Source organism: Streptomyces sp. NBC_00388 (assembly GCF_036061255.1).
GTDB lineage: Bacteria > Actinomycetota > Actinomycetes > Streptomycetales > Streptomycetaceae > Streptomyces.
Genome location: NZ_CP107948.1, coordinates 57,672 through 111,531, shown reverse-complemented (window position 1 = coordinate 111,531; position 53,860 = coordinate 57,672). Strand labels below are relative to the sequence as shown.

At 68.3% G+C, this 53,860-nt stretch carries 61 protein-coding genes and 8 pseudogenes (2 of these 69 only partly in view); 33 read left to right on the top strand and 36 right to left on the bottom strand.

The genetic code is table 11. From position 1 onward, the window contains the following. Positions 1-1,535, bottom strand: partial view of a glycoside hydrolase family 3 C-terminal domain-containing protein gene (locus OG917_RS00565; protein ID WP_443059046.1) — the 5' portion only. Its footprint begins 715 nt before the window's first position; the window shows 1,535 of its 2,250 coding nt (coding positions 1-1,535); the start codon lies at positions 1,533-1,535; the stop codon falls past the left edge of the window. A gap of 113 nt (positions 1,536-1,648) precedes the next feature. Here OG917_RS00565 and OG917_RS00560 point away from each other — a divergent pair, with 113 nt between their 5' ends. Beyond that, positions 1,649-2,230, top strand: coding sequence for a TetR/AcrR family transcriptional regulator (locus OG917_RS00560; RefSeq protein ID WP_328315478.1), 582 nt, complete (start codon positions 1,649-1,651; stop codon positions 2,228-2,230). Here the strand turns inward: OG917_RS00560 and OG917_RS00555 are convergent. Then, on the bottom strand, positions 2,227-3,150 hold the full coding sequence (locus OG917_RS00555; protein ID WP_328315477.1) for a formylglycine-generating enzyme family protein: 924 nt from the start codon (positions 3,148-3,150) through the stop codon (positions 2,227-2,229). The two genes, OG917_RS00560 and OG917_RS00555, sit on opposite strands and share 4 nt — an antisense overlap. 56 nt (positions 3,151-3,206) lie before the next feature. Between OG917_RS00555 and OG917_RS00550 the strand changes: the two genes are divergently transcribed. The 4 genes from OG917_RS00550 to OG917_RS00535 all read left to right on the top strand — a co-directional run bounded on the left by OG917_RS00550 (position 3,207) and on the right by OG917_RS00535 (position 8,046). After that, positions 3,207-3,776 (top strand): PadR family transcriptional regulator, encoded by a 570-nt coding sequence (locus OG917_RS00550; protein ID WP_328315476.1) that lies wholly within the window; start codon positions 3,207-3,209, stop codon positions 3,774-3,776. Continuing rightward, the gene (locus OG917_RS00545) at positions 3,773-5,542 is read left to right on the top strand and encodes a sulfatase (RefSeq protein WP_328315475.1); all 1,770 of its coding nucleotides are present in this window, start codon (positions 3,773-3,775) and stop codon (positions 5,540-5,542) included. Before OG917_RS00550 ends, OG917_RS00545 begins: the two co-directional genes overlap by 4 nt. A 99-nt stretch (positions 5,543-5,641) precedes the next feature. Further along, positions 5,642-6,991: an MFS transporter gene (locus OG917_RS00540; RefSeq protein ID WP_328315474.1), complete on the top strand. Its 1,350-nt coding sequence runs from the start codon at positions 5,642-5,644 to the stop codon at positions 6,989-6,991. Between the two features lie 644 nt (positions 6,992-7,635). Next, positions 7,636-8,046, top strand: a complete 411-nt coding sequence (locus tag OG917_RS00535; RefSeq protein WP_328315473.1) for a hypothetical protein — start codon at positions 7,636-7,638, stop codon at positions 8,044-8,046. On the opposite strand, the gene OG917_RS00530 is transcribed toward OG917_RS00535, so the two are convergent. After that, complete coding sequence (locus OG917_RS00530; RefSeq protein ID WP_328315472.1) at positions 7,994-8,638, bottom strand: TetR/AcrR family transcriptional regulator; 645 nt, start codon at positions 8,636-8,638, stop codon at positions 7,994-7,996. The genes OG917_RS00535 and OG917_RS00530 overlap by 53 nt on opposite strands. 150 nt (positions 8,639-8,788) lie before the next feature. Between OG917_RS00530 and OG917_RS00525 the strand changes: the two genes are divergently transcribed. Continuing rightward, positions 8,789-9,547: an SDR family NAD(P)-dependent oxidoreductase gene (locus OG917_RS00525; RefSeq protein WP_328315471.1), complete on the top strand. Its 759-nt coding sequence runs from the start codon at positions 8,789-8,791 to the stop codon at positions 9,545-9,547. A 15-nt stretch (positions 9,548-9,562) separates the two neighbouring features. Here the strand turns inward: OG917_RS00525 and OG917_RS00520 are convergent, their stop codons facing one another. From OG917_RS00520 to OG917_RS00510, 3 genes are all read right to left on the bottom strand, one after another. Further along, positions 9,563-10,015, bottom strand: coding sequence for an OB-fold nucleic acid binding domain-containing protein (locus OG917_RS00520; RefSeq protein ID WP_328315470.1), 453 nt, complete (start codon positions 10,013-10,015; stop codon positions 9,563-9,565). 41 nt (positions 10,016-10,056) lie between these two features. Continuing rightward, positions 10,057-11,307 carry a hypothetical protein gene (locus tag OG917_RS00515; RefSeq protein WP_328315469.1) on the bottom strand — a complete coding sequence of 417 codons (1,251 nt, stop codon included), beginning with the start codon at positions 11,305-11,307 and terminating at the stop codon, positions 10,057-10,059. A 568-nt stretch (positions 11,308-11,875) separates the two neighbouring features. After that, on the bottom strand, positions 11,876-12,379 hold the full coding sequence (locus tag OG917_RS00510) for a hypothetical protein (protein ID WP_328315468.1): 504 nt from the start codon (positions 12,377-12,379) through the stop codon (positions 11,876-11,878). A 340-nt stretch (positions 12,380-12,719) separates the two neighbouring features. Here OG917_RS00510 and OG917_RS00505 point away from each other — a divergent pair, with 340 nt between their 5' ends. Beyond that, positions 12,720-12,956, top strand: a complete 237-nt coding sequence (locus tag OG917_RS00505; RefSeq protein WP_328315467.1) for a hypothetical protein — start codon at positions 12,720-12,722, stop codon at positions 12,954-12,956. A gap of 227 nt (positions 12,957-13,183) precedes the next feature. On the opposite strand, the pseudogene OG917_RS30590 reads toward OG917_RS00505, so the two are convergent. Beyond that, a pseudogene (locus OG917_RS30590) lies at positions 13,184-13,477 on the bottom strand (MmgE/PrpD family protein); the annotation flags it as partial. Positions 13,478-13,628: 151 nt separating this feature from the next. On the opposite strand from OG917_RS30590, the gene OG917_RS00500 reads away from it, so the two are divergent. Further along, complete coding sequence (locus OG917_RS00500) at positions 13,629-13,820, top strand: hypothetical protein (RefSeq protein ID WP_328315466.1); 192 nt, start codon at positions 13,629-13,631, stop codon at positions 13,818-13,820. Positions 13,821-14,096: 276 nt separating this feature from the next. Here the strand turns inward: OG917_RS00500 and OG917_RS00495 are convergent, their stop codons facing one another. Next, positions 14,097-14,675, bottom strand: coding sequence for a TetR/AcrR family transcriptional regulator (locus OG917_RS00495; RefSeq protein ID WP_328315465.1), 579 nt, complete (start codon positions 14,673-14,675; stop codon positions 14,097-14,099). Positions 14,676-14,763: 88 nt separating this feature from the next. On the opposite strand from OG917_RS00495, the gene OG917_RS00490 reads away from it, so the two are divergent. Beyond that, a complete protein-coding gene (locus OG917_RS00490; protein WP_328315464.1) occupies positions 14,764-15,645 on the top strand; it encodes an SDR family oxidoreductase in 882 nt (293 codons plus the stop codon). Positions 15,646-15,680: 35 nt separating this feature from the next. Here OG917_RS00490 and OG917_RS30585 read toward each other — a convergent pair whose 3' ends face one another. The 3 genes and pseudogenes from OG917_RS30585 to OG917_RS00475 all read right to left on the bottom strand — a co-directional run bounded on the left by OG917_RS30585 (position 15,681) and on the right by OG917_RS00475 (position 17,677). Next, a complete protein-coding gene (locus tag OG917_RS30585; protein ID WP_443059045.1) occupies positions 15,681-16,208 on the bottom strand; it encodes a hypothetical protein in 528 nt (175 codons plus the stop codon). 170 nt (positions 16,209-16,378) lie between these two features. Then, positions 16,379-16,687, bottom strand: a pseudogene (locus OG917_RS30580) (putative antirestriction adenine methyltransferase); the annotation flags it as partial. Positions 16,688-16,990: 303 nt separating this feature from the next. Further along, positions 16,991-17,677 carry a TetR/AcrR family transcriptional regulator gene (locus OG917_RS00475; protein ID WP_328315463.1) on the bottom strand — a complete coding sequence of 229 codons (687 nt, stop codon included), beginning with the start codon at positions 17,675-17,677 and terminating at the stop codon, positions 16,991-16,993. Between the two features lie 86 nt (positions 17,678-17,763). Here OG917_RS00475 and OG917_RS00470 point away from each other — a divergent pair, with 86 nt between their 5' ends. From OG917_RS00470 to OG917_RS00460, 3 genes are all read left to right on the top strand, one after another. Further along, a complete protein-coding gene (locus OG917_RS00470; RefSeq protein ID WP_328315462.1) occupies positions 17,764-18,513 on the top strand; it encodes an SDR family NAD(P)-dependent oxidoreductase in 750 nt (249 codons plus the stop codon). A gap of 120 nt (positions 18,514-18,633) precedes the next feature. Continuing rightward, positions 18,634-18,900 (top strand): hypothetical protein, encoded by a 267-nt coding sequence (locus OG917_RS00465; RefSeq protein WP_328315461.1) that lies wholly within the window; start codon positions 18,634-18,636, stop codon positions 18,898-18,900. A gap of 50 nt (positions 18,901-18,950) precedes the next feature. Beyond that, complete coding sequence (locus OG917_RS00460; protein WP_328315460.1) at positions 18,951-19,112, top strand: hypothetical protein; 162 nt, start codon at positions 18,951-18,953, stop codon at positions 19,110-19,112. A 175-nt stretch (positions 19,113-19,287) separates the two neighbouring features. Here OG917_RS00460 and OG917_RS00455 read toward each other — a convergent pair whose 3' ends face one another. The 4 genes from OG917_RS00455 to OG917_RS00440 form a co-directional block, all read right to left on the bottom strand. Further along, the gene (locus OG917_RS00455) at positions 19,288-19,830 is read right to left on the bottom strand and encodes a hypothetical protein (RefSeq protein WP_328315459.1); all 543 of its coding nucleotides are present in this window, start codon (positions 19,828-19,830) and stop codon (positions 19,288-19,290) included. Positions 19,831-20,053: 223 nt separating this feature from the next. Further along, the gene (locus OG917_RS00450) at positions 20,054-20,203 is read right to left on the bottom strand and encodes a hypothetical protein (RefSeq protein ID WP_328315458.1); all 150 of its coding nucleotides are present in this window, start codon (positions 20,201-20,203) and stop codon (positions 20,054-20,056) included. A 38-nt stretch (positions 20,204-20,241) separates the two neighbouring features. Next, entirely contained in the window at positions 20,242-20,415 is a 174-nt protein-coding gene (locus OG917_RS00445; RefSeq protein ID WP_328315457.1) for a hypothetical protein, read from the bottom strand. Between the two features lie 89 nt (positions 20,416-20,504). Beyond that, a complete protein-coding gene (locus tag OG917_RS00440; protein ID WP_328315456.1) occupies positions 20,505-21,155 on the bottom strand; it encodes an SDR family NAD(P)-dependent oxidoreductase in 651 nt (216 codons plus the stop codon). Between OG917_RS00440 and OG917_RS30575 the strand changes: the two genes are divergently transcribed. Continuing rightward, positions 21,055-21,336, top strand: a complete 282-nt coding sequence (locus tag OG917_RS30575) for a TetR family transcriptional regulator C-terminal domain-containing protein (RefSeq protein WP_443058891.1) — start codon at positions 21,055-21,057, stop codon at positions 21,334-21,336. The two genes, OG917_RS00440 and OG917_RS30575, sit on opposite strands and share 101 nt — an antisense overlap. 140 nt (positions 21,337-21,476) lie before the next feature. On the opposite strand, the pseudogene OG917_RS00430 reads toward OG917_RS30575, so the two are convergent. Further along, positions 21,477-21,635, bottom strand: a pseudogene (locus OG917_RS00430) (ArsR family transcriptional regulator); the annotation flags it as partial. A gap of 91 nt (positions 21,636-21,726) precedes the next feature. Next, positions 21,727-22,758 carry a GlxA family transcriptional regulator gene (locus tag OG917_RS00425; protein ID WP_328315454.1) on the bottom strand — a complete coding sequence of 344 codons (1,032 nt, stop codon included), beginning with the start codon at positions 22,756-22,758 and terminating at the stop codon, positions 21,727-21,729. Positions 22,759-22,888: 130 nt separating this feature from the next. On the opposite strand from OG917_RS00425, the gene OG917_RS00420 reads away from it, so the two are divergent. Beyond that, positions 22,889-23,827 carry an alpha/beta hydrolase gene (locus tag OG917_RS00420; RefSeq protein WP_328315453.1) on the top strand — a complete coding sequence of 313 codons (939 nt, stop codon included), beginning with the start codon at positions 22,889-22,891 and terminating at the stop codon, positions 23,825-23,827. A 594-nt stretch (positions 23,828-24,421) separates the two neighbouring features. Here the strand turns inward: OG917_RS00420 and OG917_RS00410 are convergent. The 6 genes from OG917_RS00410 to OG917_RS00385 all read right to left on the bottom strand — a co-directional run bounded on the left by OG917_RS00410 (position 24,422) and on the right by OG917_RS00385 (position 29,398). Then, positions 24,422-25,393, bottom strand: a complete 972-nt coding sequence (locus tag OG917_RS00410) for an aldo/keto reductase (RefSeq protein ID WP_328315452.1) — start codon at positions 25,391-25,393, stop codon at positions 24,422-24,424. A gap of 39 nt (positions 25,394-25,432) precedes the next feature. Then, positions 25,433-26,524 carry an aldo/keto reductase gene (locus OG917_RS00405; protein WP_328315451.1) on the bottom strand — a complete coding sequence of 364 codons (1,092 nt, stop codon included), beginning with the start codon at positions 26,522-26,524 and terminating at the stop codon, positions 25,433-25,435. Positions 26,525-26,593: 69 nt separating this feature from the next. Continuing rightward, entirely contained in the window at positions 26,594-27,361 is a 768-nt protein-coding gene (locus OG917_RS00400; protein WP_328315450.1) for a glucose 1-dehydrogenase, read from the bottom strand. A gap of 79 nt (positions 27,362-27,440) precedes the next feature. Then, positions 27,441-28,457, bottom strand: a complete 1,017-nt coding sequence (locus OG917_RS00395; RefSeq protein ID WP_328315449.1) for a zinc-dependent alcohol dehydrogenase family protein — start codon at positions 28,455-28,457, stop codon at positions 27,441-27,443. 56 nt (positions 28,458-28,513) lie between these two features. Next, positions 28,514-28,918: a (R)-mandelonitrile lyase gene (locus OG917_RS00390; protein ID WP_328315448.1), complete on the bottom strand. Its 405-nt coding sequence runs from the start codon at positions 28,916-28,918 to the stop codon at positions 28,514-28,516. Positions 28,919-29,074: 156 nt separating this feature from the next. Further along, the gene (locus tag OG917_RS00385; protein WP_328315447.1) at positions 29,075-29,398 is read right to left on the bottom strand and encodes a carboxymuconolactone decarboxylase family protein; all 324 of its coding nucleotides are present in this window, start codon (positions 29,396-29,398) and stop codon (positions 29,075-29,077) included. A 221-nt stretch (positions 29,399-29,619) separates the two neighbouring features. On the opposite strand from OG917_RS00385, the gene OG917_RS00380 reads away from it, so the two are divergent. After that, entirely contained in the window at positions 29,620-30,516 is an 897-nt protein-coding gene (locus OG917_RS00380; protein WP_328315446.1) for a helix-turn-helix transcriptional regulator, read from the top strand. A gap of 167 nt (positions 30,517-30,683) precedes the next feature. Here OG917_RS00380 and OG917_RS00375 read toward each other — a convergent pair whose 3' ends face one another. Both OG917_RS00375 and OG917_RS00370 read right to left on the bottom strand, forming a co-directional pair. Beyond that, the gene (locus OG917_RS00375; protein ID WP_443058890.1) at positions 30,684-31,436 is read right to left on the bottom strand and encodes a class I SAM-dependent methyltransferase; all 753 of its coding nucleotides are present in this window, start codon (positions 31,434-31,436) and stop codon (positions 30,684-30,686) included. A gap of 175 nt (positions 31,437-31,611) precedes the next feature. Next, on the bottom strand, positions 31,612-32,256 hold the full coding sequence (locus tag OG917_RS00370; protein ID WP_328315444.1) for a hypothetical protein: 645 nt from the start codon (positions 32,254-32,256) through the stop codon (positions 31,612-31,614). A gap of 33 nt (positions 32,257-32,289) precedes the next feature. Here OG917_RS00370 and OG917_RS00365 point away from each other — a divergent pair. Continuing rightward, positions 32,290-32,606, top strand: a pseudogene (locus tag OG917_RS00365) (transposase family protein); the annotation flags it as partial. A gap of 54 nt (positions 32,607-32,660) precedes the next feature. On the opposite strand, the gene OG917_RS00360 reads toward OG917_RS00365, so the two are convergent. Continuing rightward, positions 32,661-33,086: a DUF4267 domain-containing protein gene (locus OG917_RS00360; RefSeq protein ID WP_328315443.1), complete on the bottom strand. Its 426-nt coding sequence runs from the start codon at positions 33,084-33,086 to the stop codon at positions 32,661-32,663. Between the two features lie 80 nt (positions 33,087-33,166). Next, positions 33,167-33,613, bottom strand: coding sequence for a DUF1772 domain-containing protein (locus OG917_RS00355; protein ID WP_328315442.1), 447 nt, complete (start codon positions 33,611-33,613; stop codon positions 33,167-33,169). Between the two features lie 91 nt (positions 33,614-33,704). On the opposite strand from OG917_RS00355, the gene OG917_RS00350 reads away from it, so the two are divergent. Beyond that, on the top strand, positions 33,705-34,283 hold the full coding sequence (locus OG917_RS00350; RefSeq protein WP_328315441.1) for a TetR/AcrR family transcriptional regulator: 579 nt from the start codon (positions 33,705-33,707) through the stop codon (positions 34,281-34,283). Between the two features lie 492 nt (positions 34,284-34,775). Further along, a pseudogene (locus tag OG917_RS00345) lies at positions 34,776-34,874 on the top strand (MerR family transcriptional regulator); the annotation flags it as partial. Positions 34,875-34,938: 64 nt separating this feature from the next. Here OG917_RS00345 and OG917_RS00340 read toward each other — a convergent pair. After that, positions 34,939-35,895 carry an NAD(P)-dependent alcohol dehydrogenase gene (locus OG917_RS00340; protein WP_328315440.1) on the bottom strand — a complete coding sequence of 319 codons (957 nt, stop codon included), beginning with the start codon at positions 35,893-35,895 and terminating at the stop codon, positions 34,939-34,941. A 112-nt stretch (positions 35,896-36,007) separates the two neighbouring features. Here OG917_RS00340 and OG917_RS00335 point away from each other — a divergent pair, with 112 nt between their 5' ends. Beyond that, on the top strand, positions 36,008-36,688 hold the full coding sequence (locus tag OG917_RS00335; RefSeq protein ID WP_328315439.1) for a TetR/AcrR family transcriptional regulator: 681 nt from the start codon (positions 36,008-36,010) through the stop codon (positions 36,686-36,688). A 403-nt stretch (positions 36,689-37,091) separates the two neighbouring features. Here the strand turns inward: OG917_RS00335 and OG917_RS00330 are convergent, their stop codons facing one another. Continuing rightward, entirely contained in the window at positions 37,092-37,397 is a 306-nt protein-coding gene (locus OG917_RS00330) for a hypothetical protein (protein WP_328315438.1), read from the bottom strand. 613 nt (positions 37,398-38,010) lie between these two features. On the opposite strand from OG917_RS00330, the pseudogene OG917_RS30570 reads away from it, so the two are divergent. The 3 genes and pseudogenes from OG917_RS30570 to OG917_RS00320 form a co-directional block, all read left to right on the top strand. Continuing rightward, positions 38,011-38,295: pseudogene (locus OG917_RS30570) on the top strand (ABC transporter permease); the annotation flags it as partial. 23 nt (positions 38,296-38,318) lie between these two features. Next, complete coding sequence (locus OG917_RS00325) at positions 38,319-38,474, top strand: hypothetical protein (RefSeq protein ID WP_328315437.1); 156 nt, start codon at positions 38,319-38,321, stop codon at positions 38,472-38,474. Positions 38,475-39,136: 662 nt separating this feature from the next. Beyond that, positions 39,137-39,496 carry a hypothetical protein gene (locus OG917_RS00320; RefSeq protein WP_328315436.1) on the top strand — a complete coding sequence of 120 codons (360 nt, stop codon included), beginning with the start codon at positions 39,137-39,139 and terminating at the stop codon, positions 39,494-39,496. A 5-nt stretch (positions 39,497-39,501) separates the two neighbouring features. Here OG917_RS00320 and OG917_RS30565 read toward each other — a convergent pair whose 3' ends face one another. The 3 genes and pseudogenes from OG917_RS30565 to OG917_RS00315 form a co-directional block, all read right to left on the bottom strand. Further along, the gene (locus tag OG917_RS30565) at positions 39,502-39,837 is read right to left on the bottom strand and encodes a hypothetical protein (RefSeq protein ID WP_443058889.1); all 336 of its coding nucleotides are present in this window, start codon (positions 39,835-39,837) and stop codon (positions 39,502-39,504) included. A 35-nt stretch (positions 39,838-39,872) separates the two neighbouring features. Beyond that, positions 39,873-40,148, bottom strand: a pseudogene (locus tag OG917_RS30560) (hypothetical protein); the annotation flags it as partial. Positions 40,149-40,623: 475 nt separating this feature from the next. Beyond that, entirely contained in the window at positions 40,624-41,247 is a 624-nt protein-coding gene (locus OG917_RS00315; protein WP_328315435.1) for a hypothetical protein, read from the bottom strand. 269 nt (positions 41,248-41,516) lie between these two features. On the opposite strand from OG917_RS00315, the pseudogene OG917_RS00310 reads away from it, so the two are divergent. Continuing rightward, a pseudogene (locus OG917_RS00310) lies at positions 41,517-41,642 on the top strand (GNAT family N-acetyltransferase); the annotation flags it as partial. Positions 41,643-41,722: 80 nt separating this feature from the next. On the opposite strand, the gene OG917_RS00305 reads toward OG917_RS00310, so the two are convergent. Continuing rightward, the gene (locus OG917_RS00305; RefSeq protein ID WP_328315434.1) at positions 41,723-43,048 is read right to left on the bottom strand and encodes a hypothetical protein; all 1,326 of its coding nucleotides are present in this window, start codon (positions 43,046-43,048) and stop codon (positions 41,723-41,725) included. Between the two features lie 798 nt (positions 43,049-43,846). On the opposite strand from OG917_RS00305, the gene OG917_RS00300 reads away from it, so the two are divergent. The 4 genes from OG917_RS00300 to OG917_RS00285 all read left to right on the top strand — a co-directional run bounded on the left by OG917_RS00300 (position 43,847) and on the right by OG917_RS00285 (position 47,072). After that, positions 43,847-44,179: a hypothetical protein gene (locus OG917_RS00300; protein WP_328315433.1), complete on the top strand. Its 333-nt coding sequence runs from the start codon at positions 43,847-43,849 to the stop codon at positions 44,177-44,179. An 81-nt stretch (positions 44,180-44,260) separates the two neighbouring features. Further along, positions 44,261-45,658: a DUF4331 domain-containing protein gene (locus tag OG917_RS00295; RefSeq protein ID WP_328315432.1), complete on the top strand. Its 1,398-nt coding sequence runs from the start codon at positions 44,261-44,263 to the stop codon at positions 45,656-45,658. A gap of 259 nt (positions 45,659-45,917) precedes the next feature. Then, a complete protein-coding gene (locus OG917_RS00290; RefSeq protein ID WP_328315431.1) occupies positions 45,918-46,244 on the top strand; it encodes a hypothetical protein in 327 nt (108 codons plus the stop codon). A gap of 453 nt (positions 46,245-46,697) precedes the next feature. Continuing rightward, positions 46,698-47,072 carry a hypothetical protein gene (locus OG917_RS00285; protein ID WP_328315430.1) on the top strand — a complete coding sequence of 125 codons (375 nt, stop codon included), beginning with the start codon at positions 46,698-46,700 and terminating at the stop codon, positions 47,070-47,072. Positions 47,073-47,423: 351 nt separating this feature from the next. Here the strand turns inward: OG917_RS00285 and OG917_RS00280 are convergent, their stop codons facing one another. Further along, a complete protein-coding gene (locus OG917_RS00280) occupies positions 47,424-47,798 on the bottom strand; it encodes a GNAT family N-acetyltransferase (RefSeq protein ID WP_328315429.1) in 375 nt (124 codons plus the stop codon). A gap of 236 nt (positions 47,799-48,034) precedes the next feature. Then, positions 48,035-48,448 (bottom strand): hypothetical protein, encoded by a 414-nt coding sequence (locus OG917_RS00275; RefSeq protein WP_328315428.1) that lies wholly within the window; start codon positions 48,446-48,448, stop codon positions 48,035-48,037. A 727-nt stretch (positions 48,449-49,175) separates the two neighbouring features. Here OG917_RS00275 and OG917_RS00270 point away from each other — a divergent pair. The 5 genes from OG917_RS00270 (at position 49,176) to OG917_RS00250 (ending at position 52,360) form a co-directional block, all read left to right on the top strand. Beyond that, on the top strand, positions 49,176-49,448 hold the full coding sequence (locus tag OG917_RS00270; RefSeq protein WP_328315427.1) for a hypothetical protein: 273 nt from the start codon (positions 49,176-49,178) through the stop codon (positions 49,446-49,448). Positions 49,449-49,884: 436 nt separating this feature from the next. Continuing rightward, entirely contained in the window at positions 49,885-50,307 is a 423-nt protein-coding gene (locus tag OG917_RS00265; protein ID WP_328315426.1) for an RICIN domain-containing protein, read from the top strand. Positions 50,308-51,075: 768 nt separating this feature from the next. Beyond that, positions 51,076-51,288 (top strand): hypothetical protein, encoded by a 213-nt coding sequence (locus OG917_RS00260; protein ID WP_328315425.1) that lies wholly within the window; start codon positions 51,076-51,078, stop codon positions 51,286-51,288. 210 nt (positions 51,289-51,498) lie between these two features. Continuing rightward, a complete protein-coding gene (locus tag OG917_RS00255; RefSeq protein WP_328315424.1) occupies positions 51,499-51,918 on the top strand; it encodes a lipocalin/fatty-acid binding family protein in 420 nt (139 codons plus the stop codon). A 151-nt stretch (positions 51,919-52,069) separates the two neighbouring features. Beyond that, positions 52,070-52,360: a hypothetical protein gene (locus tag OG917_RS00250; protein WP_328315423.1), complete on the top strand. Its 291-nt coding sequence runs from the start codon at positions 52,070-52,072 to the stop codon at positions 52,358-52,360. Positions 52,361-52,413: 53 nt separating this feature from the next. On the opposite strand, the gene OG917_RS00245 is transcribed toward OG917_RS00250, so the two are convergent. After that, a complete protein-coding gene (locus OG917_RS00245; protein ID WP_328315422.1) occupies positions 52,414-53,391 on the bottom strand; it encodes a recombinase family protein in 978 nt (325 codons plus the stop codon). Between the two features lie 352 nt (positions 53,392-53,743). Between OG917_RS00245 and OG917_RS00240 the strand changes: the two genes are divergently transcribed. Further along, a protein-coding gene (locus OG917_RS00240) for a hypothetical protein (RefSeq protein ID WP_328315421.1) crosses the window boundary here: on the top strand, positions 53,744-53,860 show its beginning. 138 nt of this gene lie beyond the right edge of the window; 117 of the gene's 255 nt are visible here — the first part of the coding sequence; its start codon is at positions 53,744-53,746; the stop codon falls past the right edge of the window.

Genomic DNA, 53,860 nt, shown 5'->3' with positions numbered 1-53,860 from the left:
CAGTCCAGGTGGGCGGGGGTGTCTGCGAGCCGCAGTGGAATCGTTTCGGCCAGGCGACCGGACGGGTTCGCCGCGCCGAACAGCAGGTCGGCCGTCGCTGAGCCGCCGGCCTGACCGGCCAGCCAGCCCTCCAGCACGGCCGGGACCCGGCCCATCCAGCCGGACAGCCGCACCACTCCGCCGTTCGCCAGCACCACCACGGTCCGGGGGTTCGCGGCCGCCACCTCGGCGAGCAGCCGGAGCTGTTCCTCGGGAAGTTCGAGGTGCTCGCGGTCGAAGCCCTCGGACTCGAAGCTCGCGGGTAGCCCGAGGAACAGCACGGCGACGTCCGCGTCGGCCCCAGCCTGCACCGCCTCCGCGCGCAGGCCGTCCGCGTTCGCCTGAGGGTCATCGACCGGGAAGCCGGGGGCGAAGGTGACCGTCGCGGCAGGTGCGGCGGCGGTGATCGCGGTCAGCGCGTCGTCGAGACGGGTCGGAGTGACCTTCGAGCTGCCCGCGCCCTGGTAGCGGGGCGTGCGTGCGAACTCGCCGATCACGGCGATGCGCTGGGCGGCCGATGGGTCCAGCGGAAGCAGCCTGCCCTCATTTTTGAGCAGCACCGCCCCGCGCACGGCGACCTCTCGGGCCAGCTCGTGGTGCTCGGACGGGTCGAAGGCGGCGTCCGGACGGCGCTGTGCGGCTGCCTTCCGGGCGAGCTCGGCGACCCTGGCGGCGGACGTGTCCAGCAGCCGTTCGTCGAGCTCACCGGTCTCGATCGCTGTCCTCACGTGGGTCGGACCGGCTGCGCCCGAGGTGGGCATTTCGAGGTCCAGGCCTGCGGCCAGCGCCCGTGCCCGGTCGACGACCGCGCCCCAGTCGGAGACCACCAGGCCGTCGTAGCCCCACTCGCCGCGGAGTACGTCGGTCAGCAGCCATCGGTTCTGCGAGGCGTGCACGCCGTTGACCCGGTTGTAGGAGCACATCACGGTCCACGGGCCCGCCTCGGTCACCACCCGGCGGAAGGGCGCGAGGTAGATCTCGCGCAGGGTGCGTGCGTCGACGTCCGCACTGACCGTCATCCGGTCGGTCTCCTGGTTGTTCGCCGCGAAGTGCTTGAGGGAGGCGCCGACGCCCTCCGCCTGCAGACCGTTCACCCAGGCCGCGCCCAGCACGCCGCTGAGCAGCGGATCCTCGGAGAAGTACTCGAAGTTGCGTCCGCACAGCGGGCTGCGCTTGATGTTGACGCCCGGGCCGAGCAGCACGTCCACACCGTGTGCGTGCGACTCGTGGGCGAGCGCGCGGCCGACCCGTCCGGCCAGTTCGGTGTCCCAGGTGGAGGCCAGGGTGACGGCGGGTGGGAAGCAGGTGGCCGCGGCGCTTTCGTTGATGCCGAGGTGGTCGGCCTCCTCCTCGGTCTGCAGCCGCAGGCCGTGCGGGCCGTCCGCCATGCGCACGGCAGGGATGCCCACCTCCGGGAGAGCGGCGGTGTGCCACCAGCCTCTGCCGGTGGTCAGCGCAGCCTTCTCGCCGAGGCTCAGCCCGGCCACTGTCGTCATCGAGTCGGTCACGGTTGCTCCTCGGGATGGGTTCTGCCGCCTGGCGCCAAAACAGTACGGTGTCCTGTTTTTTTCGGCAAGAGGTGTCGCCCGCCCGTCGTAGGGTTGGGGGTGTGAAGGCGAAGAGTTCCTATCCCAAAGGGGTCGCCAAGCGGGAGGAGATCCTCAGTGCCACCCTGGAGATCTTCGGACGCGAGGGCGAGCGAAACACCACGCTGCGCACGGTCGCCAAGGAGTGCGCGATCAGCCTGACCGGGCTGATGCACTACTTCGAATCCAAGGACCACCTGCTGACCGAGGTGCTGCGCGCGAACGACCACGCCGCCGAGGCCCGGTTCTTCGACCCGGGCGCCGAGCATGATCCGGGCGAGTTCCTCGCCCGGTCGATGACAACCACCCCCACCAGCTACGCTCGGGCACGCCTTTACGTGACCCTGGTCGCCGCCTCCACCGACCCGGCCCACCCCGCGCACGCCTACCTCGGCGAGCGCTTCACGGCCGTCCGTTCGGTGATTGCCGGGTACGTCGAGGCCGAGCAGCGGGCGGGCCGGGCGGGCCCGGAGCTCGACCCGCAGCACACTGCCGCAGCCCTGGTCGCGGCCTGCGACGGCATCCAGATCCAGTGGCTCAGCGACCCCGCGATCGACATGGCGGACCACGTCCGCCGCGTCTGGCGGTCCCTGCTGAACGGCTAGCCGACCGTTCGAAAGCCGCAGTTCCCACTGCTGGAGACCGGCGTGTTGGCCGAGCGGGCGGCTACCCGGTAGCGGTGGCAGTAGGAGTGGTGGCACAGATAGGAACCGCCCCGCAGTACTCGACGATCGCCGCCCGCCGGGCCCTCGGGGTCGATCAAGGGTGACGCCGCGTAGGAGTCGGGGGCGAACCAGTCGGCGCACCACTCCCAGACGTTGCCCGCGACCTCGTACAGGCCGAAGCCGTTCGGTGGGTACGAACGGACCGGTGCGGTAGCCGGCCAGCCGTCCTCTGCGGTGTTGCTGTGCGGGAAGCGGCCCTGCCAGATATTGCACAACCACCGCCCGTCGGTGACGAGTTCATCCCCCCACGGAAAGCGGCGGCCGGTCAGGCCGCCGCGCGCCGCGTACTCCCACTCGGCCTCGGTCGGCAGTCGGCGCCCTGCCCAGGCGCAGTATGCCCGGGCGTCATGCCAGTTGATGTGCACCACGGGGTGCTCCGGCTCCGCCGAGGAGAGCGGGCCGTGCGGGTGGCGCCAGTCGGCCCCGCGCACGTCCAGCCACCAGGGGACGGCCGGGTCGGCTCCCAGGACGTCGGCCCGTTCGGCGGCGACCGCCAGGTGGAACACCGCGGAGCGCCCCTCACGCTCGGCGAGCGTGGTGTACCCGGTTGCCTCGGTGAACGCCGCGAACATCGCCGTGGTGACCGCCGTGGCGTCGATCCGGAACGGGGCGAGGCGCACCGCGTGCACGGGGCGCTCGCCGTCCGTGGTGTAGCCCTCGTCGAAGTGGTCCCCCATGAGGAACTCGCCACCGGGCAGCGCTACGTCATCGTGCGGGGGCGCGACCTCGGCCGGAGCGGGCAGCGCTTCCGGGCGCCCCGTCCGCGAAGTCGGCGCGCAACATGCCATTGACCTCTCCATCACACGAGTATATGAATAGGCGCACATAGTCCACGACGCACATAGGAGTCGGTTCGGTGAAGTTCGAGTACGTCCTGCTCGGCCTGCTGGCCCGACGCCCCTACAGCGGCTACGACCTGCGCAAATGGCTTGAGGTCGAGGGGCAGTTCGTGTGGGCGCGGGCGCACCACAGTCAGATCTACCGGAAGCTCGGCCAGATGGAGGCCGAGGGCTGGGTAGAGCACGAGATCGACCCGCGCGAGGGCCGCCCGGACGCCAAGGTGTACCGGCTCACGCCGCGCGGACACGGGGTCTTGCTGGAGTGGGTGCGTTCCCCCTACGAACCACCGAGCCGTTTCATGGAGGTCGGCTTCCTGCCCCGGTTCAGCATCGCGGTGCCGCTCGACAAGGACGCCGCGATCCGGCTCGTCGAGACCGAACTCGCCTACCGCCGCGCCCAGATCGCGAAGAGCCGACACCGGGACCGCACGCTGCGCTACCAGGACCCGCTGCCCGAACTCGACCAAGAGCTCGACCGCCAGATCCACGACGCGCTCCACGAACTCGGCGCGGAGGCCGTGGACCGCTGGGTCGCCTGGCTTGAACGAACCCTGCGCAGCCTGACCGAAGGGAAGCCCATCCGATGAGGGCCATCATGGTGATGTTCGACAGCCTCAACCGGCACATGCTGCCTCCCTACGGAGGCGACTGGACCCACGCGCCCAACTTCGCCAGGCTCGCCGAGCGTTCGACCACCTTCGATACCTGCTACGCGGGGTCGATGCCCTGCATGCCGGCCCGCCGCGAAATCCATACCGGGCGGCACAACTTCCTGCACCGGAGCTGGGGCCCGCTGGAGCCGTTCGACGACTCGATGCCCGAGCTGCTCAAGCAGAGCGGCGTCTACACGCACCTGGTCAGCGACCACCCGCACTACTGGGAGGACGGCGGCGCCACCTACCACGGCCGCTACAACACCTGGGAGTTCTTCCGGGGCCAGGAGGGCGACCCATGGAAGGGCCAGGTCGCAGACCCCGAGATACCCGAGGACCTCAAAAAGATCCGCTTCGGCGCCGGATACCGCCAGGACTGGGTGAACCGGCCGTACATGGCGACCGAGGACCGGCATCCGCAGACCCTCACCTTCGACGCCGGCCTGGAGTTCCTCCGCACCAACCAGGAAGCCGACCGGTGGTTCGTGCAGATCGAGACCTTCGACCCGCACGAGCCGTTCTTCAGCCACCAGCCGTACAAGGACCTCTATCCGCACGACTACGACGGCCCGCACTTCGACTGGCCCGACTACAAACGGGTAACCGAGACCCCCGACCAGGTGGAGCACGGCCGATTCGAGTACGCCGCACTCCTGTCGATGTGCGACCACTCGCTCGGCCGCGTGCTGGACACCATGGACGAACTCGGGATGTGGGACGACACCCTGCTCGTCGTCTGCACCGACCACGGCCTCCTGCTCGGCGAAAAAGGCTGGTGGGGCAAGAGCGTCCAGCCGTGGTTCAACGAGCTGGTCCACCTGCCGCTGTTCGCCTGGGATCCGCGCAGCGCCACCTCCGGAGGCGAACGGCGCGAGGCACTGGTGCAGACCATCGACCTGGCCCCCACCTTCCTGGAGTTCTTCGGCGTCCACCGCCCCGAGGACATGCAGGGAGAACCGCTGCCCATCGGCACGAACGCCCCGGGCCGAGAGGCCGGACTGTTCGGTATCCACGGCGGACACGTCAACGTCACCGACGGCCGCTACGTCTACATGCGCGCCCCCGCGTCCCCCGACAACGCGCCGTTGTTCGAGCACACCCTGATGCCCACGCACATGCGCGGACGCTTCACCCCCGATGAGCTCGCCGACCTGGAGCTCGCCGAACCGTTCGGCTTCACCAAGGGTGTCCGGACATTGCGCGTGCCAGGACGCACTCTGCTCAACCCCTACCAGCACGGCACGCTGCTCTTCGACCTGGAGACCGACCCCCAGCAACGCACCCCGCTGGTCGACGACGAAGCCGAACTGCGGATGGCCGCGCTGCTGGTGGAGCTGCTGCGCGCCAACGAGGCACCACCCAGCCAATACCAGCGGCTCGGGCTTCCGGCCGAGGGCCCGGTGACCGAGACCCACCTGCTGGTCCGCCTCCAGCGGGCGCAGGCCGAGCGGGCCGCAGAGCCGCTGCCGCGCGCCGAGGACTACCCCGCAGGGCGCTACTCGCTGCGGACCCCTCTGCAAGCCCTGATCTCCGATCCGGTCGCCGTCGAAGTGCTGCGCAGACACCTGCCGGGCGTCGTGGACTCCGAACTTCTGCAGGTTCTCGGGCCGACGCCGCTGATCGACGTCGCCGCGATGGCCGGGGCCCACTTCCCGGCGCCGCGCCTCCGGCAGGTCGCCGAGGAACTCGCCAACCTCTGACCGGCCGGTCAGATGTGCCGGTGACGGGGTGGCCGCCCCGTCACCGGCGTACCTCAACCCTCTTCCCGCAACGCACTCGCAGAGAAGTGAGGTGACGCGATGCCGGAGCTTAGCAAGACCGCCGCCCGGCCCGACGCGGACATCCGGACCACCGGGCGCTGGAGGCAGCTGACTCTGCTCACCGGCACCATGCTGGTCGACGGCGCCGAAACGGGCCTGGTCAGCAGCCTGTTCCCGATGATCCGCCAATCGCTGGGAGTCTCGCTCGGCGCGCTGGGCGTACTGAGCGCCGCCGGCAAGCTGGTGGGCGTGCTCACCGGGCCGTTCTGGGTGTGGGCCGCTCAGCACTGGTCGCGCAAGGGTGTGCTCGTGTTGGCCACCGGATTCTGGGGAGCCTGGGGTGTTGCCGCGGGTTTCTCCCAGAGCTTCACCCAGCTCCTGCTGCTCTACACCGCCCTCGCGGCCGGCTACGCGGCGGCGGGGCCGATCATCACCGAGGTCATCGGCGACCTGTTCGACAGCTCGTCCCGGGGCCGTGCCACCGGCCTGGTCTACGGCGCTATCACCCTGGTCGGGGCTGCGCTCAGCCCGCTGGTGGGACAGCTCGCGGGCATCGCCGACGGCTGGCGCTGGGCCCTGTGGAGCATCGGCGGGTTCAACATCCTGCTCGGCCTCGGGATCCTCCTGTGGTTCCGCGACCCGGGCCGCGGCGGCGCCGAGCCGGAGCTGGCCGGCCTCGACCGGAGCGCGCGCGAATCGGGCTCGACGCTCACCTGGGCCAAGGCGGCCTCCCTCCTGAAGATTCGCAGCCTGGCCATCCTCCTTGTCTCGCGGCTGCTGTCCGGGCATCTGCTGGTGAGCACGTTCGGGGTGGTCTACCTGGTGGACGTGTACGGGTTCAGCACCCAGACGGCCTCGATCGTGCTGCTGCCGCTCGGCGCCGGCAACTTCCTCGGAAACCTGCTGGGCGGCGTCACCGCCGACTGGGCCGCCCGGCGCAGCCCGCGCCACGGCCCGATCGCCGTCCTGCAGGCGGCCCAGTTCGCCTTCGCGCTGGTGGCATTCGCAGGCACACAGTTCGACTGGGGCGGCATCGGCATATTCGGCGTCTTCTTCGCGCTGATGGGCGTGGCCCAGGGCATGAACCCCAGCATCAACCGGCCGATGGTCATGGCCGTCACCCTGCCCGAGCTGCGCGGGGCGGCATTCGCCCTCTACCTCTCGGTCTTCGAGGCGGTCGCTTGGGCCACATTCGGCCTCGGCGCCGGATTCCTCGGTGACGCCGTCGGGCTCCGCCCGGTTTTCCTCTGGGTCCTCGTCATACTGATGCTGGTCAACGGAGCCTTCCTGACCCTGCTTCACCGGTCGTACGCCGACGACGCGGCCCGGGTCCAGGAAATACTGCGCGCCCGACGCGACGCCCTTATCCGTCCCGCATCGCCCTTCTAGCTCCGCTGCCTTGCCCCTCCTGAGTGCAGCTGCTCCATGAACCTTTCCATCGCTCAGGAGAGTCCGCGAGGAATGGGGAGGGTCATGTTCCTGTTCCCCGCCGTCCGAGACACCACATTTGCGTTCGCGGAACGGTCGCGGTGGCCGTTCCGCGAAGAGTGACCCGAGGGGGCAACTGCTGTTGGCGGCGCAGCCCCAGCCCGAGGGAGCGGTGGTCGGCGTGGCGCGTAAGTCAGGGAGTCCCGCGCTGGCTTGGATGAAGCGTCTGCCCCTATTTGAGGAGTCTCGATGCGTTCTTGCCGTGTGCCTGTGATGTTTGTGGGGGCAGTAGCTGCTGGTCTGGCTGGTGTCGGTTCCGCGAGTGCTGCGGGCGTCACTCCGTCTGCCGGTCATGCAGTCGTTAAGGCAGACGGGGGCGGCAATGGCGAGCTGCAGGACCCGTACGAGGACACAGGCGACATGGTGGGCATCTACAGGACTCACAGGCTGACCGACTGACGATAGACGGAAGACGGAAGACACCCCAGGTCCGCGTTCTCATTCGAGCCGTGTAGCCAGGGGCTGCTACCGGGCGTGGCGGCCTTCTCCGCGCGCCGCGCGCCGCGCGGTGTTTTTTCGTGAGTTGGTGACGAGAGAGTCTTGGGTTGTTCGGGAAGCCTGGAGCGGGTCGCCGGGGGCTCCTGGACGAGCCCGGGAGCGAGGCCCCGGTCGTCTTCGAGGAACAGGCCGGGACCTCCAGCCGCCTTCACCCGCTGGAGCGGCCGAAGTTCGGCGAGCTACTGGCGTACGCACGGCCCGGCGACGCCGTGCACATCGCAGAGATGTTCCGCCTCGTGCGTGGCACCGGCCACACCCCCGACGTGCCTGACGTGCCTGACGTGCCCGACGTCCTGCACCGCGAACGCCTCGCCCTGCGCATCCACGACGGCGTGTTCTCCGCGACGGCGACCTCGGTACTCGCCGGCAGCGTCCCGGAGGGCGTCCGCACCCGGGTCGGTGCCCTCAGTGCTGCGGGTCGCCGGTGCTGCGGCCGTAGCGTGCGAGCATCGTCGTGACCGCCTCATCGACGGCGTGGCCGACGTCGGCAGGTCCAGGGCTCCAGTGGGCGAGCAGCATCCGCGGCCACAGGACGTAGTTGGCGATCATTCCGAGGAACTGGTTGGTGGCGCTCTCCGCGTCGGGTACCACCGCAGTGCCCGCGGCATGTTCGGCCTCCAGGTAGTGCTGGACGGAGATGAAGTAGGGCAGTTTTCCCAGCTCGAACTGAGCCCGTCCCAGTTCCGGGAAGCGCGGCAGTTCGGCGATGACGATGCGGAAGAGGGCCGCCATCGCGGGCCGGCCGATCAGGTCGGCGTACTGGCGGCCGATCGCGCTCAGGCCGGCGCGCAGGTCCCCGGTCTGCGTTGCGGGCGCCGCCTGGTCCGGCCCGCCCTTCCAGTACTCGGTGACGATGGCTTCGAAAAGCGCCGCCTTGGTGGGGAACTGCTTGAACAGCGTGGACTTCGAGACGACCGCTTCCTGCGCGATCTTTGCCAGCGAGGTCCCGTCATAGCCCCGTTCCAGGAACAGCTTCGTGGCCGCTGTGGTGATCGCCTCGCGCTTGAGCTGAGCGAGTCGTTGATGGTGCGCGGAGAGTCCTGCGGTCATGGGACCAGTATGACCCATCACGAGGGGAGTCACTTGACTCGCCACTGTGCAGGTGTTTACGTGGTCAGGGAGGCGAGTCGCACGACTCGCATTCGGTCGGCGGGAGCACTTCCCACCGGCGTCGTTCCGTCACCGCATGGAGAAGCGCTCATGGAGTCAGGCAAGATCGCATTGGTGACCGGCGGCAATCGCGGGCTGGGCCGGGCCACGGCCCAGTCGCTGGCCCGGCACGGGCTGCGCGCCATCGTCACCCACCGCGGCGACGCGCAGGAGGCCGATGAGACGGTCAAGTGTATTCAGGACACAGGCGCCACGGCCGCCGCATTGCGGCTGGACATCAGCGACGTGGCCTCTTTCCCCGCCTTCGTCTCACACCTGGTCGCGCAACTGGAGCGCTGGGACGCGACCCGGCTGGACGTCCTGGTCAACAATGCCGGGATCGGGCGGTTCGGACCGCTGGAAGCGGTCACAGTCGACGACTACGACGCCGTGATGGACACCAACGTGCGCGGCACGTTCTTCCTCATCCAGGCGCTTGCGCCCGTGCTGGCCGACGGGGGGCGGATCATCAATGTCTCCTCCTCCCTGAGCCGCCACACCAGCGCCGGCACCTCGGTCTACTCGGCCTCCAAGGCGGCGGTCGAGGTCCTCAGCCGGACATTGGCCGCGGAGCTGGGGGCGCGCAGGATCCGCGTCAACGCCATCGCGCCGGGGCCGACAGCCACCGACTTCAACGGCGGCGCCATGCGGGACGACGCGCAGATGCGCGAGGGCTTGGGCGCACAGACCGCGCTCGGCCGCGTCGGTGAACCACAGGAGATCGGCGACGCGATTGCCGCGCTCGCCTCCGAGGACCTGCGATGGGTCACCGCCCAGCGCCTCGAAGTGTCCGGCGGCGCCCTGCTGTAGGCGTGCCCGGACATTTCACCGTGTGCTCCCGCCCCTCACCTGGCAGAGCCGGGAGATGGAGGAGCGTAACGCGGACCCGGGGCGGTGCGCTGGCGCCCCGAGCCTGCATCTGCTGTCCGCCCAGAACAACGACCCGACCCGGGTGACGACACGAGCGGCCGGCCGTCGAGCAGGGGGACGCGTGGTGAGCAGCGCCCAGCGTCGGCGGCCGCCGTGTTCGGCGGAGGATACGTCCAGGACCTGGATTTCCTGGCCGAAGATACTGACGGATCCGTCGCGGTCGTTGAGCCTGCCCTCGACGGAGACGACGCTGTCCTCGATGAGGGCGTGCTGGACGAGGTTGCTGGAGGCGGGGAAATACAGGACATCCAGCTCGCCGTCCCGGTCCGCGAGGTTCACGATCGCCCACGCGTGGCCCTGCTTGGTCATGCGCCGGTAGAAGCCGGTGATCAGCCCGGACTGCCGCACGACGCCCTCGGTGTACCCGGATCCGAGGAGTTCGCTGATCGTCAGCTCAGGTTCCGGGCCCGGTGGCGGCGCGCGATAAGGAGCGTGCCCGCCCCCGTGACCACTGCCGCGGCAGCCGCACCCATGATGGGCAGTGCCGAGGAGCCGGTCTCTGCCAGGTTGCCGCCGTTCGACGTCCTTCCGTCGTCACCGGTTGACGACGACCCGCCGGCCGAGCCATCGGTCGAGCCGTCCGTCGAACCCTTTGAGCCACTGGTCGAGCCGTCCGTCGAACCGTTTGAGCCACTGGTCGAGCCGCCCGTCGAGCCGTTCGACCCCCCGCCCGTGACGTCCAGCGTGATGTCGGCCTTGTCGTTGGCCTTGTTGTGGTCGAACGGCCGTAGTTGGGGGGTCAGTGCGATCGCGCCCTTGGCGCCGCCCGCGATCCGCTTGTCGATTTTCAGCTTGAAGGTGTAGGCCATTTGGGCATCCTCAGCCATGTACGGACCGAGGTGCGGGGGGCAGCGATACTTCCCGCCCTCGGCGTGGCAGTAGTAGTCGCGCTTGACGACCGAGGTTCCGGCGGGAGGCGTGATCACGATCTGGACGTCCTGATCCACCTCGTCTTCCAGAAGCCAGGCGGGCCCGGAGTTGGCGAACTTCACCTTCATCGTCACCGTGTCACCGACCCTCCCCCTCAACGCGGCACCCGTCACCTGGTAGTCGGCCGTGTTGACCGAGGTGATCGACACATCGACACGGTTCGCGGAACCCTCGTCACCGGCCTGCTTTCCGACCAGTTTCACCGCCGGCGCGGTCCCCGCCACCGACGGTTCTCCGTTCTCATCGTCCATCGGGGCGCCGCCGTCCCCGGCCTCCACGCGCAGCCTGTCGTGGTATGCGCGGTCCAGTGCCTTGACACGGAGAGGTCTCTCGGGCGTGTAGACGACGCCCGGCTCCACCGCCTGGTCGAACGCGCACGTCGCGGTCCAGTTCTCGGGCATCTCGTCGTAGGACCTAATGTGCTGTACACGGCAATTGGAGGGAACGTCCATGAAGTCGAGCCCCCGGGTGACGGAATAGGAGACCCACACCTTCTCGGCGGTCCCGCCCTTGTTCGCCACGGTGACCGGCAGGTCGAAGGTGCCCCCCGGTTTCAACCCGTGGATCGGCTCGATGCCTCCGACGACCAGTTCGGGTGCGGTTCCATCGCCGAAGGCGGCGGGGGCCGCGGCGAGCACGATCAGGCCGGCAGCGCCGAGGGCGGCGGCAGCGGCACCGGAGGCGCGACGGTTGTGCGGGGGTATCGGCATGGAGAGATCCTCTGTTGGGATGCGGGTAAACGGACGGTGTCTTCGGGGAGAACGGTCCTTGATTGCCAGACTCTTGTCGATCTCGAACGGTTGTACGTCCGGTGCCTCCTCTGCCTCGGGATCACACTCGCCGGAAGCTATGAGCCCCGCCCCGATGTCAGCACCGATTGGCCAGTGTGAGGTCGCCGGAGACGGATCGGTGCCCACCGGCTGAGCCACTGTGGCCCGCCAACTGACGTGCTCACCCGCCAGATGAAACACTCAGTCTCACCGAGCCCCCATAGGCCAATGCCGATCACGGGCGGGCGGGGATGAAGGGCGGGCGCCCGATGCCTGCTCGCCGTCGAGCACCCGCACTCATTACCCGAGCTGCTGTGTGACGAGCGTGCCCGGGGGCCGGGAGTCGTTCTCACTGGTCGGCTCTTCGTTGGTCCACTGCTCGCTGGTACGCCAGTGGGCGTGACCGCCTCGGTGAGGGAACTTCGGTTCAGGCAGCGGACACCGGGCCGGCACGGCATGGCAGCCCAGCAGTACCCGACGAAGCCAGTAGGCATGCCACTCATGCCACTCATGCCGCGGAAACCTTCGCCTCGCGCCAGGCCTGCCGGAGCCCGGCGGCGATTGTGCAGTCCATCCCGCCTGTGCGGCAGTCGCAACAGCCCGGTGAGCCATTGCGGCCTGTGTTGTGGTCGAGGATGTTCCGGAAAGCCCGCTGCACCGGCGTCACCTCGGTAACCAGCAGCGTCTGCCCATGACCGTTTTCCGTATCGTACCGCCGCTGGGCGGGCTGCTCTTGAGCCTCGGTCATGGCGTCCCCACCGGCCGGCCCCGGTCCGCCATCCGAGCCGCCTTCGACCGCACCCCCGATCTTCGCCGGCACGCGCTCCAGGCCGAGCGCCGAAGCGATCTCCCCGCAGGCCAACGCCGCCGGGGAGGCGGCCAAGACCCCGACGATCCGCTGATAGTCCGGCGAGAGCGACGACACCTCGACGCCTTCACTCCTGACCGGCACCACTGACCCCGGCATCCTCCCACCCGTCGGCGTCGGCGCTGTGTTCTCCGCAACCGGCACGGCTGTCTCCTCGACGTCAGCACCCCTGCCCGGTCCGCGACTTGCCGCGTGGCGAAGTCGGCACGATCCGTTGAACGCCCTTGAGCGGGTCAAGGAGTCCATGCCTTAAGCACTGACAATTTCTGACTTTTCGCCCCGAAGCGGTGAAGGGCTGCCAAGTCCTGTTACGCAAGCGTCTGCCTATCCTCCCTTGTCAGGGGCTTGTAACAAGGGTCCTGGGAGCTTTGGGGCGCGTAGTGCCTGTGTGTTCAACTGACGAATGTCCGAAGGTCTTCGGGCGCAACGTTGACCTGACGCGGTTGGCCGGTCCCTGTCCGGCCCCTTTCTTGAGGAGAGATGTATGAAGTCGTGGCGTAAGCGAATGACCTACGGTGCCGCTGTTGCTGCCGCTCTGGTCGCGATTCCGCTGGCGGCCGGTTCCGCCTCGGCCGCGGGCTGGCACGACATCGCCGGTGGTCCCGAGATGTACCCCAACATGGCCGCGTGCAAGGCGGACATCCCCCGGGCGAAGAAGCAGTACCAGGACGCCACCTGTGTCGACAACAAGGGACGCATCTCCCTCTGGGTGCTGTACTGATGGCGTAGCGCCCGATGGACGCACGGCCCCGCCGCCCCGTTCGCCGGGACGGTGGGGCCGCCGTTCGTGAGCATGAGCCCGCGGGTCCGGTGAAGTCGGCCCCGGCGAGTGTGGCGGCGGTGATGCCGAAGTGAGCGGCCGCGCCCGGATGGAGGCGCTTGAGTGAGGATCCGGCGAGTTCCAGACTGCCTGCGGCCTGGATGCCGCAGATTGTCGAGTGCCGAGGTGATCGCCGAAGCGTCCAGGCCACGCAGTTTCCCGGCAACGGCCGCCGCGAACGTCCCTGCGATACCCGTGGGGTGGAATCCGCGGTCATGGAAGCGGCCGGCGCCTGCTGCTGCGATCCGGCAGCCGATCTCAAGCCACAGGATGTAGGCGACAAGGAGGGATCCACCGTCGGAATGCTGCTCCTCGGCAACGGCGAGAGCCGCTGCCAGCACCGTCGCCGTCGCATGGTAGATCGCGCCGATGTGTGTCTCGTCGAAGTCCAGGCCGTGCATGACGACACCCCTCGCGGTCACGTCCCACGGGACACCCGGCGCTCTGAACGGGGAGACGGTGCGCCGTACCTACAACACGACGACCAAGAGCAGAAGTCCGGCCGTCACGAGGCGCTGGACCTGACGGCGCTGCGGGCCCCGCGGGAATCTCGTACGGACGTGGAGGCCCTCGATGTCACCGCCGAACGCCTGCGTCACCTCCAGGACGCGTTCACCGCGGCGGGCCGACCGGGCCCATACGACCATGGGCCGCTACGCGCATCGCGACGATGCCGAGAAGCCGCACCCGGCGTGCCGGGACGATCAGCAGGAGCACCGTCCGCAGGAGCCCGGACCGCACCGCGGCCAGGAGGCCGGCCAGTGAGCGCACCCGATGCCGCGGCGCGCACCGACGATGCCCGGAGTCCACTCCACCGAGTGGGGCCCACCGAGTCAATTGAGCCTCCGCCAACTTGAAAGCACAGCTCAAAGGGCTGGCGTGACCGGCTCGCGGGGTGCTCACGCTGGTCCTGGGTGACTATCTGCGCAGTAGGTCATCTGTCAGCGATTGGCTTGGAGGTCTGTCAGGGGGAGCTGGGCGTCCCGGAGGCAGTCGACGGGCGCCGCAGCGCCCATGGCGCCGACAGCCGAGCGGCATGGATCAGCCCAGCGATGCCGTTGCTGCACGCAGGTCTTCCAGGGCTGCCAGTGCATGTGACGCGAGCCCTTCTGTGTCATCACGATCGCTTTCAGACCACTGCGCGTATCCCCGCTTGAACGCGAGGACTCCCAGCTCGCCCGCGAGGTGCGCGGTCGGGTCGGGGACGCCGCGGGCGATGAGCGCGGCTGTCATGGTGGCCGCGAGACCGACGCTCTTGAGGGCGTCGCGCTCTTGTAGTTCGGTGCTGGCTGCCACGGCTGCCTTGAGGCGGGGGCCGAGTTCGCGGTTCGCTGGTCCCATGGCGCTCGATGCGCGCTCGAGACCGGCTGCTACCGCCTGGAGCGGGCCGGTGCTCGCAGGGGCTTCGGTAATGCCATCGGCGAGCAACCTGCTGAGCGTCTCCTGGCCGGCGACCAGTAGCTCGCGCTTGTCGGAGAAGTGCCGGAAGAAGGTGCTCTTGGTGACACCGGCGCGCTCGGCGATCTGCGTCACCGTGGTGGCGTCGTACCCCTGCTCGGTGAACAGGTCGACGGCCGCAACGACGAGTCGCTGGGTCGCCCCCGATTGCCATCTAGCCATGCGACCAGGATAGGTGATGGGACGCCTGTCCCGTCACCGTGTAGGGTCAGTGATGGGACAACAGTCCCATCACTTTCAGGGAGAGCTCATGCATGTCTTCGTCACTGGCGGTACCGGCACCATCGGCTCCGCCGTCGTCGCCGAACTCCTCAACAACGGCCACACCGTTCTCGCACTGGCTCGCTCGGACGGCTCCGCGCAGGCCCTTGAAAGTGCTGGTGCCAAGGTGCTGCGAGGAGACCTGGCGGACCTCGACGTCCTGCGGTCCGGCGCAGCGCAGTGCGACGGCGTGATCAGTCTGGCGTTCGGACGCGACTACAGCAGTCCGGACGCTCTCGCGCAGGCCATCGCCGAGGAGAGCGCCGCTCTCGCCACGCTGGGGCAGGAACTCATCGGAAGCGACCGCCCGATCGTCACGGTCTCCGGGACGCCCTGGGTGCCGGGACGCGCCTCCACCGAGGCCGATCCGCTGCCGACCGACGGACCGGTGGGCGGTCGGGGCCGGTCGGTCAATGCACTACTGGACCTCGCCTCGCGCGGTGTGCGCAGCACGGCTGTCCGCATGCCGCGCACGGTCCACCACGAGGGCCAGGGCGGATTCGCCGGCCTGTTGACCGATCAAGCGCGCCGCACCGGGGTGGCCGGCTACCCGGGCGACGGCACCCAGCGCTGGCCGGCCGTGCACGCGCTCGACGCAGCCGTCCTGTTCCGGCTGGCCCTTGAGTCCGCACCGGCCGGGACGGCGTGGCACGCCGTCGGCGACGAGGGCGACGCGGTGCGGGACATAGCCACAGTCGTCGGCCGGCGACTGGGCCTGCCGGTCGAGGAGGTTCCGCAGGAGAACTTCGGCCCGTTCGGCCCGATCTTCGCCATGGATCAGCCGGCGTCCAGCGCCCACACCCGCGATGCCCTCGGGTGGCAGCCGACCCACTCCAGCCTCCTTGAGGACCTGGAAACCATTCAGCCCTGACGCACACCGGTTCCAGGGGACCGGACGGGCTCGGCTCAATGGGTCACTGGCAAATGGGCCGGTACGCCCGGTACGCCCGGTACCGGGACACTCCAATTCGCCGTGTGCGACTGCCTGCTGAGCGGATCCCTCAGCGGTTGACTTCGAGGAGGGTCAGGACGAGCACGGCGCGGAGGAGGCAGGCGGCGCGGGCCGGGTCGGTGCGGTGTTTGGTGAGGATCCGCCAATTCTTGAGGTGGGCGAAGCCGTGCTCGACCGGTGCACGTCCGTTGGCGAGGACGCGGTTGGCGGTCTTCTGGCCATGGGTGACCTTGTGGGGGCCGGTGACCCTGCGGCCCCAGCTCCGCCGCGTCGGGCTCCTGAATATGCGCCCGCCCGTGCAGGATGTCGGCCTCGGACATCGGCAACGTCTCCTCTGGGGCGGTCGCCCAGCGGTGGGCGATACGGGCGCGCTGGGTCTCATCGCCCACCGGCAGGTAGACCATGCGGAAACACGCCTCCTCGGCCTCCACCAGCCGGCGGATCGCAGACCGTTCGTCCCGTGACCAGCAGCCGTAGTCCACGACGACGTCTGTGCCCAGCCTGACCGCCTCCAAGGCGAGCCAAGAGCATGCGCTGAGCTACCAGGAGGAGTTCGAGGCTGCGGCGGCTGCCATGTCCAAGCTGCGCAACGCATCTCCGTGGGAGTCGGTAGGGTGGCGAGCCGGTCGGCTCGATCCTTCATGTAGGGGGCGAGCCAGCCCAGCATGCCCTCGAACTCGGGGCGCAACGTGTACGGCAGGTCCTCCCCGGCGAGGAACCAGCCCAGCGCGCACGAGTAAGCGGTGATGTCATCGCCGTCCACCGGCCGCGTGTTCTCGAACCGAGAGTGCAGCACGCGCTCGATCGTGAAGTTGCCCGAGCAGCCGACGTAGATGTCAGTGTCAGGCCAGGCCCCGGCGTGCTCCTGGATGATCGAGCGGAGGGGGTGGGGATCGAGCCGTGGAACATGCCTGCTCCTTGCGCCGGGGGAGCGGGCCGAGATGGTAGCCGACCTGTACATACCAGGATTTTGACGGCATGAGCGAGGCCCCTGTCGTGGGGGAAGAGACAGGGGCCTGGTCCGTGGAGCGCCGGCCACGGGTCGAACGTGGTCCTTCCCCCTGGAAGGGGGCCGTGCAGCTCTTACACCTCCGGTGCGTGAGCGACTGCGCCGCTGCTAGGGACAGTCGCCGTGACGGACCATACAGCCGGTTCGTGATCAGGTCACGGCTCCGGGCGGTCGACCGCAGGGCTGACACACGTCGCGGACATCCCGTCGAGGCAGGGAGGGCCCTGACCTCGACCGATGCCGCTTCCGCGTTGTCTACTTGGTTGCGTAGGTTCGGATGTGGGCCAGGACTGCGTCAAGGCCGGTGCGCAGCGGGGTGGTGTCGCGGCGTGTCTGGGTGAGCAGAAGTCCGCCCTGTAGCGCGGCGAGCAGGGCGAGGGCGAGGGCGTCGGTATCGGCGTCGGAGCGCAGATCGCCCCGGGTGCGCATGCGGGCCAGGCCGGCGCGGATCGGTGCTTCCCAGCGTTCGAAGCTGTCCACGAGGTCCGCTCGTGCGTGTGCGTTGTTGTCGGCGAGCTCAGCGGCGATCGATCCGATCGGGCAGCCACCGATGCAATGGCGCTGCTCCTGCAGGTCGATGAGCAGGTCGCGCCAGCGATCGAGCGCGTCGAAGCTGTCGAGTTCGTCGAGGACGGGTCGCTGTGCGGCCAGGATGCCGTCGGTCTGGTGAGCGATCACGGCCCGGATCAGATCATCCTTGCCGGTGAAGTAGTGATACATCTGCGACGCGCTGACGCCCGCCCGCTGCTGGACGTCCTCCATGCCGGTGCGTGCGACACCGTGAGCGAACACCAGCTCGCCGGCGGCGGAGATGATGCGAGCCCGGGTCGCCAGGCCCTTCGCCGTGAATTTCCGGGCCGCCGACGCGGCCTCGACGGCCACGCTCGTTCGATCCGTCCGGTCTGTGCGGTCTCTCTGACCTTCGACTGCCGACTGCTCCATGCGATCAGCGTACTCGTTTTGGAGTTGACACTCCAAAAACATCGGAGCATGTTTGGAGTGTCCGCTCCACTAATTGAGGGGTTCCCATGAGCACCGATCTGACCGGTTCCACCGCCCTGATCACCGGCGCCACCAGCGGCATCGGCAGAGCCACCGCCGACCGCCTGGCCGCCCTCGGAGCACATGTCATCGTGTCCGGCCGGGACAAGACACGCGGCGACGCCGTCATCGCCGGCATCCGCGCAGCCGGCGGGAGCGCGGACTTCGTTCCAGCCGCTCTGGACGACGAGCACAGCGTGCGCCGGCTCGCCTCCCGTGCCGCCCAGGTGGGCGGCGGCCACGTCGACATCCTCGTCAACAGCGGCGGCGTTTTCCCCTTCGGTGCCACCGCCGAGACCCCGGCCGATCAGATCGACGAGGTCTTCGCCGTCAACGTCAAGGCGCCCTATCTCCTGGTGGCCGCGCTCGCCCCCGCGATGGCAGAACGCGGCCAAGGAGCGATCGTCAACGTCACGACCATGGTGTCGGAGTTCGGGATGAAAGGGATGGGCCTCTACGGTTCCAGCAAGGCTGCTCTCATGCTGTTGACCAAATCCTGGGCTGCCGAATTCGGACCCGCCGGCGTCCGCGTGAACGCCGTCAGCCCCGGCCCTACCCGCACCGAAGGCACCCTCCCCATGGGCGACGCGCTGGACCAGCTTGCACAGGCCGGCCCGGCCGGGCGCGTCGGACAACCCGAAGAGATCGCCGCCGCCATCACCTTCCTCGTCACCGAGCAGGCCAGCTTCATTCACGGCGTGCTGCTACCGGTCGACGGCGGCCGCCTCGCCGTCTGACACCGAGGTCCAGGGTGGCGGGCCGCCTGACCGATCGCGGGGTCGCGACGATCAGCTGACAGCACCCTGAATGACGAATCGAAGCAGCGGCACCGAAAGTTTCAGCCGGCCGAGGCGCAGTTGTCGAACGTCTGCTCACTTTGCTTCAAGTACCTGAAGAGCTCCGCGTCGCTTCGCACGCCGAGCTTCCTCGAACCGGTCCAAGAGCGACAAGGACCCGGCGAATGGCTGCCCACCGACCACTCCTACCGCTGCGCCTACGCCACGACCTGGGTCGCAACCAAGCTGCGCTGGGATCTGGCCGCTGACACCGCCGAGGGCCAGGCCCTCCTCGGACTCGCCGTGGACTGCCCCAACACCAACGTCGTCTACGAACCTGCCTCCTGACAGCCAGGCCGGCCCTGCCGACGAGAGCACGGCACAACAAGGAGCCGTGAGTGGGCGGCAGCACGGGCACCTTCCCGGCCGCCCCTCTCTTTCTCGTGATCAACCGCTGTGAACGACCGGATGTGCGCCGCGTTGTCTCCTCGTTGATGGCCAGGCACGAAGTCATCAAGACCCTGGAAACCGTCGGCTCTGAAGGGAAGCCGTCCCGGTAGGAGGACGCGCGCCCACGGGCAACGTGGCCGCAGGCCGGAACTGGTGGAGAACAGAGAGGCCCGGGCCATCGGTCCGGGCCTCTCTTGGCGTACGGCGTGTAACTACTCGGGGCTCCGGTTGTGGTCGCAGCGGCGGCACGACATTTACGGAGGGTGGGGCGTTTCCCGGCCGAGGTCAAGACGCCGAGTGTTCGTCCCTCCAGTGCCCCCACGCTTCCGTCGCGTCCTCGAATGCCTGGCTTGGCTCGGGCTGAGGATCACCGCGCCGCCAGGCGAAGAGACACTGCACCAGGTGATCGAGCAGAGGAGGGATAGCGACCTGCGGAGCCCTGTTCAAATACTGGAAGCTGCTGGCCGAGTGCTGGAGAGCAAACAGCGAGCCGGTGAACAGCTCACGCAGCTGCCGGTCAGGGATCTCCAGCGCTGCCAACTCCGCCTCCATGACCAGAAGAGGCCAGTCGGGATTCTCTCTGCCGTCATCGAACTCGATGCCCTCTTCGCGGAGGAGCCGTGCCATGGCAGCGAGTCGAGGGCCAAGCACTGCGGCGATACGCCCCCGGGCAGCGTCCTCCCGATCAAGCTGTGCCGCATGTATCTCGACCCCCTTCAGCTCCATCTGCGCGCGATGAGACAAGCGCGTCACGTACAGGGATGCGCCGCCGCCTATGAGCGCACCCACAAGACCAGAAGCCGGTGATATCCAATCCATGACCTTCATGATCCTGTCCAGTCCACCGGCCTGGGATGCTAACGGCGGAGCCCAGTTCTGTATCCAGTGATGTTGTGGCAAATCTTGGGATATTGATGGATCCGGCGTCCGTCTAAGACCTGTTCCGTGACCAGCAGTTACGGGACAGGTCTTAGGCCGCGTGACCGAACCTGTCACCTAAAGGTGCAGCAGACCCGAACTGGCCGATGTCGTTTTGCGTGACGGCCCGGGCTCACACCGCGTCACCGTACTCGCGGTTCACGGCCGCCACGTCCCCGGATTGGTCGGTGATGGCCGCGACTCGGTCACCGCGAGCGAGTAGTTGTCTGATCAGGTCAGGCCCGAACGTCTGCGACGGGCCGGTGGGGAGCCAGGGTGCCATGTCACCCCAGGATTCGTGGATCTCGTTGTTTTCCCGGCTCAGGCGAAGGCCGCGGCGTGCTCGGTGATGAAGCTGTGCAGGCTGCGCGGGGCGGTGCCGGTGAGGGTCGCCACGCCGTCGGTCAGCCAGGCTGCGTCGCCGTCGGCGATCAGCCCGAACGCTTGGGCGTTGGAGATCGCGACGGGTTCTGGGACGCCCGCCTTGATCATCACCGCCCGGTGTTCGTCCGGACGGATCTGGCGGTACTCGATCTCGTGTCCCAGTGTCGCGGAGAGTTCATTGGCGATGTCGGTGTAGGTGATCAGGGCAGAGCCGGTGAGCCAGTAGGTGTGGCCCGCGTGCTCGCCCGGCCCAGCGGGCTGGCGGCCGCGAGTGTGTCGAGCAAGTCGCCCATGCTCTGGGTGATCTCGGTCCGGCTGGGTCCGAGCGCGACGGCGTTGACGCGCACGCCGGCCGGGCCGAATTCGGCTGCCCAGGCGCGGGTCAACGCCTCCAGGGCAGCCTTGCTCGCCCCGTAGGCGGCCATACCCGCGGCCCCACGGGCTGCGACCATGGTGGTGGAGACGTTCACAATCGCCCCGCGACCATGTGCCGCCATCGACGGGGCCATTGCCGCGGCGAGGAAGAACGGGGCCCGGAAGTTCACCGCGCTCATCGCGTCGAAGGCCGCGCCGGTGGTCTCGGCGGTCGGGCCCAACTCCCAGTAGCCGGCGTTGTTGACCAGCACGTCCACCTCGCCGGCCTCGGCAGCCAGGCGTCGCACTTCCTCGGGTGCGGCGAGATCGGCGCGAATGAAGCGCCCGCCGGTCTCGACGGCGACCTCCTTGCCCCGGTCCTCGTCGCGGCCGGTGATGATCAGCGAGCTGTCCGACGACCATCCGTGGGCGCGCGACGCTCTGGCCGCCAGCTTCACCGTGTGCTCCGAAGCGATCCGCGCCGGCCTGGCCGCCATGGTCGACAACGGCTCCCTGTGGCCGGAGACCGACGCGACCACGCTGTCCCTCGCCTTGTTGGCGGCAGTGCAGGGCGGGCTTGTCCTCGCGCAAGCACAGCACACCACCGAGGCCCCCGAAGCGGCCCTGGACACCGTGATCACCCACATTCACGACCACGCCGTACCGCCGCCGGCCTGAACCGTGCAGTTCGGCTCTGCCCGACTCGCGCAGAAACGCCACCCGCCCGCAGGCCGGGGCATGTCGGGCTCGCCCTAGCCGCGATGTTCGCGGTCGTGGTGCAGACCACGGTCGCCTAGGCCGCGTCCGTCTCACGGCCCGCCGGCCAGGCGCAGGCGGGCGATGTGTTGGCTGACCGAGGGGTGGGCGACCGCGCACGCTTCGGTCAGCGTGCTCACATCAGTCTCGCCCTCGGAGAGCCGTTCCAGGAGGGTCGGCCGGGTGCCGTCGGCCAGCAGCCCCAACACCTCCGCGGCCATCGCGGCGCACCCCCGTGCCCCGTGGCCTCTCGGCGCGGCGGACTCCCCGTGCAAGCGGTCGTGTTCCTGCGGCAACCCGTGCCGAACGGCGTCACGTGCCTGCGGACCGGACCCGCTGGTCCTCGGAGAGGGGCGGTGCGAAGGCAGTGGTGGCCGAGCGGAATGCCCTCCGGTAGGCGGACGGGGTGATGTCCAGGGCGGTGCGCATATGCTGCCGCAGGTTGGTGCCGCTGCCCAGGCCGGTCCTGGCGGCGATGTCGTCAACAGGCAGTTCGGTCGACTCCAGCAGATGGCGTACGTGTGCCAAGCGGGCCGAGGCGAGCCATTCGGCCGGGGAGAGCCCGGTCTCCTGTCGGAAGCGCCTGGTGAAGGTCCGTACGCTCATGTGGCAGTGGGCCGCGAGGTCTTTGAGGGACAGCCGCCGATCCAGGTGTTCCGTCATCAGCGTCCGCGCCCCAGCCGTCGAGGTGCCCGCGTCCTCCCGGACCGGGCGCTCGATGTACTGCGCCTGCCCTCCGTCTCTCATGGGCGCGACGACGTTGTACCGCGCCACCCGGTTCGCCACGGAACTGCCGTGGTCCTCCCGGACCAGGTGCAGGCACAGGTCGATGGCGGCCGCGCCGCCGGCTGACGTGAGGATCCCGCGATCGGCGATGTAGAGCGGGTCGGTGTCGAGGTCGACTGCGGGAAAGAGCCGCCTGAACTGCTGCGCGTAGCGCCAGTGGGTCGCGGCCCGCCGGCCTTCCAGCAGGCCGGCGGCCGCGAGTACGAACGAGCCGGTGCACAGGGACACCACCCGGGCGCGGCGCCGGGCCGCACGGCGCAGCGCTTCGGCGACGGAGGCGTGCACCGCGCCGGCGTCCAGTACCTCCGGGCAGCGGGTGCCGGCGACGATCACCGTGTCGGCGTGCTCCAGCAGGGACAGGTCGCCCTGCGGCGTGATGCCGTACCCGTTCACCGTCGGTACCGGGGAGCCGTCCGGGGTGAGGGTGCGTACTTCGTAGGCCGCGGTGCCCGCGCGGGTTTCGACCGCGGCAAGCATCTGGGCCGGGATGCTCAGGTCGAAGGCCACCACCGGTGCGAGGGCCAGCACGGCCACATGATGTGGTGTCGCGACTGTCATGGCCCAATAGTTGCACATAGTGGCTCTCGGGCCACTTCTGTGCCGCTCGTGATCGGCAGAGACTGAGATCAGTTCCGCACAACAGACCGGGCAGCACCCGGTCGAACACCCGGAAGGTGCCTATCCCGCCATGACTGCTCCTGCTGTCGATCCCGAGATCCACACCCTGCTCGACACCGCCGACACCGGCGTCTTCCCCGTCCATGGCCTGGACGCTGTCCTCGCCGACCCCCAGCGCTACGCCCTGCTGCGCGCACACCCCGACACCCCCGTCGACGACCAGATAAAGGTGCGGGACCTGTACATCCCCGGCCCCGCAGGACAACTGCGACTGCGCGTCTACCGTCCCGACACCACCGAAGACCTGCCGATGATTCTCTACGTACACGGTGGCGCCTTCACCTACGGATCTCCCGAGGCCGAAGAGGGACGCTCCCTGCGCTACGCCCGCGACGCCCACGCCGTCGTCGTCTCCGTCGACTACCGCCTCGCCCCCGAACACCCCTACCCGGCCGCAGCCGACGACGCCTACGCCGCCCTGACCTGGATCGCCGACAACCCGGCCGAACTCGGCGGAGACCGAACACGCATCGCGGTGGCCGGGGGCAGCGCCGGCGGGAACATCGCTGCCTCCACCGTGCTCCGCGCCCGCGATCAGGCGGGCCCGCGCCTGCTCTTCCAGTCCCTGACCTACCCCAGCGTGGACGGCAGTCTCACCAGCGCCTCGGCACGGGAGTTCACCGATACCCCGGTCTTCAACCGGGCCGCGCTGGAACTGGCCGTGCAGTACTACGCGAAGGACGGCCATGCCGACCCGTACGCCTTCCCAATCCGCGCCACTGATCTCAGCGGCCTGCCGCCCACCTACATCGCCGTGGCCGAGATCGACCCGCTGCGCGACGAGGGCCGCGACTACGCCGCACGCCTGTCCGCCGCCGGCGTCACCACCGAACTCGTCCAGGTTCCCGGCGCCGTACACGGCTTCGACCTCCTCTTCCCTCAGGCCCGCATCAGCGAACACAACCTCACCGACCAGGTACGCACCCTGCGCGAGGCCCTCCACCCCTGACAGGGCGTTCCTGCCGGCTCGGCGGGAGGCGTACCAGCAGCGCAACACCGTCGAGCGGCGCATCAACAGCTTGAAGCAGTGGCGCGGCATCGCCACCCGCTACGAGAAGACCCCGACCGTCTACCTATGGCGGACTTCATGTCGCAGGCATCTTCCTCTGGGCCGGCCGCACGCTGATCCAAACGAAACCGCCTGGTACTCCAGCCGGACTTCGGTGTATGTCCTGGTCAACGGCTTGAGCGTAGGAATTGTAGCGGGGTGGTGCCGGGTGCGGGGCGGGATCGCCCGGCCTGTCCCGCGAACGAGCGGCCGCGCCGTGTGGAGTGACAGCGGCGGGCTCGGGCCTGGTGTCGGCGGCGCCATCTCGACCAGTTCATCGCATGGTTGCCCTGTCGAGCAGGCCGCCGGTGGGTGGATGCCAGTAGACGGCGGATCTCGGCTGGGAGAGGACCAGCCTGGCCACCGTCCTTCTTGCTCTCCTGAAAGACGGCACCCAGCTTCGTCCCGCAGGCTCCTACCCAGGGCGGTCAAGAAGGCGGTGAACAGGGGAGGGTTTCCGGATCTGACCCGCATAGGGTTTGCCGCCGACCGGATTCAGAACCAGGACGGTCCCACGTTGGTGTAGGGCTCTTCCAGAGCGGCCACTTCGTCGTCCGACAGGTGCAGATCGAGCGCATCCACGGCCTGAGACAGGTGGTGGGGTTTGGTGGCTCCGACGATGGGGGCGGAGACCAGAGGGTTACGCAGCACCCAGGCGAGAGCGATCTGGGCCATGGCCACCCCTCGTGCTTCGGTGAGGTGCTGTACGGCATTGATGACCGGCTCGTCGTGGGGGCTGTCGAAGGACTGCACGACGTGGTCGGCGCGGGAGCGGGTGCTCTGCTCGCCGGCGGGGCGCGCGAGGCGGCCCTTCCCGTTCGGGGAGTAGGGCACCAGTCCCACGCCCATGTCGCCGCACATGGCCATCAGTTCCGGCTCGTCTTGGCGGCGCAGGAGGTTGTACTGGTTCTGCATGGATACGAAGCGGGTCCATCCGCCGAGGCCGGCGGCGTGCTGAAGTTTGGCGAACTGCCAGGCGTACATGGATGAGGCGCCGATGTAGCGGACCTTGCCGGCCTTGATGGTGTCGTGCAGTGCCCCCATCGTCTCTTCGACTGGCGTCTCGTCGTCGAAGCGGTGGATCTGGTAGAGGTCGATGTAGTCGGTGCCCAGCCGGGAGAGGGAGGCATCGACCTGTTCGAGGATTGCTCGGCGGGACAGGCCCTCGCCGCCGGGGCCGTCGTGCATTTTCCCGCGGACTTTGGTGGCCAGCACGATGTCCTCGCGCCGGGAGTACTCGCGGATGGCGCGGCCGGTGATCTCTTCGGAAGTGCCAGCCTGGTAGACGTTGGCGGTGTCCCAGAAGGTGATGCCCAGTTCGACGGCCTGCCGGAAGAACGGCGCGGCCTTGTCCTCGGTCAGGGCCCAGGGGTGGGCGCCGGGGACGGTGGGGTCGCCGTAGCTCATGCATCCCAGCGCGAGGCGGCTGACCTTGAGGCCGGTGGTGCCGAGGCGGACGTACTCCATGGGGAGCGTTCCTTTCGTGTGCTCGTGTCCCTGTGTGGCTCAGTGCTGCCGGGTGCCGGCGGAGTTGGCGTGCTCCTGGATGAGGGCGCCGAGGGCCTCGGGGTCGTTGGCCGTGCGGTCCCGCTGGGCGGAGCCGAAGGCGCCGTAGGGGTAGGGCGCCGGGTTCGGGTCGCTGGCAATATCGAGTGCCCTGGTGGAGTCCGGGTCCAGGCGCAGGTCTGCAGCCGTGAGGTTTCCGGCGAGCTGGTCCAGGGTCCGGGCGCCGACGATGGCGGAGGTGACGCCTGGTCGGTTGATGACCCAGCTGAGCGCGGCCTGGGCGGGGGCGACGCCGTTGTCCTCGGCGACCCTTCGGAGGGCGTCTACGGAGTCCCAGGTGTGGTCGGAGTGCTCGTAGTTGGCAGAGGTGTACTGGTAGAGGGCGTGGTCCTGGCCCGCCCGGGTGTCGGAGGGCCGCTGCGCGCCGCGCTCGTACTTTCCGGTGAGGAATCCGCTGGCGAGCGGGGACCAGGCCAGGATGCCGAGCCCGTTGTGGCGGGCGGCGGTAGCCATTTCCCATTCGGTCTGGCGGGTGGCCAGGTTGTACTGGGCCTGGAGGGTCACCGGCACCGGGTAGCCGTGCGCCTGAGCGGTGGAGACCGCGAGCTGGAGCTGCCAGCCGGTGAAGTTGGACAGGCCGACGTAGCGGATCTTTCCGGCGCGGACGGCCGTGTCGAGGAAGGACAAGGTCTCCTCGATCGGGGTCAGGGGGTCCCAGGCGTGGAGCTGGTAGAGGTCGATGGTGTCGACTCCCAGCCGGCGCAGGGAGGTGGTCAGTGCCCGGTCCAGGTGGCGTCTGGAGGTTCCGGCTTCGTTGGGGTCGGTGCCGGTACGGGTGCGGCCCTTGGTGGCGATGACGGCGCGGTCGGTGACCTCGCTCGGGCGGGCGGCGAGCCACCTGCCGACGGTCTCCTCGGCCATTCCGCCGTTGTAGACGTCGGCGGTGTCGAGCAGATTGCCGCCGGCGTCAAGGAAGGCGTCCATCTGCGCGAACGCGTCGCTCTCGGGCGTCTGCGGGGTTCCGAAGTTCATCGTGCCCAGGGACAGGTTGGACACCAGGGTTCCGCTGGTACCGAGACGGCGGTACTCCATGGCATTGGCTCCTTACGTGACGCGGAGGCGGCCGCTTTGGCTGCGCGCTCTGAGGGGGGATGGGTGGTGTTAGTGGGTGGTGTAGCCGCCGTCGACGGGAAGGGCGACACCGATGACGAAGCTGGCAGCGTCGCTGCACAGCCATACGGCTGCGGCGGCGACTTCTTCGGCCTTGCCGAGGCGGCCGATGGGCTGCTGCTTCATGATCTCGGTCATGGCTTCGGCCTGGCCTTCGAGCATGTCGGCGACCATCGAGGTCTCGACAACGCCGGGGCAGATGGCGTTGATGCGGATGCCCTTGGGGGCGTACTCGACCGCCGCGCTCTTGGTCAGGCCGATCACGCCGTGCTTGGAGGCGTGATAGGCGGCGCGTTCGGGCAGGCCGACCAGGCCGCCGAGGGAGGAGCTGTTGACGATGGCACCAGAGCTCTGTTTGCGCATCTGGCGCAGCTCGTACTTCTGCGAGGCCCACGCGCCGCGCAGGTTGACGGCGTTGACCTGGTCGAAGTCTTCAGCCTTCTCATCTGCGGCGTCCGAGGGCGGGGCCTGGATGCCGGCGTTGTTGAAGGCCATGTCGAGGCGGCCATAAGCGGCCACGGCCTGGTCGACCATCGCTGCGGCCTGGTCTTCGTCGGTGACGTCGCACACCACGCCGATGGCCTGGTGGCCGGCGTCGGTGAGGTCCTTGGCGGCCTTGTCGACCGCGGTCTTGTTGACGTCGGCCAGGACGACGGCGGCGCCGGCCTGGGCGAAGGCGCGGGCGGCGGCGAGGCCCATGCCGGAGGCCGCGCCGGTGACCAGGGCGACCTGGCCGTCGAAGTTGTACTGCGGGTTCACGAAGGGATTCCAATCTCCGGGCCGGGGCGGGTTCCGCCCGGGTGCTGAGAGACACGGGGGTGCGTGCCGGGGTGTTGTGTCAGGGGCGCAGGAGGGTTTTGATGGCGCGTCGTTCGTCCATGGCCTTGTAGCCTTCGGCGGCCTTCTGCAGGGGGAGTTCGAGGTCGAAGACCTTGCCCGGGTTGATGCGGCCGCTCAGGACGCGCTGAATGAGGTCGGGGAGGAACTCCCGGACGGGGGCGGGTCCGCCGCGCAGGGCGACGTGGGAGAAGAACAGTTCCTCGCCGTCGATCTGCACGCCGTGGGGGACGCCGACGAAGCCGACGTTGCCGCCGGGGCGGGTGGAGTGCAGGGCCTGCTGCATGGAGTCGGGGTTGCCCACGCACTCCAGCACACGGTCGGCGCCGATACCGCCGGTCAGTTCCTTGACGCGGGCCACGCCCTGGTCGCCGCGTTCGGCGATGATGTCGGTGGCGCCGAACTCGCGGGCCAGCTGTTGCCGCGACTCGTGGCGGGACATGGCGATGATCCGCTTCGCCCCGAGCTCTTTGGCGGCGATGACCGCACAGAGTCCGACCGCGCCGTCCCCGACCACGGCGACGGTGTCGCCGGGCTCGACCTCGGCGGCCACTGCCGCGTACCAGCCGGTGCCCATCACATCGGAGCAGGCCAGCAGGCTGGGGATGTGCTCGTCGGCGACGTCGCCGGGTACGTGGACGAGGGTGCCGTCGGCGAAGGGTACGCGGACGTACTCGGCTTGGGCGCCGCCGACGAACTCGCGGTGAAGGCAGTTGGTCTGGTAGCCGTTTTCGCAGTTGGGGCAGGTGTTGTCGGAGGCGAAGAACGAGCCGACGACCAGCTGGCCGGGCTTGATGCCGGTCACGTCGCTGCCGACTTCTTCGACGATGCCGACGTATTCGTGGCCGCCTGGTGTGGGCTCGGGGACGTCGTTGATGCCGCGGTAGTCCCACAGGTCCGAGCCGCACACGCAGGTGGCCAGGGTGCGGATCACCGCATCGGTGGGCTGCTGGACGGCGGCCTGGGGGCGGCCTTCGACGCGGACGTCGTGGGGGGCGTGCAGCACGGTTGCGCGCATGGTTGTCTCCGTATCTCGCGAGACGGGCGGGTGGGGATGTAAGGCGGTGGGACGGTTCAGGGCGTGCGGGCGGGGCGGCGGGGGCCGGTGTACTCGGCGTCCGTGACGTGTTCGAGCCAGTCGACGTCGTCGCCCTCCCACAGCGCGATATGCGCCATGAACCGGTCCGGGCTCGCACCGTGCCAGTGCTCCTCACCGGCCGGAGTGAAGACCACATCACCGGGGTGGGCCTCGAAGATCTCGCCGCCGCGAGACTGGATCAGAGCGATGCCCTCCACGATGTAGAGGGTCTGCCCCAGGCCGTGGGAGTGCCAGGCCGTACGGGCGCAGGGCGCGAAGCGCACCATGTTGGCCCGTGCGCGAGAGGGGTCCTCACCCCGGTAGATGACATCCGCCCAGGCATCCCCGGTGAACATTTCGGCAGGCAGCTTCGCCGTCGCCGGCCGCTGGATAATCTCCATGATCGTTCTCCATGACTACATAAAGTCACAGCATGGCTACGCACAGGTGATGGATAGAGCGGGCGCAGGCGGTAGTGGTGCACACCGCTAGCGGTGCCGCCCGTACGTCCGGGGCCGGGGCAGCGCCTTCGGGCCCTCACCGCCTGCCATGGGTCTCTAGGACGCGAGGACGTCGCGGGCGATGGTGAGCGCGGACATGGCCTTGGGCCATCCGGCGTAGAACGCCAGGTGCGTGATCGTCGCGATCAGCTCCTTGTCGCTGACCCCGTTCTCCCGGGCCTTGCCCAGGTGGAAGGCCAGCTGCTCGCTGCTGCCGCTGGTGATCAGGCTGGCCACCGTGACCAGGCTTCGCTCCCGCGCGGACAGGTCCGGGTCCTCCCACACCTGCCCGAACAGCACGTCCTCGCTGTAACCGGCCAGCGCCGGGGCAATGTCCCCGAACTGCTGACGCGGCCCCACAGGCTTCTTGTCCTCCGACATGATCGGCTCCTTCCACGTGGGCGCCCAGGCGTCTCCCCGCGGGGCGGGCACCGGTCTCCATTGCGTCTCGCAGCCGGGGTGTACGCCACCGGAGCGGACAGGTGGCCCTTTGCTGGCCTGCTATCGATGAAACGGCAGGTCACGGGCGTGCGGAAGGACCCGTTGATACGTGTACTGCCAGTACACCCCTCGCATCCCGGAACCGTCGTAGCCTCGATGACATGGACAACCGCAGCGAGGTCCGCGAGTTCCTCACCAGCCGCCGCGCCAAGATCACCCCCCAGCAGGCCGGCCTCCCCGCCGCAGGCCAGCGCAGGGTGAAAGGGCTGCGCCGCGAGGAAGTCGCGATGCTCGCCGGCGTCAGCGCCGAGTACTACGCCCGCATGGAGCGAGGCAACCTCTCCGGCGCCTCCGAAGCCGTCCTGGACTCCCTGGCCCGTGCACTGCAGCTCGACGAATCCGAGCGCGCCCACCTCCTGGACCTGGCACGCACCGCCAGCACCACCCGCCGCCGCACCGCACAACCGATCCGGCCAGTTCTGCAGCAGCTACTCGACGCGATGACCGAGGCACCCGCCTTCATCCGCAACGGCCGCCTCGACATCCTCGCCACCAACAGACTCGGCAAAGCCCTGTACTGGCCCGTATTCCAAGATCCGGCCAGACCGGTCAACCTCGCCCGGTTCCAGTTCCTCAACCCCGGCGCCGCCCAGTACATGACCGAACTGGACTACCAAAGGGCCGCATCGGCGGCACTGCTGCGCACCGAGGCCGGACAAGACCCCTACAACCGCGATCTCAGCGACCTGATCGGTGAACTCTCCACCCAGAGCGAAGACTTCCGCACCCTCTGGGCCGCACACGACGTACGCCTGCACCGCACCGGCTTCAAACGCTTCCATCACCCCGCCGTCGGCGACCTCACCCTCGCCTTCGAGGGCCTGCCCATCCCGAACGACCCTGGCCTCACGCTCACCGCGATGAGCGCCGAGCCCGGCACCGCATCACACGACGGACTCCGGCTCCTGGCCAGCTGGGCCGCCACCCTCGATCAGAGCGACCGGCCGAACACCGAACTCACCAGCGACCAACACAGCACACACCAGCCTCCGCCATAAGCGAAGCGCCCTCGGCTCCTCGACGGCGCTCTGGCACATGGATGAATCCCTGCGGCAACCGAAGGAGGAAATGCCACGCCCGCGAGACTGATCAGCGTGCCATCGACCTGAGACAAGGGAAGAACGGCCGGTCAACGATCTCAGCCGGTGCCACGAGTGGCGAGACACTAAACCCGACGAGCCGCAGTCGGCCGTGCCAACGGATGACAGAGCGTCCGTGCCTTCATGCGGAGCGCGGTGACCAGTAGCGTGTCAGCGGTGCGGTGCCCGCTGCTGGGGGCGGGCAGTAGGTCGATGGTGATGTCGGACAGCCCGGCCCTGTCGAGTACCTCCGTCCACACGTGCTCCTGGAGTACCCAGCGGCGCATCGTGGCCGGGGCTCCCGCTGGTGTCTTCGCCGGAATGTCGGCGTGCACGACGTCGGTCTCTGCGGATTCGCCGCTCAGGTAGTGGCTCAGGGTGGAGAAGACGAGCCGGCCGCCGGGCCGCAGCGCGGCGGCCGCGGCCGGGAGCAGTTCCCGCGGGTCGTTGAAGTCGATGGCTCCGAAGACGCTGTAGAGCACGTCGTAGGTGTCGGGTGCGATGCGCAGGTGGTCCACGACGTCGGCATGGACCAGGTGCAGGCGCGGGGCGAGGTGGCCGTACAGGCCGATGGCCCTGGCGTGTTGGGCGGCCGAGGAGTCGATGGCGACGACCTGGGCGGGCTGGCGGCGGGTTGCCAGGTGAGCAGCGTGGCGGGCGGATCCGGCGCCGAGGTCACCGACGCACAGGCCGGTCAGGTCACCGAGGACTTCGGAGCCAGGTCCGCCGTCCTGACTCCAGGTCCAGCAGAAGGTGTCCGGTACATCGTGGCCGGTGGCGGCACGAGTGCGGCCGTAGTGGTGCCAGAGGTCTGGGGAGGTCGTCGTCACCTGCCTCATCCTGTCGGTGCAAGGCTGCGTCGGGGGCGGTTCGGCGGAATCTCACCCGGACAGGCCTTGGCGCTGCGGCTGGGTGGCCGGGGCACTAAAAGCTCCTACCAGAATGATCTGGACACACTCAAATAGGGCACTCGGTTGAGCGGGACAGGCGCGGTGGGTACGAGTGGGACGAGCCTCAGGGGCGCTCGTTAATCAGCGCGAGGAGATGTTCCAAGACGGCCCCGTTGCTAATGCGTAGTCCGTCGTGTTGGTACTCATCGGTGAGCCAGGGCTTCAGGCCATGGATGATCTGGGCGGTACTGAGCGACAGACCACGATCAAGGTACATATCGTCGTGGTAAATGGCGGCGGCGACGGGAACGGTGTTATCTCGTAGGCGATCGATGTCGTAGAGCGCAGGCCAGGCCGGGCGTTCGGCGATCAGGTGGGCAGCCTGGCGGAACGGCCGGAGCACCGTGTCGGTATCGAACATCCAGGGGTGGATCATCTCTCCGGTGAACAGGATGGGTGCGCCTGAGTCGAGCGCGGCTTCGGCGTCGAAGGCGGGGAACTCACCTCGGACGCGCTGAGCCGACCAGCGAGTGGCTTCCGTTTCCTGCACGTATGTGGCCTCGTGCAGCAGGTAGTACAGCGGTCCGCCGGCTACGTCGGCCAGTTCGCGGTCGATCTGGAACAAGAACGCCTCTGACGGTTCGGTTCCGCCGGTGAAAGGGTCTTCGAGAAGATAGTGCAGGCGAAGGCTTCCATCGGTGCCACCAAGCATGTTGCCCAGGGCCTGAAAAGTTTCGACGGTCAGCGGTCTGCCGCTCGGCAGGGTCACCCTGTGGTCGCGCAGGGGCCCTTACCGGCCCTGGCCCTTCCCGGCGCGACACACGATCTGAGCGCGGCACGACACCACGGCATAGCCGACGCCCTCGCCAACGCGGACCTCAAGTGCTGGGCGGACAAGGCATACCAAGGAGCCGGCGGACCGGTACGTGTCCCCTTTCGGGGCCGTCGCCTCAAGCGGTGGAAACGCCGCCACAACAGCACCCATGCCACCGCTGCCTCGGCGAACAGGTCATGGCTACCCTGAAGGGCTGGCGGCTCCTGCGGAAACTCCGCTGCAACACCAACCGCATCACCGACTTCGTGAAGGCCGTCCTCGTCCTTCATCACGCATCGATGTGAGGTTGGAAAAGGCTCAGTGACTGGCGGACACCGGCACGCGCCGAGGTGGTGGCGTCAGGCGGGCTGCATGGCGGGCGTTGCCGGAGCCGCCACGGCCTTGCGGGTCTCGCGCATGATCAGAAGGCCGTTGACCACCATCAGCGTTGCGGTCAGGCAGTGGACGCCGAGCGCAGTGGCCACGGAGCCGTGGTGGGCCAGCACGGTGGTCATGTCGCCGTAAGCGGCGAGGGACTCCACCAGCAGCGCCCAGCCCAGCGCCCGGCGGTGGCCCGTCACCAGCAGTGCGCCCAGGACCAGGGCCAGGACGACGTCGCGGATTCCCTTGATGATCAGGAAGCCGCCACCGTCGCCTGACGGCGGGCTCGGCAGGCCGAAGCCCGCCGCCGCCGTCTCCGGGCTCAGGATGAACTCCGTCCCGAACCAGAGGATGAAGAGGATGAAGGCGGCGGCCAGGACGGTGTTGATCTTCTTCAGTAACACTGTTCTTCTCCTTGTGGGTTTTTCGTCGGCTCGGTGGGCTTCGTGGGGATTGCTGAGTCCTGCGGTGCCGGCCTGCGGGCTCAGACGAGGGCGGCGACGAGCAGGGTGAAGGCGGCGACGAGCACAGCGACGCGGACGTAGTGGAAGCGGTCCCAGCGGTGCATCTGCTCCTTCCAGTCCTCGGGCCGGTTCTCGGGGGTCCATGTCTTGCTCTGGTTGTTGATCGGGACGAGCAGCAGGAGCGACATGACCACGCTGACGATCAGCAGCGCGCCGGCGGTGACGACAAGTCCGGTTCCGTCGTGGTGCCATCCGGCGATGGCCCAGACCGCGACAAGGACGAGCGAGCCGATGTACCAGAACGGCATCACGGCGCCGAGCATCCGGCCACCGTGGGCGCGGCCGAGCTGACCGCTGTCCTCGGGAAGTGCGTTGAAGATCGGGTTGATGACGAAGGCGACGGAGAACTCCACCCCCACCATCAGTCCGAAGGCCACGGTGGTGACGACCTGAAGCGCATCGAGCATGATGACCTCTCCGGGAATCTAGCGTTGCTAGGCAATGAGGCAAGGCTAGTACTATTGCCGCTCGGTTGTCTAGCAGTGCTAGGATCGGGTCATGTCGGTACAGGAACGCAAGGAGCGGGAACGGGCGGGCCGCGAGCGCCTCATCGTGGCCACGGCCCGCGAACTCGCCGAGCAGCAGGGCTGGGACGCGGTCACCACCCGGCGACTCGCCGAGCGCATCGAATACAGCCAGCCCGTCCTCTACAGTCACTTCCGCGGCAAACGGGAGATCATCGGAGCCGTCGCGCTGGAGGGCGCCGCCGAGATGGCCGCGGCGGTGCGCGCCGCGGCTTCCGCAGCGGAGGGCCCTCGCGCTCGGGTCGCCGCCCTCGCGCGCGCCTATCTCGACTTCGCCGAGCGCAACCCGGCGGTCTACGACGCCATGTTCCAGCTCGACGGCGGTCTCGCTTACGCACAGGAGGACACCCCCGAGCCGCTGAAGGATGCCTTCGCCGCTCTGCTGGAGAACCTTGGGGAGGTTGCCGGGGACGGCGTTGCCCCGGGATTGTTCACCGAGACGTTCTGGGCGGCCCTGCACGGACTGGCCACGCTCACCCGGGCCCGGCGGCTCCCGGCGGAGGACACCGAGCGCAGGGTCGAGCTGCTCGTGGACCGGCTCGCCATCGTCTGACACACCGCCCCAGCGGGCACGCCGCAGGCGTTCTCGGGGACTTGTCTGCCCGCCTGCGGCACCGCACCTGGTCACTGGCGCCCACGCGGCGCAGCCGCAGGTCGTCGGTCCCCTGCCCCGGGCGGGCACCAGAAGGACGTCGACCGCTGCCCACCGGCTCATCTCTGGCGCGGGCGCTGACGAACGGCGGACTGGAGCACCACCCGTGGTCGTACGCCTACCTGCCCGAAGCGGATCCCGGCCTAAAATGGCAACATTCGAGGCCGCAGGGCTCCAGCTACCACCCAGAAAGGCGACCGCTACCCGGTCGTCGGTTCGGGGGCAGAGGCTAGGTAATCCCTCCTGCGGCCGCGTTGTACTCCTCCTCGGTAACCTCGCGGTAGCCGTCATTAGAGCGGCCTCTCGGAGCTGTCGCCGTGCTCGCTCTCGCTGTCGAGGGGCTGGATGCTGCCGGCGTTCGCAGTTTCGGGGCCGTACTCGTGCTGCTGGAGCCTCGTCACCCCGCTCCGCTCCGAGAGCGGCCACCGCCGCTACTCCCGCTATCAGCTACGCGCCCGAGAACTCGTAGATGCCGGCACCCCCATCTGGGCTTACGCATCCGCGGAGCCCGGGGTCGCAGTCGTGCACTGCCACCTCGATGCTCCCGTGCGTGCACTCATACGACCTGGATGACGTGTTTGCCGCGGACGCCTCCGGCTTCGAGGGCCCGGTGGGCGGCGGCGATGTCGTCGAGGGTGTGAACGGTGTCGATGACGGGGACGACGTCGCCGTTCTCGGCGTACTGGGTGAGTTCGGTGAGTAGCTGGGTGTCGGGGTTGCCGCTGAAGATTCGGATGCGTCCGCGGCCGTGGACGGCCGAGGTGAGGATGGTGGTGAGGCTGGCGAGGGGGCGGTTGAGGTCGGTGGTGATGGCGACCATGCGGCCGCCCGGTGCCAGCAGGCGGCGCAGGCGGGACTGCTGGGTGCCGGCGGCATCGAGGATGACGTCGAAGGACGACAGCTGTGAGAGGGGTGTCGTGCGGTAGTCCAGTACCTCGTCGGCGCCCAGGCCGCGGACGAAGTCGAGATTCCGTGCTCCGGCCAGGGCAACGACGTGCGCTCCCAGCAGCTTGCCGATCTGGACGGCCACGCTTCCCACGCCTCCGCTGGCGCCGCGCACCAGCAGCCGCTCCCCGGGCTTGATCGCCGCGTGATCGCGCAGCGCCGTCAAGGACGTGGTCCCGCCAGCCAGCAGGGAAATCGCTTCCGCCGGGGTCAAGCTCCGCGGGGCGGGGGAGATCTTTCGGGGGCTGATGGCGACGTACTCGGCCATGCTGGCCACCTTCAGCCGCTGAATGCCCCACACCCGGTCACCGACACGCACTCCGGTGACCGAGGCACCCACCGCGGCGACCTCCCCTGCGAAGTCAACCCCGGTGCCCTGGGGGAATGTGCGGCCGGTAATCAGGCGCAGTTTTCCCGCGCGCCCGGCGAGTTCACCACCGTTGACGCTGACCGCGTGGACACGGACCAGGACCTGGTCAGGCTTGATCGTCGGTATCGGCACGCTACCTACGTACAGAACCTCCGGAGGCCCGTAGCGGTCGAAGAGGGCAGCACGCATCTCACTCATGATCTTGTCCTGTTCCACGTTCAAGGTGCCGGGGGAGCGGCCGGCCCCGCCGGTACACTCACGCTAACCCCCTAAACGGGCGACATCTTCCACTTATAGAGAAGTGAGAGACATGCCTGCTCAGCCCTCTCACGAACCCCCTCAGCGGGCCGGAGGCCGGGCCGACGACACCGGTCCGGCAGAGCGACGCGCAGACGCCAGGCTCAATCGCGCCCGTATTCTCCAGGCCGCCCAGGATGCCTTCGCCGACAAGGGCATCGACGTTCCCCTGACCGCGGTGGCCCGCCGCGCAGGCGTCGGCGCCGCCACCCTGTACCGGCACTTCCCCACCCGCGCCGCCCTCGTGAGCGCCGCCTTCGCCGAACAGCTCTCCGTGTGTGTGGCTGTCCTCGACGAGGCGCTCGACGATCCGGACCCGCTGCGCGGCCTGCGCAACCTTCTTGAGCAGGTGTGCGCCATGCAGGCCACCGACCGCGGCTTCGCGGCGGCGTTCATGGAGCACTTCCCCGACGCTCTCGACTACGACCAGGAGAGCGCCCGGGCCGAGGACGGGCTGGCCCTGCTGATCGAACGCGGCAAAAGGACCGGCCAGCTCCGCGATGACGTGGCCACCGCTGATGTAACCCTCCTGCTGCTGGCCAACAGGGGCCTGGCCGGACAGCCCGAGGACACCGCACTGGCCGCCTCCCGCCGCCTGCTCGCCCACTTCTTCCGCTCGGCCCAAACCCGATACACAAGCCCCATGCCACCACCCCCACACCTGGGGCTGCACAAAGTTCACCCGCACTTTTGAGACCCAACGCCCAGGACGGCTTCAGGGCCGGGACCGCTGTGACGTCCCGGTCCTGACGGCGCGAGGGCCATCGCTTGAAGATGTCCTTGATCTTTTCCTTGGTGTCACGGGCGCCGCCCTCGGCCTGCTCCACGCGCCTCTCAGCGATCAGCTGCTGTTGCCCGCAGGCGCCCAGCGCTCTCCTTGAGCTTGCCCCTTGACCTCTCGCCCTTCGCCTTGGCGGTACATGACCACCGGCGCCCTCCCGAAAGGACGGCGGTGCGAAAGCCGCCCTCCTCAGTGCTCTCGGGAGGTCTATGCCGATGGGCAGAGGTCAGCCGATGGCCGGGCAGAGGCCGGCGCGGTACTCAGCGGCGCATCGCAGCTCACGGCCGGCCTGCCGACCGGCTCCACCGCCTCCGGATCACCGGGGGAGGAGCACACGGATCGTCTTGCCGCCCTCGGGTGTGGGGGTGATGGTGGTGTGGGCGAGGTCGTTGACCATGTGCCAGCCGAACCCGCCGGTGCCGTACTGCAGGTTGGGGGTACGCGGTCGCGGGTGCTCGGGGCTGCGGTCCTCGACGGCGACTTCGATGGTGGAGGGGTGGGCGGTCAGTGCTGATCCACCGTGGCGGGAGCCGTCATGCGTGCTTGTCCGTGGCGCTCGGTCGCTCAGCAGAGCCGCGGGCCGCCGGCTGATGGTTTCGGAGCGGGTGGTGTTACCCGCCATTCGAGTGCAAGCGTGGCAGAGAACGAATGCCCGTTTGAGCGTTCAAGTAGCTTTCAGGGCATGGTTTTTGAGCAGGCCAACCGGCCGGATCTCTGCGGGCGGGTGCTCGCCTCGGGCTGGGGGCCCTCTGGGGCGGTGGTCGAAGCGACAGCGTTGCTGCGGCGCCGGGTGGAGGAGCGGGTCGAGGGTGACGGGGCGTTGCGGGAGCCGTGCCGGAGCCGTGTTCTGGAGTCGGCTCTCGTTCTGGCGTTGATGCGCCGGCTGATGGCTTTCTCCGGAAGCCGCGAGCGGGTGAGCCGATATCTGTGGCTGCGGTGCCAGAGCGACGATCCGCTGGAGAGGTCCCTGGCCCTGGCGGGAAGCGGGCGGGGGCCGGCACCGGAAGGGGAGGATTTCCGTGCGCTCATTCTGGGCCAGGTGCCTTCGTACGTCGCGCCTCGACGTCGACTGGTTCTCGACGCGGTGACGGTGATCCTCAGCGGACACAGCGAGGGCCCCCCAGGGGCGGGCGCGGAAACGCTGGCTGATCGCTCGGAGCGTTCATCGCGCGGCGTCCTGCATCCCTGGGCCCGGGTGCAGAGCGTCGCGTCCGCGGTCATCGTGGGATCCGGACATGGCGGATACGCCGGGATCAGTCCGGAGGATCTCGCGGGGGGTCGTGGCGGCGGAGGACACCAGCGGCATCGGCGCCCAACTGAACATCCTCTATGCCCTGTTGAGCATGGCCCTTGTGATCGCGGCCCTCGGGATCGCCAACACCCTCGCCATGTCCGTACTCGAACGGGGCAAAGAGATCGGAATCCTCCGCGCGATCGGCCTCGACCGCTCCAGCGTGACCCGCATGATCAGGCTCGAAGCACTCCTGGTCGGGACTCTCGGCGCCGCTGTCGGCACCGTCATGGGCGTCTTCATGGGCTGGGCGTGGGTTACACCCTCCAGGAGAGCGTCGCAGGGTACGCGCTGGTCCTGCCCTGGGGCCGTCTCACCCTCGGCATCGTTCTCGCCATGGCAGGCGCACTGCTCGCCTCGTTCCGGCCCGCCCACGTCGACGTCCCGAAGGCCACTGCCGCGCATTGACTGCCGCTCTAAAAGGCGCGGGTAAAGCCTGGCCTGCTATTGGCCGTCTCGCCCCCGGTTTCGTCCGGGGGCGAGACGGCCAATTGGGTCTCTTCAAGGAACGCGTCGATAGCTGTCCGAGCCCAACGCTGTGCAGAACTCACAAGCTCGTCGATCTTGGCAGGGCGCTGACGTGGCCCGCGGGCACGGTCTGCCCGTCGGCCCCGACACCGGCCTCGGGCGCCGCGAACCGCGCTTCGTGCCTGTCGCCCTCGGAATTCATACCGCCCACTGCATGCCGAGCTTCCGCAGCGTGTCCTGCCCAGAAGCGGTGTTCCTGATCAGCGCCTGGGGGTTGCACCTGGGCTTATCAGTTTGCTGTGCGGGGTGCGGCCTGGAGACGCGGTCGTTCGTCCGGGGCGCGGGTGTGGGTGGTGGTCTCCGCTCCCGCCCGGAACGCTGTACCGGGCGCTGCCGGGGTGCTGGCGCCGCTGCCGCTGGACACAGCCATCGGCCGGATTCCCGTCGAGCCTGAGCACCGCTCCGGCTCGGATTCTGACTCCGGTGCTGATGCCGTACGCGCGGCGTGGCCGGATCTCGATCACCATGCATGTCCGTGGGTGACCAGGCTGCTTCTTGATCGTTTGTGGGGTGTTGTTTACCTCGGATCAGGAGATCAACTCATGCAGAAGATGCGTTCCTATGTGGCTGGAGCACTGGGCGGGGCGGCGCTGGCGTCGCTCGGCTTCCTCGCGATGCCGTCCGCTCATGCTGGTGCTCAGCCTGAGCCGCTGGTGGTGAAGGGCAACACGGTCGAGACCCGTACGAAGGCGCCGACTGAGATCAGCGTGGCGAATTGCCCGGAGGGAACTCGTGTGGTCGGGGGCGGTTACACGTTGTCCTCGAAGCCTTTCAACGCCGGTGATGTCGGCGCGAACGTACTGGTCAACGCTCCTACGGACAACGGCACCGGCTGGCAGATCCAGGCAGCCTGGGCGGACAAGCAGCAGGCGTACGCCCTGTGCGCAACGCCCGCGAGCTGACGAGGTCACCTAGGCGACCGCCGGGCCGACCCGGCCCGGCGGTCGCCGGACCCCAGTCTGCGCACAGGAATCCGGACAGGGAGCGGCCCCTGCCCCTCCTCGCCCCGGGGTGAAGACTCTGTTCGCCCCGGATCCACGTCGGCCAGAGGCGATCGGGTTTGCCGCCTCAGTATTTCTCGGGTCTTCAGACCGTCCTTGAAGAGGCGGAAGTAGGGGGTGCCGCCCTTGCGGTGCCCCAGGAGCGCGACCATGGCCTCGGGGTCCGCGCTCTCGCCCGTGGAAAAACGCCAGTCGTCGAAGGAACCCACCGCTTCCTTGGTCGCCGCCTGGACCGTGGCCATCCATTCCCCATGTCCTGGTCTCCACGTGCCGCCACGGTTTCGCGCAGCCTCTTGAGGTATGCCTTGACCTGCCCGGTGTAGGACTTCTTGTCGTAGGAGGTTTCCACCAGGCGGTGTGCGTCGACGACGTTGTTGACCGTTACTTCGTCGGCGTCGGCGTCGGCGTCTGCGTCGCTCCCGCCGGACGGGAGGTGCGACCGTGATCGGTCGGCTGACTGGCTCACGGCCGGTGACGCCGACTGGGGCCTGTACTTCCCGACCCGCCGTGACGCGGTGACCGGCGTCGTCCTGGCGGAGGTCCGGGTCACCATCCCGCGCCGCCGGTAGCGGCCCACCGGCGCTGTGATGTGCGAGACCCCGGACCCTGACAACGGGCCCGGGTCCGGGGAGAGCCGGGGGCGGTCAGTAGTCGTCTCGTTCGGAGGATGATCCGTACTGTTCGATGAGGCCGCAGGTGCACGTTCCACCCTCGTACAGCATCTTGTCGCACTCATCGTGGTGGTCATGCTGCGGCCGCTTCGTCGGGGCCGCCGACGGCGCTGTTCCGGGGCGGCCTTGATGGCCGGCACCGGCCCCGCCCAGTTCATGCCGAGCTTCCGCAGCGCGTTGTCCAGGGGCGGTTTTTCTGATCACTGGGTGGTGGGCTGGCCTGGGCTGATCAGTTTGGTGTTGGGGGCGATAGTGCTCCAGGCCGAGTTATCACAGCGTGGTGATGGGGGACCGGGCTTCAGTTCTCTGAGTTGAGCTGCTGTTTCGTCAGGTGGCGTGGCCGTTCGTCAGGTGAAGTTATTTTCCGCGTGTGTTGATCAGATTCGTTGAGTACTGGTATGTGGTCATCCAGTACAGGGCGGTGTCGACGTCGCGGGCGGTCCAGTTGCGGATGGGGTCTGGAGCGGCGGTCAGGAGCTGGTCGATCGCTTCTATGTAGCGGCTGTAGCGTCCGGGTGCGTGGCTGAGGGTGATACCGAGGGTGCGCAGTCCGTTGTGGGCTCGGCGGTCGTAGACGGCCATGCGGTCCGGTGCGGCTGCTGTGAGGACGGCGGAGGCGAGGGCGTCACCAGTACGGAATCCGGGTAGTGAGGCCAGGGCTGCTCGGCCGGCTTGCGCTGCCGAGCTGCGGCTGAGAGAGGTGTCCCGCGCGGCGGTCGCGGCCGCGGCGGTCGCGCGGCGTACGTCAGCGTCCGCGAGCGCCATGAGTTCAGAGGCCCAGGGCGTATCGGCCCTGAGCCGTTTCCACATCAGCAGTGCTCCGATGTCGGCTTTGCCGATGCTCCCGGTGGTGCACGCACGGCGTGTCACTTCCTGCAGGGTCTCGTCGTAGTACGGGCTGACGGTCTCGGTGTAGGCCTGGTGGGCGGTAGCGAGGCGCTGCCATCGTTCGGGCGCGAGGGCGAGTGGTTGGTCTGTCACGGCTTGCTGCTCCGTCTTGTCCGGAGGGATGAGGCAGGGCGTGGTCAGCCGCTGACTGGAGGGTTGCCGCGGTGTTCCCGGAGCGCTTGGAGGATGCGCGCCCGCTGTTCGTCCTGGGGGTTGTCGGGGTCTGCTGCTGGGGCGTCGAGGAGTGGGCCGAGGCGGCTGGGCAGAGTGTCGGGGCCGATGAGCGCGTCAAGGCTATGCAGGGTGTCGCTGTCGATGACGGGGAACGGCGGCCGGTCGGACGGGAGGAGCACGCCGAGGACGCCAGCCTCACCCTCCACGAGCGCGCCGGGTTCCGCGTCATCGGCCATCGTGAGCGCATCGGCCGCCATCACCGCCACTGGCGCGACGTCGTCCTCCTGGAACGCCGCAGCCCTACCGTCACCTGACGCGCAGCACGGCTCCCGGCACATCTGGCCCCTTTGGTGTGGCGTCCGGGGCTCACCGGTACGGCGGGCCGGTGAGCCGGTCAGCCCGGGACGGCGGTGCCGTCTTCGGGGGTGCGGTTCCATGCATGCCGGTAGAGCTGAAGTTCGTCGTCGGGGAGGTCCAGGTGGCCTTCGACGCGGATGCTGGTGGTGTCCCACGGTGAGTTCCTGCCGCTGCGGTGGGTGAGCAGGACACCGAGCGTGGCGGTCTGCTCAGCCAGTCCGGTACGCGTGGTGACCTCGTGATGCCGCAGCAGCACGTAAGCCTGAAAAGCGGCTTTGACGCGGGAGTCGAGAAGAGTGGCCGCTCCGAAGATGAGCTGGCGGGTGTCGTCCTCGTGGAGCATGCGCCGAAAACGCCATTTGCAGTGTTCCTCGGGAACCTCGGGTACGTCGCGGAGCATGTCGGCGAGCAGGTGACCCCATTCGGTGCGGGCGCCGACGGGCAGCCGGTCGAGGTCGCACAGGAGAGCGAAACGGTTGGCTTCGGTCAGCGGGGGCTTCAGGGGGCTGAGGGCTATGTCCTCGAACAGTAGGCGGATCATGAGGTGGGCCTGGGTGCCGTCGTCCCCAGCCGGGGCCTGAGGCAGCAGCGGGGTGGAGTAGGCAACGCCTCCGGGGCCCACGAGCTCCGTGTCGAACTGCGCCGGCGAGGCGTCGGCGTCCGCGGCGGCGAACTCGTAGTAGCGCACCGGTTCCTCGCCGAGTGGGACAGAGGGCTCCTTCGCGGCGCGGAAGAGGTAGTCCAGCACTGCAGTTGTGGAGCGCAGCTGGTCGAAGAGGAAGTCCCAGTCGCGGCGGGTCAGCGCGATCCCCGGCATGCCGATCTCCTGCCAGGTGACCACCGTGCCCGCGGGGACACCGGGGTGGTCGAGCAGGAACACGGCTATCCACTCGTAGGCGTTGCCGTCGACGTTCAGGATCCGCTCACGGCCGTTGACCATGTCGGCTGGCGTCATACGCAGTTGCCGGACGGTCCCTTTCGCCTGGCTCATCGCCTTGGTGGCCACCTTCTTGATCCAGGCGGCTTCTGCGGTGTCGTCCTTGGGCGCGATGGTGCGGGCCTTGACCTGCACGACCGCGCCTCGATGGCCGGCCAGTAGCAGGCGGTCACCGAGTTCACGGAGGCCTGATCCTTTCTGGGCGTGGGCGGCCTGGCGGAAGACGAAGTCGGGCAGACCCCAGGCCGCCGCGGCATGATGGGCCGCCTGTTCCGCCGCAGGGCCGTGCTCGACGCCCGGGGCCAGAGGCAGCGCCGGCGGGACACGGCGGGTGTAGACCCCGGCCGGAGTGTCGACGACGAGCGTCAGCGCGGTGGCATCGTCCTCGTCGACGAAGCGCCACAAGGCAGAAGGTGATGGGGTCATGAGCGCCATTAGACGCGACCGGCCGCCCCGGGCGCCCAGGTTTTCCGCACAGGCTGGCACTGTGCCTGGCCGCGCGTCAGCTAGGTGATCTGGTGCACGCCGTGGCGGGCAGGTCGGCCGACGCCGATGAGGGCGGTGTGATTGTGGCCTCAAGCTCTACTGGGTCCTCATCGTGCCCCGGAGCACCGAGATGCCGCACGTCGTCGCAGCACCGGGTACCGGTGGCGAGGAGGTCGCGGACCTGTTCGGTGCACGGTGCTGGGTGTCGGTGGTGGCGTATGACGACGGGGTCGAGGTCCGGGATATCGGATGGTGCGGGTAGCGACCGGGCTGCGAAGGCATGAGCGGGAGGCCCTGGGCGTCAGATGATGGCGGCACCCGGGTCGCGTGACCTGATCAGGGCATGCGAAAGCGTATTGAGTGTCGCAGTTCGGCTCTCTACTGGGTTTACGAGGCTAGTTTCGGTGCCGCCTTTCGATAGATCTGCCGGTGGTGCATTCGTGGCCACACCTGTTTTGGATTGGCCGGGTCCTCAGGGAGTATTTATTCACCCGGATGGCTCTGGTCCGGGTTGGAGAGGCTTACGGAATCTGTGCGTGTTTCCTTGACTTGCTGTAGGCCGGCGGGCTTGACTCCGGAAGGAGAAGGGCCGTCTCCCTCTGCCGACGGCGGCCGTTCGCGTCGCATCCGGCGCGTTCTCTTTCATTCACGGGACATCACTTCACCTCTGCCCTCGCATTGAGGTGCGAACCCGTGCGCGCAGACTCGCCCCATCCTCATCCGGAACAGGGAGTATTCATGTCCGAAGAGACCTCAGTATCCGAATCGGCAGAACCCCGGCAGCCGGCCCCGCTCTCGCGACGGGGGCTGATGAAGAACACCGCTGTAGTGGGTGCCGGAGCTGCCTCTGTGCTGGTCCTCGGCGCGGCCGGTAACGCCGCCGCCGATCAACCGCAGGGCAGCCCGATCACCCCGCCGGCAGCGGCGGGCACCGCAGGCCAGGAGGACCAGCAAGTGGTGGTGCACCTTCGCGACGCGATGACCGGGGCAGCCGACATCTTCCACGGTGACCAGCACACCGAGGTAGTCGACCGTGGACTGGCCGAGGCCATCATGCGCAACCTCCGCTGAACCAGGCTCCCCCCCCGACAAGCCCAGCTGCGCCCACCACTCGCGGCCACCCAGGCCGCACCCGACTCTGTGAGGCATTCGATGTCTTCCCACCGCGAAGCACCCGAGATCTCCAAGGACCCCGTCGCTGACAGCACGGACGTGTATGCGTTCGTCAGCCCTGATCAGCCCGACAGCGTCACTCTGATCGCCAACTACATTCCGCTCCAGAACCCTGCCGGCGGACCGAACTTCTACGAGTTCGGCGACGACGTCCTGTACGAGATCCACATCGACAACGATGGCGATGGCTGCCCCGATGTGACCTACCAGTTCCGGTTCACCACCCGCCTGCGCAACCCCGACAGCTTCCTCTACAACACCGGCCCGATCCTGAGCCTCGACTCACCCAACTGGAACCGCCACCAGAGCTACACGCTCACCCGCGTCGAACGAGGCGGACGCACCACAGTCCTGGGCCGCGACCTGAAATGCCCTCCGTGCAACATCGGCCCGCTCTCCACCCCGCACTACGCCGGCCTCGCCGCGAAGGCCGTCCACAGCGCCGGCCGCAGCCGCAAGGCCTTCGCCGGCCAGCGTGCTGAGGGCTTCTACGTAGACCTCGGTTCCATCTTCGACCTCGGCAACCTGAGGCCCTTCCAGAACCTGCACAACCAGTTCGGCATGAGCGTCTTCACCCAGCCTGCCGATGGTGTCAATACCACCAAGGAACTCAACGTCCACACGCTGGCCCTGCAGGTCCCGATCACCGAACTGACCCGCCGCGGCTGGCGTGGCCGGGACGTCAAGGACCCCAGGGCCACGATCGGTGTGTGGACCACGGCAAGCCGGCGCCAGGCCCGCGTCCTGTCGCCCGGGAAGGCCACCGACCACGAGAGCGGTCCGTTCGTCCAGGTCTCCCGCCTCGGCAACCCGCTCTTCAACGAAGTCCTCGTCCCGCTCGGCAAGAAGGACCTCTGGAACACGCTGCCGCCCTCCGAGGACAAGCGCTTCGCGACGTACGTCGCCCACCCCGAGCTGGCCAAGCTCCTGCCCACCCTCTACCCCGGTGTCTTCCCGAATCTGGCCGCCCTCAACACCTCGGGCAAAGTCCGCGCCGACCTCCTCGCGATCTTGCTGACCGGCATCCCCGACGGAGTCGTCCCAGGCTTCCAGAACTACATCGGCGACACACAGGCCGACATGCTCCGCCTCAATGTCGCAGTGCCCCCCACGACCAAGCCCGATATCCTGGGCCTCATCGCAGGTGACGCGGCCGGATTCCCCAACGGTCGACGCGTGTTCGACGATGTCGTCACGGTCGAACTGCGCGCACTCGCCGGCATCACCGTCCCGCTCGTCGACAAGACCTACACCCCTGACCCCGCAGCAGGACAGGTCACCGACGGGTTGACACCCGACGACGTGAAGAACCCCTACCTCGACAAGTTCCCCTACCTCGGCGTTCCCTACGACGGGTACCACCACCCCTCCGCCTGACCCCAGCCCGAACCTGCCACCTAAGGGCTGTCCCGTAATCCCCGGCGGGCGCACGACGACAGCTACGGCGCCTCGCCGCGTTGTCGGAACGCCCGAATACATCCAGTATGCGAGCGCCCCTCCGCCTTGCGATGCACCGCATCTGACGCCCCGCGCTGATCCACCAGGGATTACGGGACAGCCCTTAGACGAACAGCTGGTGCCGCCGCCACTCCTGCCGCGGCGCCAGCTTGTCCCCGCGAACGACAGGGAATCAGCCATGACAGACGTCCACACCCACGCGCCCCTGCCCGCACCGTCCACCGAGGGCAGCGTCGTCCTCGACATCGGAGCCGACACCGGCGCCGTCATCATCCACACCCGCGCTGAACACGACGGCCTGGAAATCGAAGTCAGCCTGTCAGACGAACCGGACCGACGCACCCACGCTGCCGTCCGGCCTCGCCACCTCGCAGACCGCACCATCCACTGCCTGGTCATCTCCCCGCTGACCGCAGGCGAATACACCGTGTGGTCCGACGCAACCACACCCCACGGCACTCTCATCGTGACCGGAGGAAACGTCACCGAATACCAGTGGTCCTGACAGGACGGATCCTCACAGCCCGAACTCTCTGGCGGCGCAGACGACAACAACAAGCCCGCCCCGCCACGAACGACGCGGACACAGCCCATGACACCTGACGCACCAAACACCGTTGCAGTACTAACCGTTCCGGTCAGCGGCCTATGTTCGGCTGGCCCGGCACGATAAGCGGCCGCCGCAGGCCCGCACGACGGGGTGATGATCCTGGCTGCTCCTGTCCCTGACGAATCGCGCCGATGAATAGGGGTTGTTGCAGCTGACTCGAATCAGTTGAATGCCTGGGCGGGCGGGACTTTGCCTTCTCGCGTCGGGACGGGAGGGGCTCCGTGGCCAAGAAGAAGTCCTCGCTGAAAGAACGGGCTGGCCCGGTTCCAGGCAGCTGGGCGCCTGGAGGTCGCGGCCTTTCAGCCCGATACGGGCGGGCCGCCCCTCGCGGACATCTGCTGCTGGCTGATGCAGCAGGTGGCGCCCCTGAAGGACAAGGAGGCCGCGAGGCTCACCGAATATCTGGAAGGAGAGCCGACCTTCACCCCGGACCGGGCCACCGGCTGGGTGGTCGGCATGCTGGCGGCCGACCTGGCGTACGGCACGAGCGCCGACGACGCCCTGATGGACGACACCCGGCTGCGGGCGATCGAGGACGATGTCATCGAGGCCCTGGGCCCGGCCGCCCACTGGTACGCCACAGGCGACCACCCCCTGTCGCGCTTCCGGCCGCCCGGCTGCGGCCGGGGCTGGATGACCCTCACCCCCGCAACGTACGACCTGCTGCTTGCGGCACGTGGAAACGGCTTCGATCTGGTGCTGTTCCGGACACAGGAGGACTGACCGCGACCGGGGGTCCCTGGCCTGGCTATCGCGTACGGCCCTCGACAAAATCCCCCAAGGGGCTCGATCCTTTGTCCCGCCGTGCGAACCGGCGACGCGATGATCCCGGGTGGCGACGACTTCCGTAGCGCCGGGGCGGGTCAAGGAAGGGGTGCGTCTCTGCGGTGCGCTGGCTTCGTGGATGAGCAGGGTCTCAGAGGTCTTGAACCAGTCCTGCGCCGGCGCGCGCCCTGCACCTCCGCCTCGACGACGCCCCCGAGCGGCTTGCCCGCGCAGGAGGAGTGGATCGGCGAGCGGGTACTGGCCTCTGACGGCACAGGCCTGTAGCCTGCGGCTCCACTGGCCGGGCTGCTAGGCCATGGCCTTGTGATCGTGCCGGCGAGTCCAGGCCTCCCTCGCGAGCTCGTACTGAACGCTGCCGTGTTCAGCACCCTCGATGAACTCGGGCCACTCCTCGGAGAAGGTGCGGATCAAGCACAGGCCGGCCTTCTTCATGACCCGCCGGGAAGCCGTGTTGACCGTCATCGTGGTGGCCGCGATCCGCTCCACGCCCAGTTCAGTGAACGCGTAGTGCACCAGCGCCCGAGCACCCTCGGTGGCATAACCCAGGCCCCAGACCGACGGCAGCATGCGATACCCCAGCTCCGTTCCGCCGTCCAGGCCGACGCTGGTCGCCGGCCGCACCGAGTGCCAGCCCAGGAAGCTCCCCGACGGCTTCTCGACCACAGCCGAGAAGCCCAGGTCGACGGGAAGCCTGCGCGGTGAGCGGCATCAGGCAGACGGCGGTGATAACGCTGCTGACCGGCAGGGCCCGATTTGGCCGGCCGCAGCCACCCCGGCACCCTCACGGGACGGTCCTGTCTGCATTGGGTGACAGCCGGCAACAGCCCAGTTTGGCATCACATTGTCTCCGTGCGACGGCCGCTTGTACGCCCGGCGGGGATGACGTCCTGGCCGCCGCGTCAGTCGGTGTAAGGGTTGTGCGATTGGCGTGATGTGGTGCAGTTGTCGAACAGCTTGTCGCGGCAGACGGTCACGGTGATGAAGTACATGTAGCCCCCGGAGGTGCTGCCGGGCAGGGCGTCCCAGTGCACTGTGGTGTTGTAGCCACTTTTGTTCTTGTGGTCGGGGTACCGGAACCCGCCGTCCGAGACGTAGAAGAAGACCGAATTCCCGTCGTTGCCGGTGTCCTTGAGGTAGACATCGCGCAGCACCACGGAGTTGAAGCTGGTCCAGTCTACGGTCAGACCGATGGCCGCTCCTTCCGTACTGGTCGTGATCCTCTCGTTGTCGGATGCATGGGCAGCACCCGGCATGAGACCCAGTGCCGCAACCGCCGCGCTCGCGGTAACAGCCGCCATCACACGTTTCTTCACAAGCCCTCCCTGGAGAACATCGCCGATCCGCAGCACATCGTTGCCCTACGCGACATTCTTGTAACGTAAAGCTACCGACCGGGCGACCGGTTGACCAGAGGGCGTACATCGCAGCGGACCGAAACCCCCCAACAGCGGCACCCCGTACCCTTCACCGGTGCGCGATGGACCGCTACGACCAGGCAGGTCTACGACCCGTCGCTGAACGTGTGCGTCGCCCCCTCGGCCATCACCCGAGGCAGACGTCTACGACTACGCGGTTGAGAACGGCCTGGTCACAGACCAGCGCTAAGCAGCACTGGCGAAGTCCGCTGCTGATCCCGTGACGCTCCTGCTGGGCACGAAGCCGCTGGCGAAAGGGTCAGCAGTTGACTTCGTGTCATTCGCCTAAGAACCTGTTTCCGAACTCAGCTGCGCAGAGTGCGGGCGAGGACCTGCTCAGGAAGTGACTCCTCGCGCGTCGGTCCACTGCTCCTGGTCGTTCTTCCCGCCAACTGTGACCGGACCTGCGACAGGCCGGCTTTGACCGTCCAGGGCGGGGTCGGCCCGTGTCAGCCTGCGCACGGGCGGGCTCAAGCCCTCGCTCCGCTGGCAGTTGCCCGGCTGGCTCTCGATGCGTGTGATTCACATAGAGTGGTCAATTGATGGCGGAGGGTTATGGGGTGATCCTTTGGGTGCTCCACACCGAGTGAAGACCCCAACCATCTACCGCACAGGAGTAGACCGAATGTCGCATCGCCCTCCGCAGCTTTCCCGTCGCGAGAACGAGTACCTCTACCGCCTCACCGTCACGGGCGGGGACCAGGACGTCATCGACACTGTCCTGGCCGAACGGAACACCGAATACCCGGAAGAGGAACGCGGCAACCTGCTGAACAGGCCGGACCAGATGTTCGTCGTCAGCTACGAGGACAAGGAGTCCGCCGAGACGGCCGCAGAGCTCTTCCAGCTGGCAGGCGCCAAGGTCGTGGTGAACCAGCTCTCCGACCGCAGTTTCTGAGCAACGGCCTGGTGGTCACCCGCGCAGTTGGGGTGACCACCAGGCTATGAAGGTCCTTGGGGAAGATCGGACCGGCCAGTAGCGACTGGGCTATGAGTTGGTGGGTGTCGTCGCGGATCACTGGTGGAGGGCGGCGATGTCGGCCTGGGCTGCTTCTGCTGCCTCGGGCGTACGGGCTTGGGCGCTGTGGCAGGCCATCGTCCGCTGCGGCTTCAACCTCTCGCCGCGCTTTTCTAAGCTTCTGGGCAGGCATACCCGCAGCAGAGGTGTCGGTGCCCGGGGGCCGGGCACCGGGGCGGGACGCTGTTCGAGGGGACGCCGATTCTTCCGCGCCCTTGTGGATGGCTTTCCGGCCAAAGGCGTTGCGGCCTGCGGCGTGTGAGGTTCGGGGGTCGTTGTGCCCGGCGTCTGTTGATCACCGTATGAGGAGAGTTTCGTGGCTGTTTTCACTGCCGCTCTGGTGGCCCGTCACAGCGACAAGGCCGTGTCCGTGCTCGCGGCGGGGACCGGTGACGGTGCCGAGGTCGTCCAGTGGACCGACAAGAACAAGACCAACCAGCACTGGAACCTGGTGGCGACGACTGGCGGTTACTACCACGTCATCGCCGTGCACAGCGGCAAGGCCCTGTCCGTCCTGCGCGAGGACCACGAGGACGGTGCGAACGTCGTCCAGTGGGAGAACAAGAACAAGACCAACCAGGAGTGGAAGCTCGTCCAGAAGGACGACGGCTACTTCGCCCTGGAGGCCCGCCACAGCGGCAAGCTCCTGTCCGTGCTCGCCGAGGACAGCGCCGACGGCGCGAAGCTCGTCCAGTGGACCGACAAGGACAAGCCCAACCAGCACTTCCGCCTCGCCTGACACGCACCCACAGGGCCCTGCCGGTTGTCACCGGCAGGGCCCTGCTGTGTCCGGGCCGACTTCGGCTTCGGGGATCAGCGGTACAGGTGGGCGCCGAGAACGATCATGGTCTGATCGGCGCGAGGGTGCTGACGCGGTTCTCGTACTCGCGACGGGTCTTGCGCTGGGCCGGAACCGCAGGGACGTCCTGGGCGCCGTCGAGCGGCTGACGGCGGGCGAGGAGCTGACGGTGCACCGGTGCCGTGCGCGCCGGCAGCGCTGTGCGGGTCTCGCGCTGACGTGCGGGGACCCGGGGCCGCTCGGACCCTGGTCATCGGGCTTCGAGCGAAGCCGTCTCACAACGCGGAGGGCCGGAACTCCAGAGCCCGAGCGACAAGGCCCGAGGATGTGCGCGGCCGAGATCGTGCGAATCGGCCGCCCGGGTTCGGCCCACAGTGAACACCGTGCGAATCGGCCGCCCGGGTTCGGCCCACAGTGAACACCGTGCGTGTTCGAATAGTGACTTGTAGTGAAATGGAGGGGACAAAGCCCGAGAGAGAACGGAACCTTCATGACCGACCCCCTGACCACCCCCGACTTCGAGGTCACCGAACCCGTCGAGCCGACGGTCACCCTGTACAGCGGTCCCGACTACACCGGGGAGAGCTGCACCCTCCCCGTGGACGGCCGCACGTACTCGCTGGCCGCGACCGGCCTGACCGCGATCACCTCCCTGAAGATCAACTGGGCCGAGGACTCGCACTTCACCTCTACCCCCCCTACCTGCGGGTGTACACCAAGCGCCCCACGCTCAGGCGCGGGGACGTCAGCGACGGCACCCACACGGACTTCACGAAGGACGCCGCCAACACCGGGACGTGGGCCACCGCGACCTACGTCAAGGCCGCGTTCGTCAGCGTGCTGGCGGGAATCGCAAGCGCCCGACCCGGGGTAGACGCGGTGAGGGAGCCGGAGCGCACGATCTACGACACGCTCCCGTAGCCACCCCTCAGCGGCCCACCCGGAACCCGCCGCCGGGCGGGCCGCGACCTCCAGGTAGGAACCCGGCCTTGCCGACACGGCCCTTGGGGAGGATCGGACCGGTCAGTAGCGACTGAGATCGAGTCGGCGTGGCGCTTTCCGTAAAGTCCTCCCCGCCCTCCCAGGGAATGGAAGCCTGGCTGAGTCACCACCTCTCCCTGAGGGTGGTTCGTGTCAGAAAGGCTGTTCATGATCGCCGGTAAGTACGAGCTCCTGTCCGACCCCGCTGACAAGGCCTACGACGAGTTCCTCCAGGCGGCGGGGGTCAGCGATGCTCACCGCGAGGCGTGGAGCATGGTCAGGCCCGCGGTAGTGGTCATCGACGAGGGCGGACAGTGGCGCATGAAGACACTCTCCGCGCTGGCTAACGAAGAGGTCCTGTTCACCTCCGGGGTCAAGACCCCGATCCAGTTCTTCGGGGTGGACGCCATCTCGGTCATCACCGTGGTGGGCGGCAACAAGCTCGACCAGAAGTTCACGGCGGCCGACAAGGAAGTCCGGATCCTGTCCGAGTTCGCTCCCGACGGGATGACCAGCACCCATGCGAGCCAGGGGAAGACCGCTGTCCGGAAGTACAAGCGGGTCGCCTGAGCCCGCTAGGTGCGGGCGGGCGCGGTCGCAGACCGCTGGCGCAGGGCGGGCGTCTTGGTCCTGTTGGCGGAACCGGAGGTGACGCTTTCGAGGGTGGTTCGTTGGTCGGGTCATGATCAAATCTGCGGTGCGTTCTGCGGTGGTACTTGGTGTGGCCACGGCCGGCCTGTTCATGTCGGGTCCCGTCTTCGCGGCGACCGGGACCTCTCCGGCCGCTGCTGTCCCTGAGGCGGGTAGGGACCTCCTCGCTGAGCTCGACGAGCTCGTGGAGGCGGGCGGAGATGTCGCCGGGGCCCTGGTACCGGGAGGGGCTGACGAAGCAGACCCCTCCGATGTGCCCGAAGCTGTGGAGTCGGCAATCCTCTTGAACTCCGAGGACGTCCGCGACGAGCTCTTCGACGAGCTCCTCGACCTTCTCCCTGATGACGGGTCGCCCCGGTGAGAGGGAATCTTGGGGGAAGGTGACCTCTCGCTGCCAGCGGCCCTGTGCCCCTGTTAGGGAGCGGTTTGAGTCGTTCCTGAGCGCTGGCAGAGGGCGGCGAAGTCGGCCTGGGCCGCCTCGACGGCCTCGGGGTACGCCTGTCCTTTCTGATACTCGGCGAGCGCCCGGTAGATGCTCGCGACGGAAGGGCTCTGGCCCTTCCGTTTGCCGGTGGGGATGATCAGGTCGGGCTGGATCTGCTCGATGGACTCGCCTGCCGTGCGGCGGCGGATGACGGTGTGGAGCATGTCGTCGGTGATGGCCGGGGGGCGGCCGCCGTGCTTGCCCTTGCGGGCCGCGGTGTCGAGGCCTTCGAGGGTGGACTCGCGGATGTTCTCCCGCTCGGTCTCGGCCATCGCGGCGAAGAACGCGAACAGCAGCCGGCCGGGCCCGCTCGGGTCGTACATGCCGGGCAGGGGTCCGGCGAGCATCTCCAGGACCAGGCCGTGGGCGGTGAGGTGGTCGGCGAGCGCCGTGAGTTCGGCGGCATCCCGGCCCAGCCGCTTCATCTCGTAGACGCTGAGGATGACCCGGCAGTGCGGCGCGTGGGCCTTGATGTCGCGGGCCGCGGCGAGCGCGGCCTCGAACTGGGGGCGGACCCGGATGCGGGTGCTGATCTTCTCGCTGAAGACCTTCTCCCGGGGGATGCCGTGTTTGGCGAGGGCGTCGAGCTGGGAGTCGAGTTCCTGGCCCAGGGTCGAGCAGCGGGCGTAGCCGATGCGGATGTCGGCGGTCGGGGTGTCCGGGGCTAGGGCGGCGGGTGGCGGGGTGCCGGGCCGCCAGGGCTGGCCGGGACCGCGGCTCGCCGGGGTCTGGACCCGCAGCAGCTTCGCGAGGCGGGGCACCTTGGTGAACCGGCCGGTGTGGTAGGTCCCGGCGACCGCGCCGGCGCGAGAGCGGCACGGGGAACCCGGCACGGCCGCGCACCGCGGGCACGGGTGGCGCTCGACGTCGTCCGCGTCGGCCGGGGCGGGTTCGTGAGGGTCCGTCATGGCCCGGATGTTCTCACAACTCAGTTCTCAGAAGGGGGTGCGCCCTGGGGTTGTGTGAGAACGGGTTGTGAGAACCGATTCGGGGTTCTGCGACCTCGTGCGGACCTCCGGCGGGGCTTCTCTGGGAAAGGACCGTTTGTGAGAGCCGCGATCCGGAACCGCCGCCTAGTGCGGCCTCGGTAGAAGCAATGGAACCGTGGTTGGCGCCGAGATTGATCAAGGAAGCTGGGGTGCGACGCCTTGGCCACTACCGATCGGACTCCTGCAAGGGGCCGCGAGGTGATCTTGGTGAGCTGAGTGCCCCAGTAGGTGATGGGCGGTGACCGGCTGGCGGTGGGATCGTTCTCCGGGCATGAACAAGATCACTCTCAGGCGCGTTCTCAGCGGTGCCGCCATCGTCGGCGCGACCGTCCTGGCCACCGCAGCCCCCGCCGCAGCAGGCAACATCGACATCGTCAGCGGTGAGGGC

Bases quoted from the DNA above. Each gene is read 5' to 3' on its own strand.
- OG917_RS00555 (WP_328315477.1), bottom strand. From the start codon at position 3,150: ATGGAGAGGTCAATGGCATGTTGCGCGCCGACTTCGCGGACGGGGCGC.
- OG917_RS00545 (WP_328315475.1), top strand. From the start codon at position 3,773: ATGAGGGCCATCATGGTGATGTTCGACAGCCTCAACCGGCACATGCTG.
- OG917_RS00540 (WP_328315474.1), top strand. From the start codon at position 5,642: ATGCCGGAGCTTAGCAAGACCGCCGCCCGGCCCGACGCGGACATCCGG.
- OG917_RS00530 (WP_328315472.1), bottom strand. From the start codon at position 8,638: ATGACCGCAGGACTCTCCGCGCACCATCAACGACTCGCTCAGCTCAAG.
- OG917_RS00525 (WP_328315471.1), top strand. From the start codon at position 8,789: ATGGAGTCAGGCAAGATCGCATTGGTGACCGGCGGCAATCGCGGGCTG.
- OG917_RS00515 (WP_328315469.1), bottom strand. From the start codon at position 11,307: ATGCCGATACCCCCGCACAACCGTCGCGCCTCCGGTGCCGCTGCCGCC.
- OG917_RS00505 (WP_328315467.1), top strand. From the start codon at position 12,720: ATGAAGTCGTGGCGTAAGCGAATGACCTACGGTGCCGCTGTTGCTGCC.
- OG917_RS00500 (WP_328315466.1), top strand. From the start codon at position 13,629: ATGTCACCGCCGAACGCCTGCGTCACCTCCAGGACGCGTTCACCGCGG.
- OG917_RS00495 (WP_328315465.1), bottom strand. From the start codon at position 14,675: ATGGCTAGATGGCAATCGGGGGCGACCCAGCGACTCGTCGTTGCGGCC.
- OG917_RS00490 (WP_328315464.1), top strand. From the start codon at position 14,764: ATGCATGTCTTCGTCACTGGCGGTACCGGCACCATCGGCTCCGCCGTC.
- OG917_RS00475 (WP_328315463.1), bottom strand. From the start codon at position 17,677: ATGGAGCAGTCGGCAGTCGAAGGTCAGAGAGACCGCACAGACCGGACG.
- OG917_RS00470 (WP_328315462.1), top strand. From the start codon at position 17,764: ATGAGCACCGATCTGACCGGTTCCACCGCCCTGATCACCGGCGCCACC.
- OG917_RS00455 (WP_328315459.1), bottom strand. From the start codon at position 19,830: ATGAAGGTCATGGATTGGATATCACCGGCTTCTGGTCTTGTGGGTGCG.
- OG917_RS00450 (WP_328315458.1), bottom strand. From the start codon at position 20,203: ATGGCACCCTGGCTCCCCACCGGCCCGTCGCAGACGTTCGGGCCTGAC.
- OG917_RS30575 (WP_443058891.1), top strand. From the start codon at position 21,055: ATGATCAGCGAGCTGTCCGACGACCATCCGTGGGCGCGCGACGCTCTG.
- OG917_RS00440 (WP_328315456.1), bottom strand. From the start codon at position 21,155: ATGGCGGCCAGGCCGGCGCGGATCGCTTCGGAGCACACGGTGAAGCTG.
- OG917_RS00425 (WP_328315454.1), bottom strand. From the start codon at position 22,758: ATGACAGTCGCGACACCACATCATGTGGCCGTGCTGGCCCTCGCACCG.
- OG917_RS00420 (WP_328315453.1), top strand. From the start codon at position 22,889: ATGACTGCTCCTGCTGTCGATCCCGAGATCCACACCCTGCTCGACACC.
- OG917_RS00410 (WP_328315452.1), bottom strand. From the start codon at position 25,393: ATGGAGTACGTCCGCCTCGGCACCACCGGCCTCAAGGTCAGCCGCCTC.
- OG917_RS00405 (WP_328315451.1), bottom strand. From the start codon at position 26,524: ATGGAGTACCGCCGTCTCGGTACCAGCGGAACCCTGGTGTCCAACCTG.
- OG917_RS00395 (WP_328315449.1), bottom strand. From the start codon at position 28,457: ATGCGCGCAACCGTGCTGCACGCCCCCCACGACGTCCGCGTCGAAGGC.
- OG917_RS00390 (WP_328315448.1), bottom strand. From the start codon at position 28,918: ATGGAGATTATCCAGCGGCCGGCGACGGCGAAGCTGCCTGCCGAAATG.
- OG917_RS00385 (WP_328315447.1), bottom strand. From the start codon at position 29,398: ATGTCGGAGGACAAGAAGCCTGTGGGGCCGCGTCAGCAGTTCGGGGAC.
- OG917_RS00380 (WP_328315446.1), top strand. From the start codon at position 29,620: ATGGACAACCGCAGCGAGGTCCGCGAGTTCCTCACCAGCCGCCGCGCC.
- OG917_RS00375 (WP_443058890.1), bottom strand. From the start codon at position 31,436: ATGAGGCAGGTGACGACGACCTCCCCAGACCTCTGGCACCACTACGGC.
- OG917_RS00355 (WP_328315442.1), bottom strand. From the start codon at position 33,613: ATGCTCGATGCGCTTCAGGTCGTCACCACCGTGGCCTTCGGACTGATG.
- OG917_RS00350 (WP_328315441.1), top strand. From the start codon at position 33,705: ATGTCGGTACAGGAACGCAAGGAGCGGGAACGGGCGGGCCGCGAGCGC.
- OG917_RS00340 (WP_328315440.1), bottom strand. From the start codon at position 35,895: ATGAGTGAGATGCGTGCTGCCCTCTTCGACCGCTACGGGCCTCCGGAG.
- OG917_RS00335 (WP_328315439.1), top strand. From the start codon at position 36,008: ATGCCTGCTCAGCCCTCTCACGAACCCCCTCAGCGGGCCGGAGGCCGG.
- OG917_RS00330 (WP_328315438.1), bottom strand. From the start codon at position 37,397: ATGGCGGGTAACACCACCCGCTCCGAAACCATCAGCCGGCGGCCCGCG.
- OG917_RS00320 (WP_328315436.1), top strand. From the start codon at position 39,137: ATGCAGAAGATGCGTTCCTATGTGGCTGGAGCACTGGGCGGGGCGGCG.
- OG917_RS30565 (WP_443058889.1), bottom strand. From the start codon at position 39,837: ATGGCCACGGTCCAGGCGGCGACCAAGGAAGCGGTGGGTTCCTTCGAC.
- OG917_RS00305 (WP_328315434.1), bottom strand. From the start codon at position 43,048: ATGACCCCATCACCTTCTGCCTTGTGGCGCTTCGTCGACGAGGACGAT.
- OG917_RS00300 (WP_328315433.1), top strand. From the start codon at position 43,847: ATGTCCGAAGAGACCTCAGTATCCGAATCGGCAGAACCCCGGCAGCCG.
- OG917_RS00295 (WP_328315432.1), top strand. From the start codon at position 44,261: ATGTCTTCCCACCGCGAAGCACCCGAGATCTCCAAGGACCCCGTCGCT.
- OG917_RS00290 (WP_328315431.1), top strand. From the start codon at position 45,918: ATGACAGACGTCCACACCCACGCGCCCCTGCCCGCACCGTCCACCGAG.
- OG917_RS00285 (WP_328315430.1), top strand. From the start codon at position 46,698: ATGCAGCAGGTGGCGCCCCTGAAGGACAAGGAGGCCGCGAGGCTCACC.
- OG917_RS00270 (WP_328315427.1), top strand. From the start codon at position 49,176: ATGTCGCATCGCCCTCCGCAGCTTTCCCGTCGCGAGAACGAGTACCTC.
- OG917_RS00245 (WP_328315422.1), bottom strand. From the start codon at position 53,391: ATGACGGACCCTCACGAACCCGCCCCGGCCGACGCGGACGACGTCGAG.